Origin of the sequence: Akkermansia muciniphila, assembly GCF_030848305.1 — a bacterium.
GTDB lineage: Bacteria > Verrucomicrobiota > Verrucomicrobiia > Verrucomicrobiales > Akkermansiaceae > Akkermansia > Akkermansia muciniphila_A.
On record NZ_CP114598.1, the window covers coordinates 691,463 to 749,133 of the forward strand.

The 57,671-nt window shown below is 56.8% G+C and carries 49 protein-coding genes and 1 tRNA gene (2 of these 50 running past the window's edge); 25 read left to right on the forward strand and 25 right to left on the reverse strand.

Translation table 11 applies throughout. The features are described from left to right. A protein-coding gene (locus tag O4G22_RS03080) for a ComF family protein (protein ID WP_306702420.1) crosses the window boundary here: on the reverse strand, nt 1–232 show its beginning. The gene continues 518 nt to the left of window position 1, outside the view; only the first 232 of its 750 coding nucleotides appear in the window; it begins with the start codon at nt 230–232; the stop codon falls past the left edge of the window. 31 nt (nt 233–263) lie between these two features. Continuing rightward, nucleotides 264–566, reverse strand: a complete 303-nt coding sequence (locus O4G22_RS03085) for a hypothetical protein (RefSeq protein WP_182916460.1) — start codon at nt 564–566, stop codon at nt 264–266. Between the two features lie 85 nt (nt 567–651). Here O4G22_RS03085 and mazG point away from each other — a divergent pair, with 85 nt between their 5' ends. Further along, nucleotides 652–1,461, forward strand: a complete 810-nt coding sequence (mazG, locus tag O4G22_RS03090) for a nucleoside triphosphate pyrophosphohydrolase (protein ID WP_306702133.1) — start codon at nt 652–654, stop codon at nt 1,459–1,461. A gap of 12 nt (nt 1,462–1,473) precedes the next feature. On the opposite strand, the gene O4G22_RS03095 is transcribed toward mazG, so the two are convergent. Continuing rightward, nucleotides 1,474–1,803, reverse strand: a complete 330-nt coding sequence (locus tag O4G22_RS03095; protein ID WP_306702134.1) for a hypothetical protein — start codon at nt 1,801–1,803, stop codon at nt 1,474–1,476. Nucleotides 1,804–1,928: 125 nt separating this feature from the next. On the opposite strand from O4G22_RS03095, the gene O4G22_RS03100 reads away from it, so the two are divergent. From O4G22_RS03100 to O4G22_RS03135, 8 genes are all read left to right on the forward strand, one after another. Beyond that, nucleotides 1,929–2,987 carry a ribonuclease D gene (locus O4G22_RS03100; RefSeq protein ID WP_297667387.1) on the forward strand — a complete coding sequence of 353 codons (1,059 nt, stop codon included), beginning with the start codon at nt 1,929–1,931 and terminating at the stop codon, nt 2,985–2,987. 541 nt (nt 2,988–3,528) lie between these two features. Next, entirely contained in the window at nt 3,529–4,248 is a 720-nt protein-coding gene (locus O4G22_RS03105) for a zinc ribbon domain-containing protein (protein ID WP_306702135.1), read from the forward strand. 31 nt (nt 4,249–4,279) lie between these two features. Next, a complete protein-coding gene (lpxK, locus tag O4G22_RS03110; protein ID WP_306702136.1) occupies nt 4,280–5,485 on the forward strand; it encodes a tetraacyldisaccharide 4'-kinase in 1,206 nt (401 codons plus the stop codon). A gap of 93 nt (nt 5,486–5,578) precedes the next feature. After that, nucleotides 5,579–6,118, forward strand: coding sequence for a hypothetical protein (locus O4G22_RS03115; RefSeq protein WP_306702137.1), 540 nt, complete (start codon nt 5,579–5,581; stop codon nt 6,116–6,118). A 304-nt stretch (nt 6,119–6,422) separates the two neighbouring features. Next, complete coding sequence (locus O4G22_RS03120; RefSeq protein ID WP_306702138.1) at nt 6,423–10,853, forward strand: M16 family metallopeptidase; 4,431 nt, start codon at nt 6,423–6,425, stop codon at nt 10,851–10,853. A gap of 126 nt (nt 10,854–10,979) precedes the next feature. Then, nucleotides 10,980–11,513: a hypothetical protein gene (locus O4G22_RS03125; protein ID WP_094136854.1), complete on the forward strand. Its 534-nt coding sequence runs from the start codon at nt 10,980–10,982 to the stop codon at nt 11,511–11,513. A gap of 33 nt (nt 11,514–11,546) precedes the next feature. Continuing rightward, complete coding sequence (locus tag O4G22_RS03130) at nt 11,547–13,049, forward strand: flotillin family protein (RefSeq protein ID WP_295977346.1); 1,503 nt, start codon at nt 11,547–11,549, stop codon at nt 13,047–13,049. Between the two features lie 530 nt (nt 13,050–13,579). Next, a complete protein-coding gene (locus O4G22_RS03135; RefSeq protein WP_012419631.1) occupies nt 13,580–13,726 on the forward strand; it encodes a hypothetical protein in 147 nt (48 codons plus the stop codon). A 270-nt stretch (nt 13,727–13,996) separates the two neighbouring features. Here the strand turns inward: O4G22_RS03135 and O4G22_RS03140 are convergent, their stop codons facing one another. Then, nucleotides 13,997–14,140, reverse strand: a complete 144-nt coding sequence (locus O4G22_RS03140) for a hypothetical protein (RefSeq protein WP_012419632.1) — start codon at nt 14,138–14,140, stop codon at nt 13,997–13,999. A gap of 204 nt (nt 14,141–14,344) precedes the next feature. Here O4G22_RS03140 and O4G22_RS03145 point away from each other — a divergent pair, with 204 nt between their 5' ends. Then, complete coding sequence (locus O4G22_RS03145; protein ID WP_094136853.1) at nt 14,345–15,226, forward strand: diaminopimelate dehydrogenase; 882 nt, start codon at nt 14,345–14,347, stop codon at nt 15,224–15,226. Nucleotides 15,227–15,319: 93 nt separating this feature from the next. On the opposite strand, the gene O4G22_RS03150 is transcribed toward O4G22_RS03145, so the two are convergent. Next, nucleotides 15,320–16,054 (reverse strand): L,D-transpeptidase family protein, encoded by a 735-nt coding sequence (locus O4G22_RS03150; RefSeq protein ID WP_306702139.1) that lies wholly within the window; start codon nt 16,052–16,054, stop codon nt 15,320–15,322. Nucleotides 16,055–16,322: 268 nt separating this feature from the next. Here O4G22_RS03150 and O4G22_RS03155 point away from each other — a divergent pair, with 268 nt between their 5' ends. Further along, nucleotides 16,323–16,892 (forward strand): YdeI/OmpD-associated family protein, encoded by a 570-nt coding sequence (locus O4G22_RS03155; RefSeq protein ID WP_345784515.1) that lies wholly within the window; start codon nt 16,323–16,325, stop codon nt 16,890–16,892. Between the two features lie 95 nt (nt 16,893–16,987). On the opposite strand, the gene O4G22_RS03160 is transcribed toward O4G22_RS03155, so the two are convergent. Continuing rightward, a complete protein-coding gene (locus tag O4G22_RS03160) occupies nt 16,988–23,884 on the reverse strand; it encodes an autotransporter-associated beta strand repeat-containing protein (RefSeq protein ID WP_306713927.1) in 6,897 nt (2,298 codons plus the stop codon). Nucleotides 23,885–24,259: 375 nt separating this feature from the next. On the opposite strand from O4G22_RS03160, the gene O4G22_RS03165 reads away from it, so the two are divergent. The 3 genes from O4G22_RS03165 (at nt 24,260) to O4G22_RS03175 (ending at nt 26,674) form a co-directional block, all read left to right on the forward strand. Then, nucleotides 24,260–24,337, forward strand: a tRNA-Asp gene (locus tag O4G22_RS03165). A 141-nt stretch (nt 24,338–24,478) separates the two neighbouring features. Beyond that, nucleotides 24,479–26,038, forward strand: a complete 1,560-nt coding sequence (locus tag O4G22_RS03170) for a pyridoxal-phosphate dependent enzyme (RefSeq protein WP_306702143.1) — start codon at nt 24,479–24,481, stop codon at nt 26,036–26,038. Between the two features lie 66 nt (nt 26,039–26,104). Then, nucleotides 26,105–26,674: a Maf family protein gene (locus O4G22_RS03175; protein ID WP_094136851.1), complete on the forward strand. Its 570-nt coding sequence runs from the start codon at nt 26,105–26,107 to the stop codon at nt 26,672–26,674. 34 nt (nt 26,675–26,708) lie between these two features. Here the strand turns inward: O4G22_RS03175 and hflX are convergent, their stop codons facing one another. The 4 genes from hflX to O4G22_RS03195 form a co-directional block, all read right to left on the reverse strand. Continuing rightward, the gene (gene hflX, locus O4G22_RS03180) at nt 26,709–28,022 is read right to left on the reverse strand and encodes a GTPase HflX (protein WP_094136850.1); all 1,314 of its coding nucleotides are present in this window, start codon (nt 28,020–28,022) and stop codon (nt 26,709–26,711) included. A gap of 9 nt (nt 28,023–28,031) precedes the next feature. Then, nucleotides 28,032–28,163, reverse strand: a complete 132-nt coding sequence (locus tag O4G22_RS03185; protein ID WP_256943576.1) for a hypothetical protein — start codon at nt 28,161–28,163, stop codon at nt 28,032–28,034. Between the two features lie 208 nt (nt 28,164–28,371). Beyond that, nucleotides 28,372–30,951, reverse strand: coding sequence for a serine/threonine-protein kinase (locus O4G22_RS03190; protein ID WP_306702144.1), 2,580 nt, complete (start codon nt 30,949–30,951; stop codon nt 28,372–28,374). Nucleotides 30,952–31,092: 141 nt separating this feature from the next. Further along, on the reverse strand, nt 31,093–32,475 hold the full coding sequence (locus tag O4G22_RS03195) for an ROK family protein (protein ID WP_094136848.1): 1,383 nt from the start codon (nt 32,473–32,475) through the stop codon (nt 31,093–31,095). Nucleotides 32,476–32,675: 200 nt separating this feature from the next. On the opposite strand from O4G22_RS03195, the gene O4G22_RS03200 reads away from it, so the two are divergent. Both O4G22_RS03200 and thiL read left to right on the forward strand, forming a co-directional pair. Further along, nucleotides 32,676–33,539 carry a CPBP family intramembrane glutamic endopeptidase gene (locus O4G22_RS03200; RefSeq protein WP_290488210.1) on the forward strand — a complete coding sequence of 288 codons (864 nt, stop codon included), beginning with the start codon at nt 32,676–32,678 and terminating at the stop codon, nt 33,537–33,539. After that, a complete protein-coding gene (gene thiL, locus O4G22_RS03205) occupies nt 33,529–34,425 on the forward strand; it encodes a thiamine-phosphate kinase (protein WP_306702145.1) in 897 nt (298 codons plus the stop codon). The genes O4G22_RS03200 and thiL overlap by 11 nt, the downstream gene beginning before the upstream one ends. A 45-nt stretch (nt 34,426–34,470) precedes the next feature. On the opposite strand, the gene O4G22_RS03210 is transcribed toward thiL, so the two are convergent. After that, nucleotides 34,471–36,312 (reverse strand): lysophospholipid acyltransferase family protein, encoded by a 1,842-nt coding sequence (locus O4G22_RS03210; protein WP_094136845.1) that lies wholly within the window; start codon nt 36,310–36,312, stop codon nt 34,471–34,473. Nucleotides 36,313–36,450: 138 nt separating this feature from the next. Here O4G22_RS03210 and cmk point away from each other — a divergent pair, with 138 nt between their 5' ends. From cmk to recF, 3 genes are read left to right on the forward strand one after another with little or no spacing between them, the layout of a single operon-like run. Beyond that, on the forward strand, nt 36,451–37,092 hold the full coding sequence (gene cmk, locus O4G22_RS03215) for a (d)CMP kinase (RefSeq protein ID WP_290488208.1): 642 nt from the start codon (nt 36,451–36,453) through the stop codon (nt 37,090–37,092). Further along, the gene (locus O4G22_RS03220) at nt 37,089–37,700 is read left to right on the forward strand and encodes a lysophospholipid acyltransferase family protein (protein ID WP_306702146.1); all 612 of its coding nucleotides are present in this window, start codon (nt 37,089–37,091) and stop codon (nt 37,698–37,700) included. Before cmk ends, O4G22_RS03220 begins: the two co-directional genes overlap by 4 nt. Before the next feature lie 16 nt (nt 37,701–37,716). After that, nucleotides 37,717–38,772: a DNA replication/repair protein RecF gene (gene recF, locus O4G22_RS03225; RefSeq protein WP_306702147.1), complete on the forward strand. Its 1,056-nt coding sequence runs from the start codon at nt 37,717–37,719 to the stop codon at nt 38,770–38,772. A gap of 54 nt (nt 38,773–38,826) precedes the next feature. On the opposite strand, the gene O4G22_RS03230 is transcribed toward recF, so the two are convergent. Then, nucleotides 38,827–39,330 (reverse strand): flavin reductase, encoded by a 504-nt coding sequence (locus tag O4G22_RS03230; RefSeq protein WP_179219112.1) that lies wholly within the window; start codon nt 39,328–39,330, stop codon nt 38,827–38,829. A gap of 162 nt (nt 39,331–39,492) precedes the next feature. On the opposite strand from O4G22_RS03230, the gene rnc reads away from it, so the two are divergent. Next, nucleotides 39,493–40,188 (forward strand): ribonuclease III, encoded by a 696-nt coding sequence (rnc, locus tag O4G22_RS03235; protein WP_290488205.1) that lies wholly within the window; start codon nt 39,493–39,495, stop codon nt 40,186–40,188. Between the two features lie 143 nt (nt 40,189–40,331). Further along, nucleotides 40,332–41,663 (forward strand): porin, encoded by a 1,332-nt coding sequence (locus O4G22_RS03240; protein WP_306702148.1) that lies wholly within the window; start codon nt 40,332–40,334, stop codon nt 41,661–41,663. 92 nt (nt 41,664–41,755) lie between these two features. Here the strand turns inward: O4G22_RS03240 and O4G22_RS03245 are convergent, their stop codons facing one another. Beyond that, complete coding sequence (locus O4G22_RS03245) at nt 41,756–42,058, reverse strand: hypothetical protein (RefSeq protein WP_306702149.1); 303 nt, start codon at nt 42,056–42,058, stop codon at nt 41,756–41,758. Between the two features lie 353 nt (nt 42,059–42,411). Here O4G22_RS03245 and O4G22_RS03250 point away from each other — a divergent pair, with 353 nt between their 5' ends. Continuing rightward, nucleotides 42,412–43,080, forward strand: coding sequence for an endonuclease/exonuclease/phosphatase family protein (locus O4G22_RS03250; protein ID WP_306702150.1), 669 nt, complete (start codon nt 42,412–42,414; stop codon nt 43,078–43,080). A gap of 18 nt (nt 43,081–43,098) precedes the next feature. On the opposite strand, the gene rsmI is transcribed toward O4G22_RS03250, so the two are convergent. The 4 genes from rsmI to hisI all read right to left on the reverse strand — a co-directional run bounded on the left by rsmI (nt 43,099) and on the right by hisI (nt 45,869). Further along, nucleotides 43,099–43,800: a 16S rRNA (cytidine(1402)-2'-O)-methyltransferase gene (gene rsmI, locus O4G22_RS03255; RefSeq protein ID WP_306702421.1), complete on the reverse strand. Its 702-nt coding sequence runs from the start codon at nt 43,798–43,800 to the stop codon at nt 43,099–43,101. 29 nt (nt 43,801–43,829) lie between these two features. Next, entirely contained in the window at nt 43,830–44,345 is a 516-nt protein-coding gene (gene lptE, locus O4G22_RS03260) for an LPS assembly lipoprotein LptE (RefSeq protein ID WP_306702151.1), read from the reverse strand. An 18-nt stretch (nt 44,346–44,363) separates the two neighbouring features. After that, a complete protein-coding gene (locus O4G22_RS03265; RefSeq protein ID WP_306702152.1) occupies nt 44,364–45,314 on the reverse strand; it encodes an outer membrane protein assembly factor BamD in 951 nt (316 codons plus the stop codon). Between the two features lie 63 nt (nt 45,315–45,377). After that, on the reverse strand, nt 45,378–45,869 hold the full coding sequence (gene hisI / locus O4G22_RS03270) for a phosphoribosyl-AMP cyclohydrolase (protein ID WP_094136834.1): 492 nt from the start codon (nt 45,867–45,869) through the stop codon (nt 45,378–45,380). An 86-nt stretch (nt 45,870–45,955) separates the two neighbouring features. Between hisI and O4G22_RS03275 the strand changes: the two genes are divergently transcribed. Next, nucleotides 45,956–46,924, forward strand: coding sequence for a hypothetical protein (locus O4G22_RS03275; protein ID WP_290488286.1), 969 nt, complete (start codon nt 45,956–45,958; stop codon nt 46,922–46,924). Nucleotides 46,925–46,983: 59 nt separating this feature from the next. Here O4G22_RS03275 and O4G22_RS03280 read toward each other — a convergent pair whose 3' ends face one another. Beyond that, on the reverse strand, nt 46,984–47,502 hold the full coding sequence (locus O4G22_RS03280) for a DNA-deoxyinosine glycosylase (protein ID WP_306702153.1): 519 nt from the start codon (nt 47,500–47,502) through the stop codon (nt 46,984–46,986). Between the two features lie 12 nt (nt 47,503–47,514). Beyond that, nucleotides 47,515–48,321 carry a hypothetical protein gene (locus O4G22_RS03285; protein ID WP_295978289.1) on the reverse strand — a complete coding sequence of 269 codons (807 nt, stop codon included), beginning with the start codon at nt 48,319–48,321 and terminating at the stop codon, nt 47,515–47,517. 254 nt (nt 48,322–48,575) lie between these two features. On the opposite strand from O4G22_RS03285, the gene carB reads away from it, so the two are divergent. Next, nucleotides 48,576–51,770 carry a carbamoyl-phosphate synthase large subunit gene (gene carB / locus O4G22_RS03290; RefSeq protein WP_306702154.1) on the forward strand — a complete coding sequence of 1,065 codons (3,195 nt, stop codon included), beginning with the start codon at nt 48,576–48,578 and terminating at the stop codon, nt 51,768–51,770. 129 nt (nt 51,771–51,899) lie between these two features. Here the strand turns inward: carB and O4G22_RS03295 are convergent, their stop codons facing one another. After that, nucleotides 51,900–52,679: a PP2C family protein-serine/threonine phosphatase gene (locus tag O4G22_RS03295; protein WP_094136829.1), complete on the reverse strand. Its 780-nt coding sequence runs from the start codon at nt 52,677–52,679 to the stop codon at nt 51,900–51,902. 114 nt (nt 52,680–52,793) lie between these two features. Further along, entirely contained in the window at nt 52,794–53,285 is a 492-nt protein-coding gene (locus O4G22_RS03300; RefSeq protein WP_297667428.1) for a methyltransferase domain-containing protein, read from the reverse strand. A gap of 257 nt (nt 53,286–53,542) precedes the next feature. Here O4G22_RS03300 and O4G22_RS03305 point away from each other — a divergent pair, with 257 nt between their 5' ends. Further along, nucleotides 53,543–55,477, forward strand: a complete 1,935-nt coding sequence (locus tag O4G22_RS03305; protein WP_306702155.1) for an NAD(+) synthase — start codon at nt 53,543–53,545, stop codon at nt 55,475–55,477. A 67-nt stretch (nt 55,478–55,544) separates the two neighbouring features. Here the strand turns inward: O4G22_RS03305 and O4G22_RS03310 are convergent, their stop codons facing one another. From O4G22_RS03310 to O4G22_RS03325, 4 genes are all read right to left on the reverse strand, one after another. Continuing rightward, nucleotides 55,545–55,880: a DMT family transporter gene (locus tag O4G22_RS03310; RefSeq protein WP_094136982.1), complete on the reverse strand. Its 336-nt coding sequence runs from the start codon at nt 55,878–55,880 to the stop codon at nt 55,545–55,547. Between the two features lie 233 nt (nt 55,881–56,113). After that, nucleotides 56,114–56,749, reverse strand: coding sequence for a hypothetical protein (locus O4G22_RS03315; RefSeq protein ID WP_306702156.1), 636 nt, complete (start codon nt 56,747–56,749; stop codon nt 56,114–56,116). 9 nt (nt 56,750–56,758) lie between these two features. After that, nucleotides 56,759–57,250, reverse strand: coding sequence for a hypothetical protein (locus O4G22_RS03320; protein ID WP_306702157.1), 492 nt, complete (start codon nt 57,248–57,250; stop codon nt 56,759–56,761). A gap of 382 nt (nt 57,251–57,632) precedes the next feature. Then, on the reverse strand, nt 57,633–57,671 hold the final stretch of the coding sequence (locus O4G22_RS03325) for a restriction endonuclease subunit S (protein ID WP_306702158.1). The gene runs 1,032 nt beyond the window's last position; only the last 39 of its 1,071 coding nucleotides appear in the window; the start codon falls outside the window, past its right edge; it ends in the stop codon at nt 57,633–57,635.

The following is a 57,671-nucleotide window of genomic DNA, read 5'->3' on the forward strand; positions in this document are numbered from 1 at the left end:
GGGCTTCCTCAAAAGAGGGAGGAGCCGCCGCGCAGCGGCGGCATAATCCGGACGGAATGAAGGAACCCTCCGCCGGTTCCCCGCAGACGGCACAGAAAGGAGGTTCGACAGACACGAAACTTCCGCGGCAGTCCGGGCAGACATGGCAGCCGTCCAGGCCGCCGCGCCCGCACAACTCGCAGACAAAAGGATACACCCAGGAAAGCCATTCCCCGGCAACCGCCCCCAGCATTCCCCGCACGGCAGAAAGTTGAAAGGGGCTCCTATCGTCCGCCCTTCCCATCGTGGAAACCGGCGTCCTCCTCTTCCGGCATCTCTTCCAGAAGCTTGTCTATGGTTTCAATGAAACGCCACGGGCATCGCTTGCGCTGGTATTTACGCCACAGCACATCGCGCAGGGTCACCCAGTGCGCCCGCGTTAATTCCACGCGTTCCCATTCCACATCGTCACGTTCCGCACGGCCCACCTTGGGGGCGCACTCCAGCTTCCATTTGCCGGCATGGTGGCATGCCCTGTACACCAGGGTGCCCTCTTCCGTGCGTTCTTTCCACGTGTGAACTTCCATGGAGGCGAGTGTAAGGAAGAAGCGTTCCGGGTAAAGAGGAATTTTTTCTAGTCATCCGCCCTTGCGCGATTAGTATGGCTCCGTCATGAACGACACTGAAATGATCGAATGCCGCGAGCCTGCCCTTCAAATGCAGCGCCTCATCTCCATCATGAAACGTCTGCGCGCCCCCCACGGCTGCCCCTGGGATGCGGAGCAAACCCACCATTCCCTGATTTCCAATATGATTGAGGAAGCCTATGAAGTCGTGGACACCATCCAGCGGAATGACTGGACGCAGCTGAGGGAAGAATTGGGCGATGTTCTGCTTCAAGTGGTTTTTCATGCGGAGATTGCCCAGGAAGCAGGGCGCTTCAATTTCAATGACGTGGCTGCGGAAGTAAGCGAAAAACTCGTCCGCCGCCATCCCCATGTATTTGCCCAGTCCAAGGCGGATACGACGGATGCCGTATTGGCACAGTGGGACAAGATCAAACGCCGGGAAAAAGGGGCGGAAACAACCCCGTACCTGCATGGAACAGGCAAGGGGCTGCCTCCCATGCTCCAGGCATGGAAGCTCCAGAAAAAAGCCGCCAAAGTAGGATTTGACTGGACGGACGCCCAAGGCGCCCTTGACAAGGTGAAGGAAGAAACCGTGGAATGCGGGGAAATTCTTTCCGCGCCGGAGAAAGACCCACGCGTCGCGGAGGAATTGGGAGATCTTCTGTTTTCCGTAGTCAACCTGTGCAGGAAGAAGGGCATCGACCCGGAAACGGCCATGGCCGGAGCAAACAGAAAGTTTGAGCGGCGTTTCAACGAAATGGAACGGCTGCTTGCCAAAGACGGCCTTTCCCTGGAAGAAGCCTCTGCGGACGCCATGGAGGAACGCTGGCAGCAGGCGAAATCCGCCCGGTAACGAAAACCGGGGTCAGGCCATCATGTCCATGTTCGGGTCTTTCCAGGCCGGATCATATCCCCTGGCATAGCTGAACACATGCTTGTGCATGTATTCGAAGTACTGCTCCTTCTGCATGGGGGTGAGCCGTTTCCAGATGGCTACGTTCAAGGCGCGGCACACCTTCTGCATCATTTTCAGGGTAAGCTGGCGCCCCTGCCGGGCTTTTTGAACCTGTTTGTGGGTAAGCTGCTCCGGAGAAATCTCCACCAGGTCATGATTGGTCAGATGCCAGCGCTTCATCAGTTCATCCAAAGGCTGTTCTCCGTGGTTGCGTCCGGTTGCTGTGGCTTCCTCGTCCATACGCCTTTCTTCGTGCCCTATTTCCGGGAAATAGGCAATACATGATTGCCCCATCAGCACTTTTTTTGTATTTCCAGTTGCCCGGCGTCCGGATACATGGTTCAATCCCGCCCCGTTGCAATAAGATGATTAGCGAGAAAGAGGAATTACTGGAATGGCGCAAACGCGCCGCCGCACAGCCCGCGGGACGGGTAGTCCTGGATCTGGAGGCAGACAGCCTGCACCGCTATCAGGAAAAAATCTGCCTGATCCAATACGCGGATGAAACGGGTTCCTGCCTGATCGACCCTCTCTCCATCGAAGATATGGGGCCTTTCTACAACTGGCTGAAGGAAACGGAAGTCTGGATGCACGGCGCGGACTACGACATGAGCCTCTTTCAACACGCCTGGGAAACGTTGCCCGCCATGATCTGGGATACGCAGACGGCGGCGCGCCTGCTGGGATTCCGCCAGTTCGGACTGGCCGCCCTGGTGGAACACTTCTACGGCATCACCCTGAGCAAATCCTCCCAAAAGGCGGACTGGGCGCGGCGCCCCCTTTCCCCGACCATGGTCACCTACGCCCTGAACGACGTAAATTACATGCTGGACATGGCGGACAAACTGACGGCCGCCCTACGGGAAAAAGGCCGCATGGGCTGGTTTGAAGAAATTTGCAGACACTCCATGGAACGCGCCCGGGAACGCCATCTGGCCGGACATCAGGACCCCTGGCGCATCCAAGGCTGCGGAAAACTGAACAGGAAAGGGCTGGCCGCCCTGCGGGAAATGTGGACCTGGCGCGATGCGGAAGCCAAAACGTGGGACAAGCCCGCATTCATGGTTTGCTCCAATGCTGACCTCATCCAGTGGAGCGTAGCTCTTCAGGAGCAGCGCACCGTGGCTCCTCCGCCCCGTTTTCATGCCCACAGGCGCAGCCGGTTCATGAATGCGCTCCAGAAATTCTACCTGCTGGATGAAGAGGACTACCCATGCCGGCCCCGCATCCAGCGCCGGCAGCATTCCGAACAGTTTGAAGACAATCTGGCCCGCCTGTGCAAACTCAGGGATGAAAAAGCTGAAGAGCTGGGCATGGAAGGCTCCTTCCTGATTACCCGGGCCTCTCTGGAAGCCATTGCGGAAGACAGGGAAAAAGGCGTTTCCACCCTGTTGAACTGGCAGAGAGAAGCCCTGGGTTTTTAAGCGGTTCTTTTTGCAACGGCAAAATACCCGCCCCCCAGCCGCCCAGCATCATTTGTCCTTCATCACGGACGGCCAATACAAGCCTTCTCTCTGGCCATTCCCGGCTTTCTGAAGGCTTTCTCCGCTCAGGGAGAACAGGCAAGGAACGAAAACTCTTCCCCCGCAAACGCCGTTTTCCCTTACCTGCCTATTTACATTGAGCAGAAGACAGTCGTTTTCTATAATGCAGGGCAAGCCCCTTTCTCCATGCCCTCCAACAGCCATTCATACATGGTCCTGGCAATCGTCTGCGTCTGCGCTTTTGCCATGTGCGCCTTCCTTTCCTGGCAGAACCGGGAGAAAAAAAACCGGCTGGCGCGGCAGTACGCGGAATTTTCCATGCCGCAGCCCTCACTGGGAAGCACCCCGGCGCAACAAAAGGCCCTACTCGAAATACTCAGCGGAGAGCAGAAAAATATTTCTCAGACTTCCCCGAACCGTCAACAGACGGCAGCACCGCCGCCCCGGAGCCGAGAAAAAATCTTTTCCCTCCCGGCAGGGCATGCTAGGGTGGCAGGCGATGAATCATGCCGATTTAGACCAGTTGCTGATCCTTCAGGAAAAGGATGTGCGGATTTCCAAACTCCGGAAGGATCTGGCTTCCCTGCCGGAACAGAGAACACGCCTGCTGAAGCAGATGGAGGCCATCAAGCAGAAGGCCCTGGCCGCCAAACAGGAAGTGGCAGGCATTGAAAAAAGCATACGGGATGTGGAGGCAGCCGTTGAAACCAAACGCTCCTACATCGGCAAAATGAAAACCCTCCAGTCCAACACCCGGAAAAACGAGGAATACCAGAGGTGCATCCAGGAGGTGGAGAAAACGGAAGCCGCTATTGACGCTCTGGAAACCTCGGAGCTGGAATTGATGGAGCGCCTGGAAGCAGCAAAAACGGACATGGAGCGGAAAATCCGCCGTGTACATGACGCCCAGCGGGAGCTGGAGGAAACGCTCGCGCGCTTTGACCGGACGGCAGAGACGGACAAGGAGCTTTTGAACCAATTGAATGCGGAACGCGCGGATCTGGCCGCTGCCGTACCGGAAGATTCGCTGGGGGAATACGAACGGATGACCAGAAGCAAGGGGGTTCCGGTCATTGTTCCCATGGATGAAAAAGGCCATTGCGGCGGCTGCCACATGGTTATCACGGACAACGCCCGTATGAAAGTGCTGGGCGGCCACGAAACCGTTTACTGCGACAGCTGCCACCGCATCCTCTACTGAAAGAGGTTCCAGGAACGCCGCCGGGCTTGCCATGAAATCCAGATCGGAAGAATTTGAAGAGTGGGGGACGGAAGTCATCTTCGGCCGTGCCAAGGGATTCCGCGCCGCCATGATGCGCATGGTCCTGCGCGGCGCCTCCTGGCTGTTCAGGCTGGCGGTTCTGGCGCGGCTGTATCTGTTTCATTCCAGCATCGCCAGGCAGGCCAGGCTGGGAATGCTGGTGGTCAGCGTGGGCAATATCACCGTGGGAGGAACCGGAAAAACCCCGGTGGTGGAACTGCTGGCCCGCACCCTCACCCGGCGCGGGCGCAAAGTAGCCATCCTGACACGCGGCTACAAGAGCGCAGAGCTGGACAAGCCGCAGGAATGGAGGGACAAGGACGGCAAGCTGCCGGAGAATCTTCCCAAGATCGCCAGCGATGGAAAAACGCGCTACCTGGGCCCCCTGTATTCCGGTGATGAACCTTTCATGCTCGCCAAAAATCTGGACGGCGTGGCGGTGCTGGTGGATAAAAACCGCATCAAGTCCGGCATCTTCGCCATTGAGCACCTGGGTTGCGACACCCTGTTGCTGGACGACGGCATGCAATATTTGAAACTGGCGCATGAACTGGATATCGTGCTGGTGGATTGCGGCGCGCCCTTTGGCACCGGAGCCATGCTCCCGCGCGGCACCCTGCGGGAACCCAGAAGCAGTTTGGCGCGCGCCAGTTATATCATCCTGACCAAATGCGGAGGGAAACCGCAGGATGAGCTGATATCCGCCATCAGGAAGTACAATCCCGTGGCGGATATCATCGTGAGCGACCACGGCCCCCGATACCTGGAAAATGTGTTCACGGGGGAACGCCTTCCTCTGGAGGCCCTGCGGGGGAAATGGGTGGCGTGCCTCAGCGGCATCGCGCGCCCGGAAAGTTTTGAAAACTCCCTGCGCTCCCTGGGCGCCCACGTGGAAATCTGCCGCAGGTTTCCAGACCACCACTGGTTTGAACAAACGGAATTGCAGGAATTTTATGACCGCTGCGCGGACCGGGCCATGGACATGATCGTAACTACGGAAAAGGATGCCGTGCGGCTGGAAAAACCGGAGGAAGACCCGGAGGTTCCCATCTATTTCCTGCGCATTGAAGTGGAAATCTACCAGGGCCGGGAAGCATGGGAACGTTGTGTGGACCGCATTTGCGGAATTTCAAAACCGCGCCCACGGGATGAATGGCAACCTTCCTCATCTTTCTGAGCAAGAGCGCAGCGGCTTGAGGCAATACATCAAGAAAATCGTGAACATGCGTTGCACTTTTTCTTGAAAAGAAGTATCTAAAATGTTCCTGAAATGAGCATCAAAAAATTAAAACCATTCATCACCGTGTCCGGCGTCATGCTTCTGCTCGCGGCAGTTACAATGGGTTATTTTTCCGCTCAAAGGCTGTCTTCCATTATTCCGGCGTCCGGTTATGAAGATAAAGGCGTTTATTCCTTCGTACCTGTCCGGGTGCTTCCCGTTCAGGTGGAAAATACCGGCGCAACCGGAAGAGCCCGCCGCATGAACCCCACCAAAACCGTTTACATGGTCCACTACCGTGATACCGGCAGAAAAGGCTATCAGTGGAAATTCCAGGCGGCTACCCGTGAAACGGGACAAAAAATCGTGAATCAGAAAATCGCCGTAGAGCGGCGCGTGCTGAGCATCCCTGCCGACAACCATTCCTATATCACCATAGAATCGGATGAAACTGCAGAAAGCTATACAGCAGAACTTCGGCAAAAGAATATAATAATCCTGACCTTCTCAGGAATCTACATTCTGCTCTATGCGGCAACATGGGGCGTCATTCTTATGAAAAGGTCCAGGAAAGAGTCCCCCGCGGCCTGAAATGAAAAAGGCAGTTTCCCCGAAAATGCGGTCTTTACGCCCTTCTGACGAAAACGCGGCAGAACCTTGACGGCGAACGGCATGAAGCCAATCCGCACATTTATTGGAATCTCCCGGCGGGTATGCCACTCCATAAGCGAAGAATCCCGCTTTTTCATTGTCGCCGTTCACATCCTGCCATGGCCGCCTGCGTGCGGAAAGAATGACATTTCCCGAAAGTCTGCGGAAATCCGCCGCTTTTATGCAGAGAAGGCCGCTTGACTTGCCCGGAAAATCGTGTGAAACAAAAAGGCAGTATTTTCCCATGAAGGCATTTACCATTACCTCCATTCTGGCTGTTGCGTGCCTGTTTCCGTCCTATTCGCCGGCCGGAGCCGCAACAGAAAACAAGATTCAGGCTGCCTCAACGCAAACGGCGGCAGGCATTCCCAAGCAGGATCCCCAGCTTATCAAGGGGAAACTCGCCAACGGCCTGACCTACTTCATCCGCCCGAATGCGGAACCCAAGGGCCGGTTCAGTATCCGCCTGCGCGTCAACACGGGTTCCCTGAATGAAACGGATGACATCCAGGGCGTTTCCCACTTCCTGGAACACATGGTCTTCAACGGGAGCACCCATTTCAAGCGCGGGGAAATGATTCCCGCCATGCAGAAAGAAGGCCTGGGCCTGGGAGGGGACGCAAATGCGTACACCGCCTTTGACGAAACCGTGTATATGATGGACGTGCCCAGCATGAAGGAATCCACCGTGAACCTGGCTTTCACCATCATGAGGGATTTTGCGGACGGGGCCCTGCTGGAAGAAAGCGCCATTGACGCGGAACGCGGCATCATTACCAGCGAATACAAGGTGCGCGACTCCGCCGGCTACCGGGTCATGAAGGAAGTCTTCTCCATCATGCTGGACGGTACCCGCATTCCGGAACGCTATCCCATCGGCACGCTGGAAGTAATCCGCACCGCGCCGCGGGAAAAATTTATCAACTATTATCGGACCCACTACGTTCCCAGCCAAATGCAGCTCGTCATCGCCGGGGACATTACCCCGGAACAGGGAAAAGCCTGGGTGGAAAAATATTTTGGCTCCATGAAGAAGGACAACTACTCCTTCCAGACGGACCGGGGCACGCTTAAAACGGCTGCGGAAACCACTGCCCACTGGATCACCAATAAAGAGGCCACCAGCACGGAAGCCAGCATCAACATCTCCCGGCCCTACGTGAACAAGCCGGATACCGTCGCCAACCGCAACAAAGATATCCCCCTGAACGTGGCTTACGCCATGCTGAACCGCCGTCTGGAAAAGATGGCGAAGAATGCGGACTGCCCCTTTATCTCCGCGGCAGGAGGCCGCACGGACATAGTGGAAGCGGCGGAAGTGGATTCCATTCAGACCCAGGCGGACTACAAGAATTGGAAAGCGGCTCTGGCCGCCATTGAACAGGAATTGCGCCGGGCCATCGAATTCGGCTTCAACAAGGAAGAACTGGCGGAAGCCCGCAGCAACATTACCGCCGCCGCGGAAAACGCCATCAAGTCCTGGTCCACCGCCAAGTCGGAAGACCTGGCTTCCGCCATCGCCCAGAGCGCCGCGCAGGACAAGGTCTTCACCACGCCGCAGGAAGACTGGGCCATTTCCAGGGAAGTCGTGGAAAACCTGACTCCCGAACAATGCCAGGCCGCCCTGAAGGAAGCCTGGACCGGAGCCTTTCCCCGCGTCATCGTCACTTCCAATAAGGAAAACGCCCAGGGAAGCGCCGAAATCATGAAGACGTACCGGGAATCCCAAACCGCCAAAGTACAGCCCTACCAGACGGACAGCCGGAAGGATTTCTCCTATAAATTCGGGGAACCCGGCAAGGTGACGGCCCGCGCGGAAGCTGCGGACCTGGGTGTCACCCAGCTCACCCTTTCCAACGGCGTTCGCGTCAACCTAAAACCCACGGAATTTGACAAGGATTCCATCAACATCACCTTTGCCGTGGACGGCGGAGGACTGAGCAGACCGGAAAAAGCCTCCGGGCTGGAACTCTTTGCGGGCGCCGTGATGAACGGCGGAGGCTTGAAGGACCATTCCAATGATGAACTGGCCGCTATCATGGCGGGCAAGAAGGTCGGTGTGGGCTTTTCCATGACGGACCGCTTCTTCCTGCTTTCCGGAAACACCAACAGGGAAAACCTGGAAACGCAACTCCAGCTCCAGACGGCCTACCTGATGCACCCCGGCTACCGCCAGGACGGCGTTACCCTGCTCCGTCGGACCATTCCCATGATTTATAACAAAATGGATCATGAAGTTCAGGGAGCCATGAAAAAGCAGGTGCCGGCCATCCTTTACAAAAACAATCCCCGGTTCACCTTCCCCACTCAGGAACAGCTGAACTCCTACCAGATCAAGGACGTGCGGGACTGGGTGGACGCCCCGCTGAAAAACAATTACATGGAAGTGACCGTTACGGGAGACTTCAGGACGGAAGATATCATCCCCCTGTTGGAACGCACCGTAGGCGCGGTTCCCAAACGTGCGGAAGCTCCGGCCGCGCTGGATGAAAAACTTCGCCATCCGGCCATGGCGGACTTTAATTTCTCCAAGGATCTGACTTATGACTCCTCCATTGATAAAACGTTGGTCTGCCTCTTCTGGAAAACGCCCGGAGGAGAAGATAAAAAGCTGGCCCGCAGGCTGAATATGCTCAAGGCCGTCTTTTATGACCGCGTATTCAAGGGTCTGCGCGAAGACATGGGAGAAACCTACTCTCCTTCCACCGGCCTCAATATCAGTGAAACCTATCCGGACGGCGGCTATATCATCACGATGAGTTCCGGCGTCATGCGCAATAAGGAGGCTGTGCGCAACGCTATCGCCAAAATTGCGGACGACCTCGGCAAGGGAAATATCACCCAGGAGGAACTGGACCGTGCACGCAATCCCATTCTCAATTCCATGGACCGCGCCCAGCGCGACAACGGCTACTGGGCATCCCTGCTGAGAGACTCCCAGGCCAAGCCGGAACGGCTGAACCAGCAGAGGGAAGGCATTCCGGACGTAAAAGCCATCACCGTGGAAGAGGTCAACAAACTTGCCAGAGACATCTTCGGCAAGGGAGAGCACCTCAACCTGAACATTCTGCCGGATCATCCGGCTGTGGAAACTCCGCCTGCTGAAAAGCAGGCGGACAAAGCCGCTTCTCCCCAGGCCGCCGTCTCCCCGGCGGCTTTTTGCGTTCGCGCCACCGTCGTAAAGACTGTCAACAAAGACTCCGGCAAGAACGGATATGCCATCGTTATTTCCGAAAAAACAGCCGCTATGCCGGACTGGAAGGCCGTAGCGGACAAACTGGCCGAAAAACACGGAGGCACCATCGTCACCGTAAAGGATTCCGTATTCTCCAAGCTGGACACGCTTAAAAAAATGGCTCCCCGCTTCATGGCCGTCGTCGCGCGCCCGGAGGAAATAGACCGGGTGCTGGTGAATGACCTGCACCGCCTGAGCCGCCGGCTGGACGACGACCCTTACGGAGACTGTATCTGGGGCATTGTCACAGGATACACCCCCCAGGCAGCCATGAGAATAGCCTCTGCAACGAAGCCTCTCGTCATCAGCCGCGCCATGGGAACAACCAATGTGGATTCCTCCCGGTTCAAAGACAGCATGAGCATCACGGACTGGCAGCCCTTCCAATACCTGGAACAGCATGGTTCCAAGGGCAAGGTGACGCCGGCTTTCTACACGAAAGGCCTGAAAGAACAGGACAAGGGGGATGAAACCACGCTGGGCGTAACGCCCAAGCTTATGGAATACTGGAAACGTTACTCCCCGCAGCTTTTCGTAACGGCCTCCCACGCGACCCAGTTTAATCTGGAAATGCCTTTCGGCAAGGGACTCATCGTTTCCGGCAACAACCGGTTCTATGCGCTGGACAAAAAACAGTTCAGGGAATTCACCACTTTTTTGCGCGGCGTGCTCTTCAACGGGAAGGAAGACGACCTGCTCTCCTTCCTAAAGAGAATTAAAGCGCCGGTGATTGAAACCAGACCGGTTCCGGCTGTCTGGGTCGCAGCGGGAAACTGCCTGATCGGAGACGCCAAGAAAACGAAAAACTCCATGGCCATCACCGCCCTGAGCCGCTACGGCTTCAACCAGCTGGTAGGCTACACCGTCCCTTCCTGGTATGGCAAGGGAGGCTGGGGAACGCTGGGCCTTCTGTTCAGCAATCATGACGCCTCCAGCCTGGCGGAAGCCTGGTATTTGAACAACCAGTTTATTCTGGACGAGACCATGACCCGCTTTCCCAAGCTCATGAACGTCCATTTTAACTCCCCGGATATCAATGGAATCAGGAACGATCCCGACTTTGCCAGGGGCATGAGTTCCGCCGGATACGGCATGGGCAAGGATCAGTTGGGCCTTATCCACGACCGGGACACCGTGGCCTTTTACGGAGACCCTGCCTGGACGGCGCGTCTTGACGAATCCCGCGCTCCGTCTCCGTGGCATATCGACTGGAATGACCCCGCAGACGCCTCCAAAGGCTTCACCGTCACAGCCAACAAAGACGCCAAAGGCCGCCTGGGAGTCTGGTTCCCCAACCGAATCAGCGCCGGCAAAGCCACCGTCACCATCGGCGGAACCGCTACACCCATTGAAAAGGCAGGCCTGCTGACCAACGACTTCCTTCTGCTCCGGGAACTGGAACTCAAAAAGGGAGAAAAAGCCGTCGTGGAAATGAAATAAGCGTGGGAGAAAAACAAGTCGCAGGAAATTTTCCCCTTCCGTCGGCGGCCGGATATCCGGCCGCCGCTCTTTTTCCATAGACAAGCAACCTTCAAACATGGATACTGTCGGTAATCAATCCACCCTATGACTGATTACTCCATTTTCTTTATCATCGCCGTAGTAGCAACGGGCGTGGGAGCGCTCCTGTTTCTCCTGTCCCTGTTCGGGCTGGGGGAACATGATCTGGACTTTGATGCGGATTCCGGCGGAGCGGACGTAGGGTTGCTGTCCATTAAATCCGGCATCGGCTTTTTTCTGGGCTTCGGCTGGGGCGGCGTGCTCGCCCAGGGTCTGGACTGGGGGATGGCCGCCTCCCTGGCGGCGGCTTTCTTCACTGGCGTGCTGATGTTCCTGATTATCGGCATCTCCATGCGTTTCATTATGAGCCTTAAATCAGACGGCACCCTGAATTATGAAACCCTCAAGGGAATGACCGGCTCCGTTTACATCAGCATTCCCGGAAACCTCCAACGCGGCGGACAAGTTACAATCGCCCATCCCAGCCAGCTGCTGTACCTCCCTGCCGTCCAGGAAGGGGAACATCCCCTGCCCTCCGGAACCCCGGTGGAAGTGGTAGCCGTCACTGCGGGAGTCGTCACCGTCAAACCTCTTCATTAACAAACACCCCAATCATCATACCCCTAGCCGACTATGGACAAAATCATCCCCATCGCCATTCTGGTTCTCTTCATCATTCTGACCGCTTCCTGGCTGTTCAGCCGCTACCGCATGTGCCCTCCGGACAAAATCCTCATCGTCTTCGGGAAAGTAGGCACAGGCCAACCAGCCAAATGTTACCACGGCGGCTCCACCTTCGTACTTCCGGTTCTCCAGTCCTATAGCTATCTGGATCTAAACCCTATCAATATTGACGTGCCCCTCCAGGGCGCCCTTTCCTCCCAAAACATACGCGTGGATGTGCCCTCCTCCTTCATCGTGGGCATCTCCACCCTGCCTGAAATCATGCAGAACGCCGCTGCGCGCCTGCTGGGCCGCTCCCGGGAGGAAATCCGCAATCTGGCTGCGGAAATCATCATGGGGCAGATGCGCGTGGTGATTGCCTCCATGACCATTGAGGAAATCAACTCCGACCGCGAAAAACTCATCAAGGGCATCACGGAAGGCGTGGACGTGGAACTGCACAAAGTGGGCCTCCATCTCATCAACGCCAATATCACGGACATCCAGGACGCTTCCGGCTACATCAACGCCCTGGGCAAAGAAGCCGCTGCGCGCGCCATCAATGACGCCACCATCAAGGTGGCGGAAGAAACGCGCCGCGGGGAAATTGGCAAAGCGGAAGCGGAAAAGGACCAGACCATCCAGGTGGCGAACGCCCGCGCCATCGCCATTGAGGGCCAGAACGAAGCCCAGATTAAAATTGCGGAATCCGCCGCCAAGCTGCAAGTGAAGCAGGCGGAGGCCAAAAAGCTGGCGGAAGTGGCCCAGAAGGTGCAGGAGGCTAAAACCCTGGAAGAAGCCTACCAAGCGGAAAAAGAAGCGGAATTGAAGCGCGCGGAACGCGAACGCGCCACGCAGGAAGCCAACATCCTGGTAACAGCCCGCATTGAAAAGAGCCAGCGCGAAGTGCAGGCCCAGGCCACGGCGGAAGTACTCAAACTGGAACAGGAAGGCAAGGCGCAGGCTCTGCTCATCCAGCGCAGAGCGGAAGCGGAAGCCATCCGCCAACTGGCGGAAGGCGAAGCCCAGGCTACCCTCCTGAAGAAAAAAGCGGAAGGGGAAGGCATGGAAATGGTGGGACGCGGTGAAGCGGCCGCGATTGAAGCCGTGCTGGAAGGCAAGGCCCGCGGTTTTCAGCAGATCGTCCAGGCGGCAGGTTCTTCCGAGGCCGCTTCCAACCTGTTGGTGACGGAACAGCTTACCAAGATTGTGGAGCTCCAGTCCGGCGCCATTAAGGGTTTGAAATTTGACAAAGTAGTCGTCATGGGCAACGGAGGGAACTCCTCTGTAGGAGGATTCGTCCAGAATCTGGTAAAGGATACGCTGCCCCTTCATGAACTCGGCAAAAGCGTAGGGCTGGAATTGCCCGCTTTTCTGGGCAAACCCATGGAAGGGAAAACCGCAGCTTCCTCCCCTGCTCCCTCAGCCGATGCCCCAGCGGCAGATACCGCAACTACCGTCAACCCGAGTTGACCCCTCCATCCCTGCGTTCCTGACGGCAACCGTCTCTCCCCCGAACAGACAGGGCAGGTATGGACAGCATTGTCCATATTGACGCAGGACGCACGCTACAATGGCAAAATCCGTTCCCCGTCAACAGGGAAACGGGTCTTGAAACATAAAGGGAAAAGCAGAATGCCTGCCTTCAAGGCTAATAGGCAAAGGTCAGCAAGTACTGTGTCCCGCCACCTGCCCGGATGAACAGAAAAGCGTCGGCGCTTTCTGCTTTATTCCCGGTAATATCGAAAGCGGCAAGGCAGGCATGCCCTCTCCTGGAAAACGGTAAACGCCATGTTGATTTATTGTCCTGTAACTGATGTTTTCATGGTATTTTTCAATCTGTAACAAAATGCAGGATTCTTATGGGAAATAGCGTTATTATTCGATAATACAATTATTCTATAGCATAATAGAAAAAAACTATAACAAATTACTGCTCGCCAGGTTCATTGACAAGAAACCGGAAGCAGGTTAGGATACGGCCTTCAACCTCTCTTCGACTAATGAATATCAAATCCGCCCTTTTGACGCTCGCCGCAGCCCTCGCTCTCTCCTCCTGCAATACGATCAGCGGAATAGGAAAAGACGTGGAAGCCATGGGAAGCAAAATTGACAGCGCCTCCCAGGCTACCAGCAAGTCCATGCAATAAGTCCCGGAACGTAGCCGGACGCCGTTTTGAATCCTCTTTTAAGGGAAAAGAGGCGGTATTTTGTCGCCTCCCATTCTGTTTGAATGGCAGTCGGCCCCCGTGGGGCTCCCAACGAATTGCCAAGGTTCGGCTCCATCCTTCATGAAACAATCCAAACCTTTGCGGCAATCCGGAAACCAGGACAAGCGGGCGGCAGCAAATTTTTTACCTGAAAGCCGCTTCATCCATTTGGATGAAGCGGCTTTCGTTCAAGGTCTCCACACAACCTTCTTACATGGCCCGGCTGGTGGAACGGGCTGCGGAATTAATGTCGCTGCCGACGGCTTCCACATCCTTGCCAACCCCGCCGATCGTATTGCAGGAAACGCACCCAAGAAGGGTGGCGATACTCAGAATAATTAATTTGCTTTTCATCGTTTTATTGGAAGTGTTCCGAATAATCAGACTCCATTCCTTCATTCCCCGTTCAAAGAACCGGCAATCATGCCACAAAGCCTCCTGTCATTCTCCGTTCTTGCCATGCGTGCCTGAAACACTTAAAAAACATGCGCCAACGGAAAAAATGCCGGGCGGATATTCCGCTCCCATTACCCGGAACCATTACTATTTACTACCAAAATGATTAAAGTAGCCATCGTAGGATACGGCAACATCGGGAAATACGCTGTGGACGCCTTGCGCGCCGCTCCCGATATGGAACTGGCAGGCATCGTGCGCCGCCCCGGCAGCGAACCTGTACACGGCATCAGGACCGCAAGTAATGTGGAGGAACTGGGCCATGTGGACGCGGCCCTGCTCTGCACCCCCACCCGCAGCGTGGAAGAAACGGCCCTGCCCCTGCTCGCCCGCGGCATCAACACGGTAGACAGCTTCGATATTCACGGGGATATCGTGGCCTTGCGCCGTTCCCTGGGAGCCCAGGCAATCAAGCACGACGCCGTCTCCATTATCTCCGCCGGCTGGGATCCCGGCACGGACTCCGTCATCCGCACCCTGATGCTGGCCATGGCTCCCAAGGGCATTACGTACACCAACTTCGGTCCCGGCATGAGCATGGGCCACAGCGTCGTGGCGCGTTCCAAGGAAGGAGTGGCGGATGCGCTCTCCCTCACCATTCCTACGGGTTCCGGCGTACACCGCCGCATGGTTTATGTGGTGCTGAAGGAAGGCGCCAAATTCTCCGACGTGGAATTCGCCATTAAATCCGATTCCTACTTCAGCCATGACGACACCCGTGTGCTGCAGGTGCCCGACATCGACGTGCTGAAAGACATGGGCCACGGTGTGCTGATGGAACGCAAGGGCGTTTCCGGCTCCACGCAGAACCAGATGTTCACGTTTGAAATGCGCATCAATAATCCGGCTTTGACCGCCCAGGTCATGGTGGCTTCCGCCCGCGCCAGCATGAAACTGGCTGCAGGCTGCTACACGCTGCCGGAAATAGCCCCGATGGATTTTCTGCCGGGCGACCGCGAAGAACTGATTGCCCAGCTGGTCTAATCCGGAGCATTCCGGACACACGCATCCGGGGCGGTTCTACCGCCCCTGTTCCGCAAGTCTCCCTTTATCCTCCGGCCCACAGCCGGAGGATTTTTATTGCTCCACCACAACAAGCCTTCCATTGACGGCATTCACCCGGGCCGGAGTACGGGTCCGTTCCGTCCAGTCCCATGCGCGGGCCATGTCCGCCCAAAAGGCGGCGTAAGGAGAATCCTTTTCCTCTGACAAACGCGCCGGAGTAGGCACGAAGGGATAAATCTGCACGGGAACGTTTTTTTGCCCATGAACCAGGGCCTGTTCCACCATAGTATAAATCTCCTCAATTCCGGAATCGGTCATCGCCAGACAGCCGATGGAAACATCCCGGCCATGCACCATGATGAAGCTCCCCGTCCGGTTCAGGGAGCGGTCATAGGCATTCGGATACCCGATGTTGAAAGACAGATGGTAATTGCTCCGGGGATTGAGTCCGGACGGTTCCACTTCATAAAAACCTTCCGGCGTTTGCCTGTCCCCCTCCCTCTCCTTGGGGCCCAGCTTCCCGGACCATGCGGCGATCGGATAACGCTTGGCAAGCACGTAACATTCCGCCTTGTCCGGTTTCACCCACAGTTCCAGGACGGAGTCTTCCTTGACGGCCCGTAAAAACACAGGATTCCCCACTCTGACGCCGCACGGCTCCAGAAAGGAATTCAGAACGGGCGTTACCCGTTTCCGCGCGATATCCGCACGGTTGGAGGATTTTTCTGCACATGCCATATTGAAAGCCGCTACGGAGGAAACCAGCAGAACCAGCCCCAGCAAGGACAGGGCTACACTCTTCTTCATAAATCATCTATAATGGCGGCTTTTGTTTTGACAAGCAGAAAACCAGCCGATTCTCTCCGAAGAAGGAAAAGGAAGACGGAAAGGAGGGCAGTTCCAGAGAAAAGTTCCCTGCCCGAAGCTGTTCCCCCGGATAGAAAACATGTCTGTGCTGGAAATGCAGGCTCCGGAGAAGTATCATCAGCCCTTAGAACATCAGCGGAAGACCCGCTATCAACGGACTCATCCCCTTTGCACCGCCGCAGGAAAAAGCGGCATTCACGAAAACGCCATGGAAATAAACAACCTTCTTCCCATCACTACACGGAAGGAATTAAGAATATGGCTGGAAAACAACCACCTCTCTTCCTCCTTCTGCTGGGTTCTCACAACGAGGAAACCTTCCCCACATGCCCTCCTTTACCTGGATGCCGTGGAGGAAGCCCTGTGCTTCGGCTGGATTGACAGCACCTGCAAGAAGACGCCCTCCGGTTTCCTGGCCCAGCGTCTCACTCCGCGATCCAGAAAGAGTAAATGGTCCGAACTGAACAAGGAACGCGTCCGCCGCCTGGCCAGGCTGGGGCTAATGACGCCCCACGGCGAACAATGTCTGCCGGAAATGAATCCGGAAGCATTCCGTATTGACCCGTATATTTTACAGCTCCTTCAACAGGATCCGCTTATTTACGCCAATTTCCTGGCATTTCCCCGTCTATACCGTCACGTGCGCCTGGATACCATTCAAATTAAAAAAAACCAGCCGGAACTGTTTCGCAAACGTCTGGAAAAATTTCTGAAGAATACCCGTGAAAACAGGATGTACGGAGAATGGCACGACGGAGGCCGGCTGCTGGAAGAATAGACGCCCCCATTTCCCTGCCGGACGTACCCGGACGTTACCAGGCCGTTCCGGAGCTATTCCGGAACGGCCTGGTCATCATATCATGTTACTTTCTGTTAGAAGTCGTAACGGTAGCCGACGCTTCCGTTCACCGAGCTGGACCCGTCTCGGATGTCCGCGTTGCCGTTGACGAAGACGGTTCCTTTCGTCCCCACCGGCACGCTCAGCCCCGCTCCGAGCTGCAGCGCCGTCGTTCCCGCTTTCGCCCCTCTCACGCTTTGCGTGAAGCCGGGGTTGCCCAGCAGGGTGACGTTTGTTTCTCCCCTCCGGTCTCCCAGGTCCTGCGCCGCGTTGACCCGGATTTCCCCCAGCGCTTCACGTCCGAAGATGTTGCTGCCTACAAGACCCATCCAACGGCCGCCCAGCGCCACTGTTCCCGTCGTCCAGTCCTGCCGGCCGACGTTCAGGCCCGCGTTGCCCGCGCCCGTTTCTTCATAGCCGTCCATCCGCGTCGTCACCACCGAGGCGTTGAACAGCGGCTGCAGCACGCTGCTGCGGTTTTCGTCAAGGTAGATGTCGTAGGTGAGTTCGTACATGGCTCCAAGGCCCCACCCGCCGGTGCTGCCCTGCGTGCTGTAGCTTCCTTCCCCGTAGTTGACCGTACGGTTGAGTGTCGCGTCGTTCCATCCTCCCGTCAGGATGAGCGTGTGCGCCCAGCGTTTGTTCTGGTAGCGCCCGAAGAGGCTGGCGTAGTAGCTGTCCAGGTGGCCGTCGGCGCTGTCCGCCGCGCTGGCCGTCAGGTCTCCGTAGCTGGCCGTGAAGGCCGCTCCCACGGTGACGCGGTCGCTGAGGTCCGCGTCCATGCCCACAGTACCTCCCCAGGTGGTGAGCCGGTAGCCGCTTTCATCTCCCCGGGTGTCGAGCTGGGCGTAGGAGCCCGTGCCTTCCATCCACATGTGGAAGCGGGGGAGGTCGTCGTTGACGTAGGCGGGGTTGACGCCCATGAGGGTGGTCCGGTTGCGGATCCAGCCCATCTGGTCGCGCAGGGCGTCCCGCTGCGCCGTACCCAGCGCGTTGACTGTGCTTCCTGCCACCGCTGCCAGGGAATGCCTGGCTGCGGAAGGATTATTGAGCATGTCCTTATTGAGGGCTCCCAGGAAATCCGTGACAGTCTGGTCTACGGAACCATTCCTGGCAGCATCCCAAAGCAGATTGGCTCCCGCCATGGAGTTGGCCGTGTCCGCTACGCCGGCATAGATATTGTCCGTCTGTTCTTCCGCCTTCAGAACCACCTTATCTCCTTCCTGCACCAGATGGGCATTCTTGTAATAGGTGAGGAAAAGGCCTCCGACCGTCAGCGTATTTTCTCCCAGGTCAATCGTTCCGTTGCCGGTGAGCTCCATCAGCGTGAGTTCCATCGGATTGCCCGATTTCCAGGTGATATTGACGTCCGGGATGGAGGTGACATGGAAAGAGGCGCCATCTTCAATGACAACGTCTCCGGAAGCCTCTATGAAGCTGGCGGTCATATCGGCATCAGTATTTAAGGTGAAAGTAGTAGTGGACCCGCTGCTGAAAGAAGCGTTCTCCACGCTCAGAGTGGTATTGACCGCCGTCAGGGAATTGTCGCTGGCCTGAATGGTCAGGTTGCCGTTGTTGACCAGATTGCCGTAACTGAGACGGCTTCCATCCACATCCGCGTTGCCCTGGAGAACCAGATTCCCTCCGCTGACCGTAAGACCGGTATCCGCGCCGGAGCTGCGCAGAACCTGCGTTCCCGCTCCGGAAACATCCAGCGTTCCTTCTCCCAGCGTCCCATCATATGTGTGAGTTTGGCCGGAAGCCGCCCGAATTTGCAGAGTCTGTCCATTCAGTTCCAGAGAACCGGAGCCGTTCAGCCCGCCGGCAGAACCGTCTGCCTCCAGGCTCAGGGAACCGCCCAGGTCCAGTACCACGCCGGAAAGCGTACTGTCCGCAGCCAGCCCCAAAGAAGCGCCTTCCGCAATAGCCAGCGTACCGGGGCCGGAAATTTCCGTATGGGAAAGGCCGTCGGTAGCGCCTGTCAGCGTCAATGTTCCGGAAGGAGCGATATCCAGCTTTCCGCCGTTGTCGCCGCCTGCCAGCTCCTGGGCCGTCGCGCGGCCTCCTACTCCAATCACTGCAGGGGAGCCCGCATCCGCGGAATTCAGATGCAGAGCTTCCACGTCAGCCGTGCCGTTGAGCTGAAGCGTTCCTTCTTCCGCAATGATATCCCCGGCCAGCGACACATTCCCGGACAGGGTGAGTTTGTTCGCTCCCGTTTTGACGAGGTCCGTGTTGGCCGCAGCCCCGTTCAGGCCGCTGATGTCCCCGGCAAAAGAAGTATCCACTCCCGCGCCGTCATGGAAGAGGCTGTTTTGCAGTTCAATGCTTCCCTTGTCCTCCGCCGTATTGGTGACAATCAGGCTGCCCGTGCCCGTCTGGCCCGGCTCAGTTCCCGGTGCGGTCAGGTTTTTGATTACCATGGAGCCGTCCGACTGGACATAAAGGTCCTGGTCCACAATGACGGCCTGGTAGAAGTTGAGGGACTGGTCCGTGACCGGATTGTCCGCGCTGCCCGCGCCATCCACGGAAGACACGTAAACCAGGTCCGTATCACCGGAGAGAACAATGCCGCCTCCGTTGACGCCCACGATGCCGAAGCCCAAAGCGGCGAAAAGCGGGTTAGCCGTTATGTGGCTCTTAAGCGTTTCAAGGTCCTGCGCAAAACTGCCGTTGGTCAGAAGTATCTCCAGATTTCCGGCCGCCGTTTTCATGGCATTCATGACGCTGGTGAGGTCCAGCGTCAGCGTGGAACCGTCTTCAAAGGAGATGCCGCCCAGATTGTCCCCCGTGCCCTCAAACTGAACCAGAAAATCCTCTCCCGAGAAGGGATCTCCGGAAATATTGCCCGCTCCCACCGCAAGGTTGCTGTCTGAGCCGTTCACCGTCCAGGTGGAACCCTGCTTGAGTCCGGTGAGCTGCGTTCCGGCAGCAGTGGTGACAACTGACCCCAGTCCGGCGGCATCCAGACCTCCCAGGGCAATATTGCCGGAATCGGCAATCGCATGGACATGAACCTTGTTTGCGTCCGTTCCTGCGTAACTTCCGGCGTTCGCCAGCGCTCCGGATTGAATAAGGATATTAGTAGTGGTGGCCGCACCGGAAAGGTCCAGCGTGCCCTTGGCCAGCGTCAGCGTCCCCGTCAGGCCGTTGGCGCGGTCCCCCACGGCAAAAGCGCCGGAGGTGCTGACCGTAAGACTGCCCGCTCCGGCAATGGTTCCGGCCCAGGCGGCGTTGTCCCCGGTTCCGTCGCCCAGCTGGACAGAAGAATTCTGGGAAATATTCAACTCTCCCGTGGTCGTATTCGCCCCGGTAAGAATCAGCTTGTCGCTTCCCTGAATGCTCAGGGAGGCCGTATCAATCACATTCCCGGCATAAAGCAGGTTCCCTGCCGTACCCGTGTAGTTGACGCGGTAGGTTCCGGTTCCTCCCAGGGAAACGGCCTTGATGAATTCGCCCGTATCCAGCGTGGACGCCGCACCGCCGTTGCCAAAGGACAGGATGGCATTCCCACGGCCGGAATGCACCGTTCCCATAAAACCGGTGAGATCTCCCGTAAAAATGGCCGTCAGAGTCGGGTCTCCGGCCGCCGTTATTCCGAGGTTGGCCCCCGCTTCGCTCGTCAGGCTTCCCGCCAGAACCAGCGTCTGGTTGGAATTGCCGTTCAGCCAGCCCCCAGCAGCCATCACATGGATATCGGCATTAATGGGATCGGCAGCGGAATTGACAAAAAAGCCGCGCCCATCCAGTTCCAGCGTGGCACCCCCGATTGCCGCGGCATTGGCGAAGCCGACTTCATTCCACGCAGCGTTGACGCCGTTGCCAGCCAGCCTCATGGTACCGGTAAAGCCGCTGTTGTCTCCGGTGACGGAATAGCGGCCGCCTCCGGGGAAGGCGCCTCCTTCCTTCTTACCGAGGACCAGTGTTCCGGCTCCGGTAATGCGGCCTGACAGAGTATCCGTATTTACGGAGTTATGGGCACGGTTGTCCTGTATCTGGAGAGTCGCGTTTTCAGCGATGGAAACATTGCCGCTCCAGGTTCGCGTAACGCTATTATCCCCAATGCTATAAAACAGGGTTCCTTCGTTTACGGTGATGGCGCCGGCAAAGGTTCCCCCTTGCACCGTATTGATGGTCAGCAGACCATTCCCGAGCTTGACGATATCCTTGTTTCCCAGCTCCTGGGTGTACGTAGCCCAGGATATATTATTCCCGTTCGTATTCACCCGGATGGCCGCCGTACTGGCGGCAGCGTCGATGAGGCCGGAAATATCCTGCGCAGCTCCCGTGCCATACGTGAAAGTGCCTCCACCAAAAATAATATTGTTGGTCGCTACCAGCCCCGTCGTGCCTTCCGTATTCAGCACCAGTTCCCCCCCGTTCAACGTTACCGTGCCGGTGCCCAGGCCCTGAACAACGTTGAGATTAAGGGTGCCGGCCATAATGGTCGTGCCGCCGGAGAACGTATTTGCGCCGGTATTTTCAATGGTCAACACCCCTTCTCCACGTTTAATGAGGGACATCGGTCCCGTCCCGTCCACAAGGGTCCCTGTTCCCGTGAACGTGTAGGCCGTTTCTCCATTGTTGACCGTAAGACGCGCGGAAGAAACATTCCCGTCTATAGTGACGGCGGAGGCGGATATGCCAGCCAGATCTTCAAAATTGGCGGATTTGGAAGCGTCATAGACGATTGCCGTTCCGTCCTTGTCCAGCCAGACGGCTGAACCTCCTGTCGCCGTCCAGGTGCCCGCACTTCCCCCGTTCCAGTTGAGGGCTTCGCCCAACGCCTTGACACGCAGGTAAAGAGTGTTTCCGGACAGTTCCAGGGCATAGGTATAATCTTCGGAAAGACTGCTGGAATCAAAAGAAAAATTGCTGGCCGTCAACGTACCGAAACTGTCTGCCGCAATCAGTCTGTAGTCATTTTCCATCGTCTGGTCCACTCCGCTGATCGTCAGGGTCAGCGTTCCTTCCGTACTAAAGGAGAGCGTGCCGCCCGACTGGATGACAGCGGCGCTGGAGGAATTCAGGCCCGTCAAATCCAGTGTCAGAACGGAAGCCGGGGAAAGAGTCATGTTGCCCGCAGAGGTAAGGCGGGCTCCGGCGCCCATCGTAATGGAGTTGCCGAAGGCCACTCCGCCGGCAAGCCCGAAACTGAGCTCCCCTGCGGAAACCGTCAGCGCATTGGCAAATCCGGCAGAGGAACCGAGCGTAAGTTTGCCCGCTCCGCTCTTGGTAAAAGCGCTGCGGCCATCCAGCACCGTCGCGTTGGCAATAAGGGCGTCCGTCCCTTCCCCCGCGGAAATCTCGTCAAATCCGGAAATCACGGCATTCTCAAACATGTCTTCGCGAGTCACGCCGTTCAGGTTCAACACGCTCCTGGTGACCGTATCTCCCCGGCCCTGACCGGATATGGTTGTCGTTCCGGAGAAAACGGCATCATTGCCCGTCAGGGTCACGCTGGCCAAGGCCGTAGTCAGGGAAGTGCCGTTGACCTTTTGGCCACCCGCATAAATGGAGGCATTATTGAACGTCCCGCCGCTAATGGAAAGATTGGCTTCTCCAATAGTCAATGCGGAATTGGCATTGTTGCGTTCCACGTAAGTGCCCAGGGATATTTGAGCTCCATCGAACGTGCCGCCCGTAATCGTTATATTGGTGGAACCGATATTTCCGGTAAGGGCGGCGGTAGCGGTTCCATTAATGTAGGAGCCGCCCCAGATTTGTCCCGTATACGTCCCGGACTTGAAGGTCAAATTGGTGGAACCTGTAATATTTAATGTGCTCTCTCCCGTTTCCACCCAGCTTCCCCCCGCAATCATGGCCGCTACCGTGTTGCCGCCCAAATCCAGCGTCATATTGGTATCCGCCAGGTTCCAGGCAGATGTGCTTAAACGGGCGCCTGCAAAAATTTTCCTGGTCCCATCTCCGGAAAAAGCAGCGCCTGTGATCGTTGTCGCCACACCCTGCGAAAACAAACTCTGAGCAAAAGTCCCCCCCGTGATTTCTATGGAAGCGGACGAATGCTCTGCAATATTTGCGGCAGAACCTGAAGACGTCGCATCGGACAGGCCATACACATTCGCGTTGTACTGGCCTCCCGTAATGCGCAACCTGGCCGTATAGGCGTTCGTCCCGTCTCCCAACTGAACCTGGCCTCTCCCCAGAAGGGCAACGGAACCATTAAAAGTTCCTCCGTCCAGATTCAGAGAGACATTGCCGATAATGGTCGATTTCTGCCCTGCCCCGCGTGTCGTTCCAGCCGTTACCAGCTGGGCGAAAGTCCCGCCGTCTATGGTGAACGTCACGTCCCCCGTATGGCGGAAGGATTCCTGCCCCAGCCCTATGCACCAGCTGCTACTGGGATTGGAAACCGAAATTCCGGCCCATTCCCCACCATGAATGTTGACGGTATATGTCCCCGTCGTCTGGTAGGCATCATTTTTATTTCCATCCCCCACCAGGGAAAAACCATTAACCGTGCCGGCATTCCGGTCCACATTGAGAGTAATGTCGGCGGACACAATCCGGTTCTGGTTGCTCCACCCCATCAACTGGGCATTGGTATTCAGCAGGGATGTTCCTTCCCCGATATTGATTACAAAGGAATTGTTCCCTCCGATGGTGACGCCTCCGGCAGTGCCCGCAACATTCCATAATTGCAGTCCTGTATAGGTTCCCCCCTCCAGATTGAGAACCCTGTTATAGCCGTCTTGATAGGTTCCGCTTGCCGTAATATCCGTTAAATAAATACCTCCGGGGGAATCCGCCTGGGTCAAGGGCTCCCCTTCCGGCGGCGTAATCGTATATTGGTCGTCAGCAAAAGAAATTGTCGTTTCTCCATTGCCCGTCAACGTATAGTCAGACCATGCCGGAGAAATGAAACAGGACAGAAGAGCGGATAAAAGAACCAGAGGCAAGTGCGGGCGCATAATGCTGTAACGTATTGATAATGAATAAAACTATTTTCAAGACTATATTCGTAGTAATAACTAACGGATTTGAAATCCGGAGTCAATGACAATTTTTGGAGCCAAGCCCCTTAGAAACATTGAACGACCTGAGAGGAAAAGAGGGAAAAACGGGGCCGTCCGTTTCAAAAACCTGCATCATTAATATTTTAATCATTATTTGGGCTTATTTACATCATCTGCGGATTTCAAATCCGGCCACTTATTTAACCTTTTTCCCCCAGCCAACGAAATATGCATGCAGGAAAAAATGATTTCTTTTCTTGCATTCCTGAAGAAGTGCCTGTATAAGCCTCCACGTCCCCGCCGCCAGGCAGGGACGGCATCCAAGGTTATGGAGCGGTAGCTCAGTTCGGTTAGAGCGCCAGCCTGTCACGCTGGAGGTCGCGGGTTCGAGCCCCGTCCGCTTCGCCACCTTGTTCAGAAGAAACAGCCGCCTCCGGGCGGCTTTTTTGCGTTCCAAAAACCTGAATCCCGGAAAACAGCCCGTCTTTCGGGAATGTTTTACTGGAAAAAGGGGCCGGACCCGTTAAAATGAGGGCCAGCATTACCATCATGAGCATACTTTCGGACCGTCTTTCCGAGGAAATACTGCAAGCCCGCCAGCGCGTCTATACCGTTGGCGAACCGACTCCTCTCCAGCGATTGAATCTGCCGGGCATCGAAGCCCCGGTATATGCCAAGAGGGAGGATCTGGGCCCCATCCGGGCTTATAAGTGGCGCGGAGCGTTCAATTGCATGGCCGCATTGAGCCAGGAGGCCCGAGACAAAGGCATTGTGGCGGCCTCCGCCGGCAATCACGCCCAGGGCGTCGCGCTGGCGGCCAGAGTCCTGAACTGCCATGCCACCATTTTCATGCCGCGCTCCACGCCGGAAGTGAAGCAGACGGAAGTGCGCCGCCACGGCGGCAGACATGTGAAGATTATGCTCCACGGGGACTGCTATGACGAGACGGCCGCTGCCGCCCATGAATACGCGGAAACCCACGGCAGCACGTTTGTTCACCCCTATGACGACCTGGTGACCATGGCCGGACAGGGAACGCTGGCGGACGAAGTGGTGATGAGCGGAGAAGGCCCTTTTGACCGCGCGTATGTCGCTATCGGCGGCGGCGGCCTGGCCGCATCCGTAGCGTGCTGGCTGAAAAAGTTCTGGCCCCGCATCAAGGTCATCGGCGTGGAAGGCGTTGACCAGGCTTCCATGAAAACCTCCATTGAACAGGGACGCCGGGTGAACTTGGATTACGTGGACGTTTTCTGCGACGGCACGGCCGTCCACATTCCCGGAGAATTAACCTATCCCCTTTGCCGGGAACTGGTTGACGAGTTCGTGACCGTTACCAATAATGAGGTCTGCCAGGCCATCCGGGCTATGTGGGAATCCTCCCGCGTCGTGCCCGAACCCTCCGGAGCCATGAGCCTGGCAGGATTCCTGAAACAGTGGAACCGGGGCGAAGTACAGCCGGAGGAAAAGAGCTTCGTGGTCATTTCCGGAGCCAATATGGATTTCACCCACCTCACCCAGATTGCCCGGCAGGCGGGCATCGGCAACCACGAAACGCGCTATCTGCGCATTTCCATGGATTCCAAGCGCGGCCAGGTGCTTAAGTACCTGCGCCACATGCCTCAGGATACGACGCTGGTGGATGTGCAGTACGGCAAAACGGAAGGAGACACCCAATACCCCGTGTTCGGCATTGCCGCTTCTGATGAAGACCTGGACACCATCCGCACAACACTGAAGAAGAAGGGAATCGAATTCGAAGATATCAGCGAGGACGACGACGTGCGCTTCCGCATGATCCACTACCAGCCGGAGCTGTGTCAGCACCCCCTGTTCGTCCACATTGAATTTCCGGAACGCGCAGGAGCTTTCCTTGACTTCATGGAACGTATCGCGGATCTGGCTTCCCTCTGTTATTTCAACTACACCTATACCGGAGAACGCGTAGGCCGCGCCCTAGTGGGCATGGAATTTGATACAGTGGAAGACCGGGAAACCATTCGGGAACGCATGAGCGCCTTTTCCAAAAACATCATCAGGTCCATTCGGGAAATTTCCCCCGAGGCCTTCCAGCGGATCATGGGGGGCAGACAGTTGACAGGCAATCATTGACAGTCCACCCATCCAGGGAGCTTGAGAAAGATCGGCTCCCTGTGCTCATCACGGCCTTTTTCTCCCATGCTTCCCCCCGTTATCCTGGCCTCCCAATCACCCCGGCGGCGTGAATTGCTGGAAAAGGCCGGCATTCCTTTTTCCGTTATTGTCCGGGACACGGAAGAACTGAAAGAGGCTTCCATGCCCCCGCAGGAGCTCTGTCTGCACAATGCCGCCGCCAAGGCGGAAGCCGTGTTCCGGGAACATCCGGATTCCACCGTCATCGGCGCGGATACGCTCGTTTTTCTGGAAGGCTTGCCTCTTGGCAAACCGGGAAATGAAGAAGAAGCCCGGACTACGCTCCGGAAGCTCTCCGGACACACGCACCATGTATGCACGGCAGTCGCCATCCGTTCCCCGCTGGGCATGAAAGACCTGGCCGTGCTGACGGAAGTGACGTTCCGGAAGCTGACGGAAAGAGACATCCGCCGTTACATGGAACTGGTAAACGTGATGGACAAGGCCGGCTCTTACGCGTTCCAAGAATACGGGGAGATGATTATCTCTTCCGTGCGCGGGGATACGGACAACGTCATCGGACTGCCTGTCAGGGATGTGGTGACATGCCTGAACGGCCTGGGATACCGGTTTTGACCCGGCCACGCACCCGGGATTCAGGAACAGGGGGTTACCTGTCTGCCAGGAATGATCCCAGTTTATTATAAAAGGCCACAGGAAGCACGGCTTCCAGCAAGGTCCCTTCCTCCACATATTCCGTAGAGAAAACCTTGCCTTCACTATGCATGGCGGCCACCAGGTCGCTGCGGGTATAAGGAATCAGGAATCGGGCGCGCCGGACACGGCTTTCCAGCATTTCCACGCAGGCATTCAACAGGTCTCCCGCACCGTTCCCTTCTTTCACGGACATGGCAACCACCCTGCCGCTGAAATGGGGAGCCAGCAGCGTTTCCAGAGCTCCGCGCCGTTCTTCCGGGACCAGGTCCACCTTGTTTAAAACCACGACCATGGGCTTGTCACCCGCACCCAGTTCATCAAGAACCTCCAGAGTCGTTTCATAATGGCGCACGGCTTCCGGGTCGGAAGCGTCCACCACCTGAATCAGGAAATCCGCCAGAACGGCTTCCTCCAGCGTGGACTTGAAAGCCTCCACCAGGCGGTGCGGAAGGTTGCGGATGAAGCCTACGGTATCCGTCAGCAGCAGCGGCTGCCCGTGGGGAAGCTCTATTTTCCGCGTTGTGGTGTCCAGCGTAGCAAAAAGCATGTCCCGGGCCATGACTTCAGACCCGGACACCAGGGACAGGAGGGAGGATTTCCCGGCATTGGTATAACCTACAATAGCAGCCGTGGCGACGGCCTGGCGCTCCCGTTCCTTGCGCTGCGTAGCACGCTGCCGGGTCACCAGAACCAGTTCCCTTTGGATAGCCTCAATTCTGGCGCGCGCCAGGCGACGGTCCACTTCAATCTGCTTTTCACCTTCCCCCCTGGCTGCTCCGCCGCCGCCCTTACCACCGCCGGAGCCTCCGCCCTGGCGGTCCAGATGGTTCCACATACGGGCCATGCGCGGCAGAGAATACTGCATGCGGGCCAGTTCCACCTGCAGGGTAGCTTCCCGCGTCCGGGCGCGCCGGGCAAAGATATCCAGAATGACCTCTTCACGGTCAATGACGCATTCGTCAACAAGCCGCTCCCATTCCCTCTGCTGGGAAGGGGAAAGCATATTGTCAAAAACCACACAGTCCGCCCGGCAATCCAGCGCCAGCTGCTTCACCTCCTGCGCCTTTCCGGTACCGCACAGGAATTTGGCGTGCATGTCCCTGGATTTGATGAGGTGCTTTCCTGCAATGCCGATGCCGAGGTTGGAGACAAGATCTTCCAGCTCATCCAGCATGGCCTGTTTTTCCCCGGCCTCAGAGGGATCGAAGTAGATAGAAACGAGCATGGCCCGTTCCACCATTTCCGGTTTTTCGCGGATTTCAAACATATAGGGAATTTAACGGAATTGCTTGCTGGAGGTAGGCTGGTAATCCTTCAGCGCGAAGTCCGCGGGCTTATGACAGTCACAACCGCATGAAGAGAGGAAGCCGGCCATGCATGCCAGCGTCAAAAAGCTGATCAGTCTCATGCGGCTATGAGACCCGTACGACGTACCCTAGGCAAGCAAATTTTACTTCATCGCCATTACTTTTCTCCAAATCCGGGACACAGGCATTTGACCGAGCCTTTTCCCCTCTCTTCCGGCCGGGGCCAGCCGGAAAAGCACGCGGCAGGGACAAAAACCTCCCGGCGGCAGCCATCCGCCGCCTTTCAAGGGACCTTATCCCCTGCCGGAATCAACTTGATTTTGCATCGCCTTCCGGCAACCCTTCCCCCTCCTCCAGACTGTTCATCCATAAATTCCATTTTTCAATGAAAGCGCGGTCCATCTGAAGCAATGCTTTTTCCTGCTGTGCGGCGGAAATGGTTCCCGTCAGTCTGCCAAAAATAAGCAAAGGCTTGGCATACGTATCCGCCAGGGGAGAGAATTCCGCAGGCTGCTTCTGGCGGCATTCCCGCGCCAGAGCATGCAGGGAGTTGAACGGAAGCGCGTCCCAACTGACCTGGTACGCGCCGCTTCCTTCCCTGCTGTCCTGAGGTTCCACGGTCAGCAGATGCCCCTTCATCCCTTTCAGGCGCACCCTGGAGCCATCTTTGAGCGCCAGGGGTTTCCCCGGCCTCTTTTCCAGCAGTGCGGGCAAAAGTTTCTCCATGCGGGAGAACAGCGGCAGCATCTGGTCCGTCATTTCCCGCCGCATGGCCAGACGGGCCTTCACCTCAGGAGAGGAAATGATTTTTTCCGCCTCGCCATAAACAGCGGAAACTTTCTCATAATCACCGCTTTTCTTCATCACATCCTCCGCTTCCCGGCAAATATCCTCATAGCTTCTGGATTGGGCGGCCAGCAGGATTTTCCTTCTCTTTTCCTCCTCCAGTTCTTTTTGCCTTTCCTCCTCCTTTTGCCTTTCAGCCGCCTTCACGGCTTCCGCAGCCTCCCAGTCCCGGGCAGCCTGGTACCGCATCCTCAAATGATCCAGTATTCCTTCCAGCGCGGCATAAGCCGGAGACATGGAAGGGACGTCTCCAATCATCATCTGTTCCCGCAAAAAGTCCGCCGCGGACCGCTTGGCCTCCACTTCCGCCACTGTTTTTTCCGGCATGTCCTGAAGACGTTTCAAGCGCGCGTACTGATCCGTATACATTTCAAGATTGCTGAGCCACGCAGAAGCCAGCTCACGCACGTTCCTGTCCCGGTCGTCCGCCGCATCAGCAGCCACCCGGTCCAGAAATTCGCCGTATTCCGGCCATCTCCCGGCAAAGTACCAGGATTTCAACGCCATGCCCACATAGTAATGCACGGCCAGATCGGAATTGGAGCGCAGTCCCGGCATCCGGGAAGACCAGTCCGCGGAACTCAGGTACATGATCAGGTTGCCGATGTCCCCAGAGCGTTCCAGTTCTTCAGGGTCCTCGCAGGCTTCCATCTTTCCGCCCAGTTCCTCCAGACGCTCCACCCCTTCCGGGAACTGGCCGCGCACCCACATGCACAGCACCTGGTTTAACCCGGCCCACAAAGATGTGGAAAGGGGGCAGTCCGGCTGGGCCGCCAAATCGCCGAACATGGCGGCGGCTTTCACCAGATCCCCACGGTTCAGGGATTCCTGGGCCTCGTTAAACAGTTTGCCAAAGCGTATGCTGCGCTCCAGCCGCGATTCCTCCCCCCTGCCTTCCGGGACCGTTCCAGCCGCAGGAGAAATGGATGGAGACGGAGTGGCGGGAGAAGAGGCTACGCCCTCCCTCCACTCCGCCCATCCCCAAACGCCCCATGCCAAAGCCGCTACGGAAGCAATGGAAGAGGCTACGACCATGCGGCATTTCCTGCGCCGTGCGCGCCGCGCCTCCACCGAACGCCATTCCGCCCAGGTGAGACCGGATTCCTGCATGGCCCGGGCATATTCCTCCAGGGCCTGCTCCACGGCATCCATCAATTCGGGATAGGAAGAAAACCTGTCTTCCCTGTCAAAAGCCATCAGCCTGTCCACAATGAAACAGGTCATGGGAGAAACGTCGTTCACCACCTGCTCCAGGCGAGGGAGATTTTTTTTGTTCTCCAGAAGAATATCGGAAGACTGGGAGGCGTCCACACGGGGAGGCAAGCCTACGAGCAAATGGTACATGGTAGCTCCCAGAGCGTACATGTCCGTACGGAAGTCCTCTTCTCCGCGCAACAGCGTTTCCGGCGCGGCGTAATAAGGGGTGACCCATATTTCCCGCTCCATATCGGATTCACTGTGAAGCAGGGACAGGCCGAAGTCCACAATCTTAGCATCCCCGTCAGGGGACAAAAGAACGTTGGCGGGCTTGATATCCCTGTGCATGAGACCCGCATTCCACGCGGCGTCCAGCCCGCGCACGATATCCTGCGTCAGGCGCAGCACCCTGTCTTCCGGCACACGTTCCTCCGCGGCGATCAAGGCGTCCAGTCCATTGCCTTCCACCAGTTCCATGGCAATGTAAAAAAGGCCCTGGTCACGTCCCACGGCATAAATTTTCACCAGGTTTTCATGGGAAACCCGCGCCATGATCCGGGCTTCCCGTTCAAAACGTTCACAGCGCAGGGCATCTCCGGCATAGGTATCGTTCAGCACTTTCAGGGCCACTTCCCGCCCCAGAACGGCATCCTCCGCACGGAACACCACGCTCATGCCGCCTTTTCCCAGCTTTCCGGTAATATGGTAGGGCCCCATACGCGTTTTTACGCGCGTCAGCGCCTGGCAGCCCGGGCAAATGGCGTTGGCGTACAGCGGCAGCAGGGAAATATCCATGGGCTGTCCGCACGCCGGGCAATTGACGATGTTTTCTTGCTGGGGAACCATGAACGCAGGGCGGCGGAACGGGAATCAAAAAAAGGAAGGGGAAAAAGCGGCGCAGATCATCCGAATCATCCGGCACCCTTCCGAATATGAGCAGGGAGGGACCCCGGACAGGGCCCCTCCCGCAAATTTGATTTACTTCCGTCAGGCGAGAGCCGGAAGAGAAGCGGCGGCTACGGCCTGGCCGTGGCGCTTGGTCTTTTCATCCGGCACGCGGAGCTGGATCTTCAACTCGGGGAATTCGGTGCTCAGCACTTCTTCCGCCTTGTCAATAATGATCTGGCCGCCGTCTCCGGAAGCCACACGCCCCAGGAAGAGCAGATTGCGGATGTCATAGAATCTGGCGTAGTGGGCAATGGCATAGCCGAAGTGCACGCCGATGGTTTCATAAATCTTGCGTGCGCGTTCGTCGCCTTCCGCCATCGCGGCCTGAACCTTTTTAAGCTGTTCCGGGAAGGGCATTCCTTCAAACTGGAAGCCGGCGCGGGGTGCCAGGCGGGCCACGGCCTGCTGGGAGAAATAAAGGGCGCCTACGCCCATATCCTTGGACCATTCGTCCACGCCGCCTTCTTCCGAGTAGTCCACGGGGGCGAAAGCCAGTTCATTCAGCCAGGGCTTGATGTGGCCTTCCGGGTCCACATAGCCGGCAGCCTCGGAGGTGCCCATGGCTACGCCGAGCACGGCGTTGTCGTTCATGCCCATGGCGCCGGCGAGAGCGGTAACTTCACCGTCATTCACCACTTCAAAGGGAATGTTGTTCCATTTTTCTTTCTGGAGGGTGCGGAATACCTTGCCGAGGGTCTTTTCAATGTCTTCCTGGCTGACGCCGCGGAACAGGGAGGAAGTGCGCACTTCACTGTTGATGATTACGCCTGCGGAGGATCCGCCGATGGCGTCCACCCGGGGGAGATGAGCGGCGGCGCGTTCCAGGGAGTCCTGAATTCCGTCAATATGATACTGGGGATCCTTCTGGAAGTAAGGGTCCCAGACCACTTCCTCGGAATAAACCACTTCCCCATTCACCACGGCGGCGCATTTGCGGTCGGAACCGCCCAGGTCAAAACCGATGCGGCATCCGTCCAGGTTGCGGCCCAGCGTCATGGAGCCGGAGTATTCCTCGGGAAGCTCTTCCAGGGAAACCTTTTTCACTTCAATCGGGGAGCCGTAAATCTTCTTGCCGATGAAATCCCAGTCGAATTCGCGGATACCGCCCTTGCAGTAGCGGGAGGCCAGCATGTCCGCAATAGCGTCATCCCCGGCAACGAGGATGATATTGCCGCCCTTCTGCCACAGCAGGAATTTCACAATGCGCTCCACATAAGTCTCATTCAGGGCAATGTTTTCTCCGGTATGGGGAAGAAGCTTGCCGGACCAGCGGAAGCAGGTCCCGTCATTGCGGGTCAGAGCGATATCCACTTGATGAGAAGCGGGATCGGCGGCGGCTTTGGCTTCAAAAGCTTGATTCCAAAGAACGGCCGGCACGAAGCCGGGATCCAGCACAGGCGTGATTTTGGGTTGAATATTCATGGCGATAATCCGTTGGAAACGTAGCATACCAGCTTTTCCTTGAAAAGTATTCATTCCCTTTCCTCATGATTTTTTTTGAGGGACGCGGGGCGATAGCTCACTTTCTGCTGGAAAATCACCGTGTTTCCACTAAAGAAACAGGAGCTTTTCTTCCGGCCCGGCCCTCTGGAAGGGGAACCCATTCCACACATGCCTATTCCATGAATGAATTAACGGACCAGCTTATTACCCTGTTTTCCTCCATCCTGATTACCGTCATGTCCCTCGCCGTGGCGGTAAATATCTTCCGCCGGAGCCACTCCCCCAATACCCGGCATCCTCTGCAATGGAGCATTCCCGTAGGTCATCTGGACATGCTGGACATCGCCATGTGCGGCATCATCGTGCTTTACTTCAGCCTGGGGGCTCTGCTGGCGGCCGCCACGCCTCCGGGGGCTTCCGCTCCGCCCAGCACGACCAACATGGAGCTGGACGGCTACAAGGTCTTCAACGGAACCTGCCTGAATCTCATTCTGGCCTTCGTCCTGCTGGTTCGCATGTTCCACACGGGCAGGATGGAGGCGCTTGGATTGAAAAAACATTCCCTGAAGGCCCTTCTCTACGCTCCGGCTGCAGGCTATCTGCTGGTGCTGGTCATCCATTTCCTGCTGGACAAGGCGGGCCTGTTCCAGTGGATTGAACAGGTCACCAACGCACCGGCCGAACAATCCATTGTTTCCGTGCTGAGGCACTCCAGCGACATCCCCCTGATCACGGTCATCTGCTTCAGCGCCGCCATCGCCGCTCCTCTGGTGGAGGAACTTATTTTCCGCGGCTATCTGTACCCGATCATGAAGAAGTACACGGGCGTCTGGTTCGCCCTGATCACCACCTCCCTCCTCTTCGGCATCATCCACGTCAGCCTGGTGCCGTTCATCCCTCTGGCAATCTTCGGAGCCGTACTGGTGCTGCTGTACGAATACACGGGCAGCATCTGGACGCCCATCATCGCCCATTGCATTTTCAACACCGCCACTCTCATCAACATCCTGTACCCCGGCATCCTTCTTCCGTATGGAACCTGAGCCCAGCATCCGGCAGACGGGGGAAGACGCGCTGGTAGCCCGTCTCCTGCCCCTGATGCCTTCCAATTCCGCCCTGGTAACGGGGCCTGGAGATGACTGCGCCATAGTCCGGGGAGCAGGGAACCGCCAGCTGCTCCTGAAAACGGACTGCGTGGTGGAAGGCATGCATTTCCTGCCCGGAACGGATCCGGAACTGATCGGGAGGAAAGCGCTGGCACGGGCCGTCTCAGACATAGGAGCCATGGGCGGAACGCCCCTGCACGCTCTGATAACCCTGTTCGTGCACGCAGACCGCCCCACCTCCCAGGTGGAAGGAATTTACCGGGGCATGGGGCGGCTGGCACGGCAGTTCGGCATCAGCATCGCCGGGGGGGAAAGCTCCGGCCTGCCCAGGGACGGGCTTATCATCAACGTGGCCCTGACCGGGGAAGTGGAGGAAGGCAAAGCCGTACTGCGCAGTACGGCGCGGGCGGGGGATCTGATTGCCGTTACGGGAATGCTTGGCGGCAGCTTCCCCACCGGGCACCATCTTTCCTTCATGCCGCGTGTCAGGGAAGGAGGCATCCTGGCCTCTTCCGGCGTAGCCACCTCCATGATGGACCTTTCTGACGGGCTGGGAACCGACCTTCCCCGGCTGGCGGCCGCCTCCGGGCTGGGGTTCCGTATTCATGAAGAACTCCTTCCCGTGCGCCCGGGGTTCACGACGGCACAGGCTGTGGGGGATGGGGAGGATTACGAATTACTGGTAACCTTCCGTCCCGGCGACCGCGAACGGGCGGCACGGCTGGCCGCGGAGCATTTTCCGGAAACGCCTCTCACCGTCATCGGGGAAATAACTGCGGAAACGGCCTCCGTCCTTCCCGCGGGTTACAGGCACTTCAACTAGCCCGCAGAAAAACCGGAGAAGGAACCAGGCAAAACGCCCGCGAAATTATTCCGCCGTTTTTTCTTCCTCCTTCTCCTGCTGCATGTAAGGCAGAAGCTGTTCATAAGCAGCCCTGCCCAGGTAGCGCTTGATGGAACGCTCCGGCGTTTTGAAAATGTCCACCAGAATCAGGCAGTCCAGCACGTCGCCAAAATGCTTATCCACGCTGAAGGAAAGAATTTTGCCGTTCAATTTCAAATATTGGCGGAGCAATACGGGAATGCCCCTGCCGTCTTCCTCTATATCAGCCACCAACTGGGACAGGCCCTGGGCATCTGCCAGACCCAGAGGGAGGATGCATGATTCCGACCTCTTCAGGTCCGCTTTGCGGGGCGGATTGTAGGCTTTTACCTCATGCACCAGCACGGGCTCCATTTCATGCGCCTTCAGATAGGAGACGATAAGGGCCCGGGAAAGGTTGGTGTAATCACGGGAAATGCTGACCGTGCCGAACAGGTAGCGGTAATGGTGGTTGCGGGCCATGAACTGGCCGATTCCCTCCCAAATAAAACCAAGCGCCAGAGGCCTTTTCTGATATTCCGGGACAATGAAGGCTCGCCCCATCTCCAGAGAACGGCCCAAGACCCGCAAGGCGGCGGGGGAAAAGGAAAAGTATTCCCCGTTGTACAGCCCTTTCACACCGTAGCGGGCGAGGATTTTGTCCGTTTCCCCCATACGGTAGGCGCCTACGATTTTCCGGTGCGTTCTGTCCCACAGGAACAGGTGCTTGTAATGGTTGTCGTACGTATCCAGGTCGCACGCCTTGCCGGAACCTTCCCCTACCTGGCGGAAGGTATATTCCCGCAAACGCCCTATTTCAATAAGGATATTGGGGATTTGCAGGGCATCCGCCACGTACACGTCCCAATCTCCATTTTCCTGGCGGGCATGCAGGCACTCCGGGGGCAGCGCGTCAATTTCCGCCTGCATATCCTGCACGGAAACAGGGGAGATCAGCGCGGCCATCTTTGCCTTCCGGTCTTTTTTGTGCACATGGGGGCGGCGGCTCTTTTCATAACTCTTGCCCAGCAGGTAAGTGCGCAGGCGGAGATGGGAGACCATAGCTTCATCGGAATCATACTGCCCAAGCTGGCTGAACGGAATGGGCTTGCCCACCACGATGCGGTGCGTCCGGCGGCCGTCGCGCCCCACTTCCCGGGGAAGGAACGCTACGCGCGCCTTGCGGTTAATCAGGGAAATTCCCTGGAACAAAAGGCTGTTGCGGCCCGGAAAATATACGGGCACCACCGTCGCTTTCGTCATCCGGATAATGGCGCCGATATTCGCGTTCCAGGGGTCGTCCGTCACCCTCTTGTGGGTCAGGGAAAAACTGGAAGCCGTGCCGGCGGGGAAAATGCCCAGCACGCCGCCCTTCCGCAGCCAGGAAATCATCTTGCGCATGCCGGAAAGGTTCTTGCGTTTGGCGTTCTCATCCTCATACACATCCACTTTGATGAGCCAGGGATCCAGTTCCCGGCACAGGGAAAGCTGCTCATTGGCCAAAATACGGACGTCTTCCCTCACGCGGGTCAGCAGCTCCCCGAACATGATGCCGTCCGACAAGCCGTGCGGATGATTGGCGACGACGACGACAGGCCCTTTCTTAGGGATATTTTCCAGATCCCCCGGACGCAGCTGCAACTTCAGATTCAAGTACCTGGAAGCAAGCTGAAAGAAATTTTCCTGAGAACCGGATTCCTTGTCGCGCACGATCTTGTCGTACGCCTTGTTCAGGCGTTCCAGGCCCAGCAGCTTTTCGGCGGACGCGGCCACCAGGGCAGGCAGACGCGTATTCTCGTCCAAAATGTCTCTGATATCCACCATTTTCGGGTGTTTGAGCTGGGCCATGCCCCGCTGTATAACGGATTTACAGGAAAAAGTGAAACTCTTTTTGCAACGCCCTCCGGAACGCAGTCTTGATTTCCAAGGGACGCAAAGCTATAATCCAAGCGGCTTTAGCCCCCATTTCCAACTCAGAAGACACTCATGCATCCAGCCATCGCCATTGACGGTCCCGCCGCCTCCGGAAAATCTACCGTCGCCAAGCTTATCGCGGACCGCCTCGGTTATACGTTCATCAACACCGGGGCCATGTACCGGGCCGTCACCTGGTACATGCTGGAACAGGGCATCAACCCCGCGGATACGGCGGCCGTGCTGGAATCCCTGCCGTCCGTGCCCCTCTCTTTCGGCAAGGACGGCAGCCGGTCCGTAGTTCTGTGCGGGCAGCGCGTGCTGGGAGAAGAACTCACAAAACAGCAGGTCAACGACCACGTTTCCACCATCGCGGCCATTCCGGAAGTGCGCGCCCTGCTGGTGGAACGGCAGCGGGAATACAACCGCCGGGAACCTGTCGTGATGGAAGGCAGGGACATAGGCACCGTGGTTTTTCCGGATACGCCGTTCAAGTACTTCGTCACCGCCTCCGAGGAAGTGAGGGCCGCGCGCCGCGCCGCAGAAGGCCTGACGGACTCCATCGCGGAACGGGACCGCAAGGACTCCTCCCGCGCTACCGCCCCGCTGGCGCAGGCGCCGGACGCTCTGCTGGTGGATACGTCAGACATGACGATTGACCAGGTCGTCCGTTTCATCACCGACAACATCCAACAAAAACTCTCCTCCAGATGAACTCTTTCTACTGGGTTTTCTACACGCTCTTCAAAAGCATTTCCAAAGCTTTCTTCTCCTGGAAAGTCGTCAACCGGGAAAAACTCATCGAAGACGGCCCCGTGCTCATCGTCAGCAATCACCAGAGCTTTCTGGACCCGCCCATGCTGGGCATTTCTTATGAGGACGGCATCTATTTTTTCGCACGCAAGACGCTGTTCCAGGGTATTTTCAAATGGTCCCTCCCCCTCTGCCAGGCTATCCCCATTGACCAGGAAAACCCGGATGCCGCCAGCCTCAAGCACGTGATACGCCTGCTGAAATCCGGCAAGCGCGTACTTGTGTTTCCGGAAGGCTCCCGCACGCCGGATGGTGAAATCCATGACGGCATGGGGGGAATCGGCCTCATCCTGAGCAAAACGAAAGTTCCCGTGCAGCCCCTGCGCATCAGCGGCGCGTATGAAGCATTTCCCATCGGCGCCCGGTTTCCCAAACTCCGTCCCGTCACGGTCACGGTGGGAGACCCCATCCCTTTCACGCCGGCGGAACTCAACGCCAGAGGAAAAGATGCGTACCAGCACCTGACGGACAGAATCATGGACGCCATCCGCTCCCTTCCTGCGGAATAACCCCTTTCCCAGCCCCATGATCTCCAGGCTGAAATTAATGGACTTCCGTTGCTACGGAAGCTTCTCCTGGCAGATCCCGCAGCAGGGGGCTATCATCCTGGGAGACAACGCCCGGGGAAAAACCAGCCTGCTGGAAGCCGTTTGCTTCCTGCTGCGCCTGCAATCCCCGCGCACGGCCCGGACCGGGCCGCTGGCCTCCCACGGAAAACAATCCTTCGGCATCCGCGGAGAGCTTCCGGGACAAATCCGGCGCATCCTGTGGGCGCCGAACGCCCCGGACCTCCGCGTCAACGGAGAGCCCCGCAAAGACCAGCGCAGCTACCTGGCGGACAGCTATCCCGTGGTATGGATGGGGAATGACGACCTTTCCCTGGTGCAGGCCGGCGCGGATGCCCGCCGGAAATACATGGACTTTCTGGGCAGCCAGTGGCACCCAGGCTACAGACTGGCCCTGTTCAGCTACCGCCGGGCGCTGAAAACGCGCAATTACCTGCTCAAGCACAGGCACCGGGACAAACTCCAGCTGGACGCCTACACGCGCCAGCTGGCCCTGCACGGCACGGAACTGAGAAACCTGCGCGCCCATCTGCTGGCGCTCTTGGCGCCCCATATCGCCCTGGCCTACCGCAATATCGGCGGAAGGCAGGAACAGGTCTCCATCGCTTACCGCGCCTCGGAGGAAGGAGACCTGTATGAACGGCTGTGCGCCTCCATGGACCGGGACATCCGGTACGGGCAAACCCAGAACGGCCCCCACCGGGATGACCTGGACATCACGCTGAACGGAAGAAACGCCGCTCAATTCGCCTCCGAAGGGCAGCAGCGCACCACCGCCATCTCCATGAAGCTGGCGCAGTCTTCCCTTCTGACGGAAGAAACGGGACATACGCCCATCCATCTGATTGACGATGTCTTCGGGGAGCTGGACCCCACGCGCCGGATAGCCTTTCTGCAGTCGCTTCCAGCGGACGCGCAGAGCCTCATCACCACCACCCATCTGGACTGGCTGCACGATGCTCCTTGCCCCCTGCCAGCCTTCCGGCTGGAGAATGGAACACTTGTCCCCCTCTGAAAAAGCGCGGACAGGAACAATGAACAGGCGTCCGCATGCGGCATTTCCAGGGCGCTATTCCTTCACCCATACATTCAGGATTTCCACAATATACATCTTATGGAAATCCCCGGCGGCATACCACTCCGGCACAATGGTTTTATCCAGAAAAGCTTCCGGATTGAGAGGCTCCGCGTACAGCTTGCGGCACTCCAGCACCAGGCGCGCTTCCGTAAAACTTACATTTCCGTTCTCCGTCACATATGGCGTCAGGCCGGAGGCGGCCACCTTGTCCGTATCCCGTCCGCTCGTTGTTCCGCACACGGTCAAAGCCTTATGGTACTCATGGCTGAAAAAGGAAAGCGTCAGTTCGTCCCCGGCCTCAATAAAACGGAAAGTATGGCGCTGGGGGCGGATAACTACAAACGCCACGGGCTTCTTCCACATGAACCCCAACCCGCCCCAGCTGGCCGTCATCATGTTGAAATGCTCCGGGGAACCCGCCGTCACCAGCATCCAGTCGTCCCCAATCAATTGTACGGCATTATCCTGAATCTCTTTTGGTTCAATCTTCTTCATCATCGTCTCCAACGTTCGTTCACAACCTATCCTACACCCCTCCGTCCATATGTCAAAGCTGTGGAGCGGCCGGGATGACGCGGGAAGGCAATCTCCCGCCCCGCCGGGAGCGCCCTCCGTTTGGAGTTGCATTTCCTCAACGGCGGCCCTAGCATTTCCGGGATGAACCACACCGCGCTGGAAGACAAGCTGGGTTACCGTTTCAACAATCCGGATCTGCTCGTTCAGGCCCTTACCCACCCCAGCACGGACAGCAGGCCGGAAACGCGCCGGGCGTATGAACGGCTGGAATTCCTGGGAGACGCCATTCTGCAGCTGGCCGTCACACAGTACCTTTACCACCACATGCCCCAATCCCCGGAAGGGGAACTGACCCAGCTGCGCGCCCGAACCGTCAGCCGCGCCAATCTGGGTAAATACGGCTTTATCCTGGGGCTGGACAAATACATTGCCCTGGGGAAGGGGGAGGAACGGGCCGGCGGACGAGGCAAAAATTCCATCATCGCCAACACATTTGAATCCGTCTTCGGAGCCATGTCCCTGGATTCCGACTATGAAACGGCCAAGGCCGTGGCCCTGCGCGTCCTCCATGAAGCTCTGGATTCCGCGGCCAGCCATCCCAAGGAAATCAACCCCAAAGGGGAACTCCAAGCCATTCTTCAGGACATCCTGCCCGAAACTCCTTCCTATAAGACGGAAGAAAAAGGGCCGAGAGACGCTGAAAACCGTTTTGAATCCCGCGTTTTCTGGCATGGTCACGCCATTGGCGCCGGTTCCGGGGCCAGCAAGAGAAAGGCGGAGGTAGCCGCCGCCGCAGACGCCCTGGCCGCCAGGGCATGGCTCCGCATGACCTTGTAACCGCCAAAGGAGGACGGGTGTCTATTTTGTCACCCTTAAGCCTTGGACACTCCTGCGGCTGGTTTGATAGACAGAAGCCGTCTCCGCGAGAAAGAACCTTCCCCGGAAGAACTTTCCACAGACAAACCAGCCATGGAAAACCAATGAAGACCTATACTCTCCCCGTCATCGGCATCATGACTTTCGGAGCCTCCGCCTTTGCCGCGGCCGCGTCCTCTACAGGAAACGCTCTGCCGACCCGCGGCAGCTTTTCCACCTGCAAATGGCTCGGCGACCGTTTCAAGTGGTTCAACGCGGAACGGGATCATAAAAATCCCTACATCCAGGAATTCAACGTTTCCCTCCGCATGCAGTACGGCCTGGACTGGATTGACCCGAACGGCGAAGACCGCGTGATGGGCGAAAAGGAAGGCAACGGCCGCCGCTTCAACGATGAATGGCGCCGCTTCCGCGCCGGGTTCAACATGAAGTTCCTGAATAACTTCAAACTCAACAACGTCTGGAACATCGGCGGCATGGACGGCCTGGAAAGCTACAATGCGAAAGCCAACACATGGAACGCCTCCGACCAGACCTGCTCCCTTTACGAATTGAATCTAGAATACAACGGAGGCCCCGTCACCTATGCCATCGGCAAAATAAAGCCGCGCATCACCGGGGAATACCGAACGTCCTCCTCCGCCATTCTGACCATGGAACGTTCCATGCTGGTCAACCAGCTCCGCCCGGAAACCAATTACGGACTCCAGGTGAACAATTCCGACAAAAAGGACAAACTCGGCTGGGCCGCAGGCGTCTGGCTGAACGGCAACGGAAGCGCCGGGACCGGCACGTCCAACAACCGCATTGAACCCGCTTTCAACTCCCGGGACAACTGCTTCATCACCGGCACGCTGAGCTATGACACGTCCAACGGCGTTTTCCTGAAGAAAAGCCGTCTGTGGCTGGATTACGCCCACAATTTCACCAAGTGGGGGAACGACGCCCAAAACAAGGCGTATGAAAAACTGACCGGCTACGGCTTCAAATCCAAATACCAGGGCACCGGAGCCAGGGACGTGGTAGCCCTGACATGGGAAGGCTCCCAGGGGAATTTCTCCCTGATGACCGAAGTCATGGCCGGCTTCAACGTCATCGGCATGAAGGCGGGGGCTGAAAACGTCTTCGGCATGACCGTCATGCCGTCCTACAAGTTCACCCCCCACTGGGAAGGAGTGGTCCGCTACCAGATGGCGGCGGGCAGCAACGCCGTAAAATGGGAAAAACGCTATACGCAGAACTCCACTTATTCCGGCACCTCCGACTGCATGCAGGCCCTGTACCTGGGCGTCAACTACTACATTTTCGAATGCAGCCCGAACATGGCCAAGATCATGGCGGGCATCGAATACGCCCATTCCAACGGCACGGATGCCAGCCGGCAAAAAGGCTTTACCGGATGGAGCTACAACATCGCCTTCCGCACCAACTTCTAAGAAAGTGAGGCACGAGACCGCATATTAGGTTTCACGGGCAGGATAAACGACATGGAGTAAAATCCGCTTCATCCCGCCTTTTTTCCTGAAAATCACAACCGGATATCCGGTAACGCTTTCGATTTCAAAGAAATCAGCTTGGGCAGGGCCGTGTATTCACGGCCTTTTTTCATCAGGCCGCCGGCGCTCACCAGATTCTGGAGTTTTTCGTAAATCCTCAGCCTCAGGATTTCCTCCCCGCCCAGGGACATGTGCTTTTCCTTCATCACGACAACGGCACGCTGAAAAATGTCATTGAATTCCAGCATGCCCGCTTCATGAAGAATGAGAATAAGCTCATCAGTCACCAAATCCGGTGTCTTGCGCGAGGAATGTGATTTCCTATCCTCCAGCATGATGATAGGACATTATCATGACACACTTCCAGCCGTCAAGTTGATAAAATCTGCGTCATTTCCCGCCGGCATATGGCTCCAAGAGCATCCAAGGCGGCTGGCCCGATCAGAGATGAAGCCCTGCTCCGGAAACCGGAAACGAGCTGCCGCCTCTCCTCACGGGAGGATTGCTTATCCGGAGGAGGAAATTTTTCTGCAAGAAAAGGGAGAGGGGAGCTCGTATTATCTGCAGTCCGGGCAATACGGAGCCTGTTGCAGATATGAAAGGAAATAAATGCTCCATTTTCAGGTTAGGTGCAGCCGTAGCTGTTTTTTTCAGCCCTTTTCCTCTGCAGGCCGGAGAATTCACATTGATGAGCTATAACGTAAAGAACGGCACCGGCATGGACGGCAGGAGGGATTATGACCGCACGGCCCGGGTAATCGCGGAGGAAAAACCGGATGTCGTGGCCCTTCAGGAGCTGGACCAGGGGACAATCAGGAGCAGCGGCAGGGATACCCTGCAAGAATTGGCCGCAAGGACAACGTTGACGGGTACCTATGCCAAGGCCATTGATTATTCAGGCGGTTCCTATGGAGTAGGCATTTTATCCAGGGAAAAGCCTCTGAGCGTCAAACGGATTCCTTTGCCCGGCAGGGAGGAGGCCCGTGTGCTGCTGATGGCCGAGTTCAGGGATTACTGGTTTTGCGTCACGCATTTGTCCCTGACCAAGGAAGACAGCAGCGCTTCCATTGATATGATTGCCGCCCTGGCCGCAAAATGCAGCAAGCCCTTTTTTATTGCAGGGGATTTCAATTTAACGCCGGATTCGGAGCCGATAACCCGGATGAAGAAATATTTCATCCTGCTGAGCGATCCGGCCCAAAAAACGTTTCCCGCCGGGCATCCGAAGGAATGCATTGATTACATCTGGATGTACAGGGGAAAAAAGACGGAGGCGTTCCATGTGAAGGAACGCAGGGTGATTGAAGCCCCCGCCGCCTCCGACCACCGCCCGGTTAAAGTGACGGTCAGCTATTGACATGATGTTTCCGGCCCGTCAACGGGTAGCCCGCGGGGCATTGACGCCGCCCACCAGCAGCACGATTTCCCCCTTGGGAGGGCGTTCCGCAAATTCCGCCGCCAGCCGGGAGGCCGGACCGCGATGGTAAGTTTCAAAGGTTTTTGTCAGTTCCCTAGCTACGCAGACGGGAATATCCGGATCCAGCGCCGCCAGAGCCTGCATGGTTTTGACGATGCGATGGGGGGATTCATAAAAAATACTGGTATGGGAAGCTTCCGCCGCCGTTTGGAGCACAGCGTTTTTTTTCCCGGATTTGACGGGCAGAAAGCCGCCGAAGAAGAAGGCGTCCGTAGGCAGTCCGGACCCCACCAATGCCGTCACCACGGCAGATGGCCCGGGAAGGACGGTGAAGCTTATTCCCTTTTCCTTGAGCGTCTGAATGAGACGGTAGCCCGGATCGCTCACGCCAGGCATGCCCGCATCACTGATCACGGCAAAGCTTTCCCCGCCGGCCGCGCGCGCCGCAATTTCCCCGGCGCGCGGCTGCTCATTGTGGTCATGCATGCTTATCAGCGGTTTGCGGATTTCATAATGGGAAAGCAGAAGGCCGGAATGGCGGGTGTCTTCACACGCAATGACATCCACCTTGCGCAGCACGTCCAGCGCCCGCAGGGTGATGTCCGCCCGGTTGCCGATAGGCACCGGAACAAAATAAACGCTGTATTCCACTTCCTCCATAAGCACAAATTTTCCTGAACCGGGCGGGGTTAGCCATTGGTAAGGGTTTCCGCAATGGAAGTAGCCACCAGACGGGCCGCATAGGAAAGGGCATTCGTGCGGGCCGACTGAATGTTGCCCTGGTCAAAGAATTGACCTACTTCCTCCGCAGAGCCGGCATACAGGATTTCCTGCGTCCTGGCGTCCACCACACGGTATTTGACAGACAGGCGCAATCCAAGTTCCGTACTTTTGTAGGTGTCTTCCCGGCTGGAGCGCAACTGGTCGAAGGTGATGGAGTACACTTCCCCCTCCACCCGGATATCCGCATCCGCGCCGGAGCTTAACCGGTAGGTGCCGTCCCGCTGCAGCTCATCCGCCAAGGCGCCTGTCACCAGCGTGGCGGCGCGGGGCTCCAAAGAGTTGTTGGCAAAGAGGCATACCTTGACGGTCTGGGCCAGTTCCAGCTTGGGCGGCTTGGTGCCGCCAAACTGGTAGCCGCAAGAACCGGCCAGGAGGCAAAAAACGGGCAGGAAGAGTTTGAAAACGTTCCGGATACGGTTCATGAGGACGGAGAGTTCCTGTTATCTGCTGGTCACGCGCAGTTCTTTCAGGCGGGCCTTCGCCCTGGCGGCGGCGGCGGGATTGATGCTGCCCCTGGAGACTACTTCCTGGTAGCAGAAGATGGCCGCATCCGTATCTTTCATCTTGGTCAGGTAGTATTCCGCCACTTCCAGCTGCTGGGCCACCAGCTCACGCTTCATGGCCGCCAGATCGGCGCGGGCCGCTCCTGCCCGGGCACTGTTGGGATAACGCTGAAGGTAGTCTTCATAAGCTTCCTGGGCGCGGGCCACATTGACGTGGTTGCGGTCACCATCCGCAGCGGCCTGGCGATACAGGGTGGCTATCTGGAGCTGGGCCGTGGGGGCCAGCGGAGAGTTGGGGTAATTGTCCACCAGGTTCTGGTATGCTTCAATGGCCTCCTTCATCCGGCCGCGGGCGGCCAGATAATTGCCCAGAACGTTCATGGCCTGCGGGGCGGTAGGGGCGTACGGAGCGTTGTCCCGCACATGCTTCAGCCATTCCGTGACGTTCGTGGGATCCATCCTGACGTCAAACATCCACAGCACGCGGTTGGTCAGCGCGCCGCTCGCAGCGCCGAAGGCCATTTCCTTCTGCCGGGCCATGGCCTGCCTGTACAGGGGGCTGTCCGGATGACGGTCTATGAGCTTCTGGTACTGGTCAAACGCATCCGCGGGTTCCTTGCGGGCCTCATGAAGCTCCGCCATTCTGAACCGGGCCTGGGGAGCTTCCCTGGAAAGGGGGTGCTTTTCCACCACGCGCCTGTATTTCTTAATGGCCCCGGAGAGATCATTCTTCGTTTCCTTTGCCCTGGCTTCCTGCATCAGGACAATCGCCTGCTGATCCACCATGCGGACGGTTCCGGGGGGGGGAGGCGCCTCCGAAGAGCATTGGCACAAAGCCAGCGTCCCGGGAACAGCAGCCATCATGAGAAGCAGTTTTTTCACATTCATGATTTTACAGCAGAAAAAGAGGGCACGTCAATCCGGCGAACGCAGATTGACGCGCAAAAGGAGTTAATGGCCCTTGCCGTACACGGCCTCGGCATCAAAAACGACGCCTCCGTCCGCTTCACGCAGCGTGACGGGTGCCCCCTGGGGCTGGGCTTTCAGTTCATCTCCGAACGGAACGGAACGGTAAAAGCAGGAGTGGTGCCCTGTGTGGCAGGCGCCGGCGCCGCACTGGTCCACCAGCACAATCAGGGCATCCTGGTCGCAGTCAACCAGGATTTGCTTCACTTTTTGCACGTGGCCGCTAGTCGCGCCCTTATGCCAGATTTCCTGGCGGCTGCGGGAATAGTAAACGGCTTCCCCCAATTCCATGGTCATGCGCAGGGATTCCGCATTCATATAGGCCAGCATCAGCGGTTCATGGGTAACATGGTCCATGGCGAGGGCCGGAATCAGGCCGTTCTGGTCAAATTTGGGGGCGAATTCCACGCCTTTTTCCACATTCACCTTGCCGCGGTCGGCAAAGACAATCCGGGATGAGATGTCGTTTTGTTCCATAACCGGCCCCCTTAGTACATGAAATATCCGACATATACCAATCTTTTCTGTTGCCCTGACGCAACGAAATGTTTTCATAGGAGCATATGGCATTTACGGCATCCCAAGCGTTCGACCTGCTGCGCACCGCCTTCTCCCGCAACCGGCTTCCCCATGCCCTGCTCATTGTGGGAGACGAACACCAGGGAGCCTCCCGCCTGATCCTGCAATTGCTGGAGCTGATGAACGGCATCCGGGCAGACCACCTGGACAGTGTGAGGGACGAGTATTGCCGGCTGGTACGCCCCAAGTCCAAGTCGCGCCGCATCCTGCGGGATGATATCCGGGCCGTGGAACCCTTTTTGCAACAGCGCGCGGCGGAGGGGAAATGGAAGATAGCCGTGTTCATGGATGCGGAGCGGATGAATGACGAGGCCGCCAACGCTTTCCTGAAAACCCTAGAGGAACCGCCCGGACAGTGCCTGCTCATTTTGTCCACCTCCCAGCCGGACCAGCTCCTTCAGACGATTATTTCCCGCTGCGTGCGCGTCAATCTGCTGCAATCCGGGGAATTCAGGCTCACCCCCATTCAGGAGGCCCTGCTCCCGCACTGGCTGGAGACCTGCCGCAATCTGAATAATGACCTGGCAGCACTGGCCTTCCGCAGCAGGTTCATGGACGTCATGGCGGAAGCCAAGGCCGCCATCACCAAAAACCTGAACCAGGCTCTGAAAGATGAAGCCAGGGAAGCGGCCCAGGGTACGGACGCCTCCGACTGGGAGGCCCGCAATAAGGACGCGAACGCCGCCCAGATAGAGACGGAATACCTGGAACAGCGCAATCAGGCCCTGGAATTGCTAATCAGCTGGTTCGGACAGGCAGCCCTGATTGCCTCCGGAGCCCCGGAAGTCACTCCGATTCATCCGGAGGTGCGCACGCTGGCCGCCCAGATGCCCGTGAACGAATTGCTGAAGCGCATGGAGGCCCTCAACAAGCTCCGTGATGATTTGAATTTCAATATTCACGAAGCCCTGGCCCTGGATGTCCACCTGCTGGCGGCCGTCGGGTCCTGCTGACCGAACAACCCCGCCTGCCACCGTTGGGCCGCGCCCCGCACCGGAAAAGGCGCAGAAGGTCAGTATTCTTGCTTTTCCTTCCGGATCAGGGGCGCCATGATTTCCTCATAGGCTCGGAATTTCTGCTCATACGTCAGCCGCGCCGCCGCCGGACTGGTGGAAGGCATTTGAATGACGGAAAGCGTTTCCCGAAGGAACAGTTCGGGAAAATACCGTTTAAGGTATTTATGGGAAGCGGTGCCGTTGCAGCAGACCACGCCGATGCCCGGGAAGCGATCCAGCAGGGCCGCAATATCGTTGGGCCGTTCCTGGGAGATGTGCTGGTCCAGGCTGCCGGGCCTGACGCCGGAGGCCACTACGTCCCACAGCCCCACCCCGCCCCGGTTGAGCAGGGACAGGCGTTCCTCATATGGCAGGGAGGGATCAAAGCCCAGAAGGGCACCCATGATTTTCCAGAACGCGTTGCGGGGATGAGCGTAATACTGGGCCTGACGCAGGGATTCGTCCCCCGGCAGGGAACCGAGCACCAGCACGGAACAATCCGGGGTGACGGAAGGAGGGAAGGAGCATTTTTTCACGGCTGGAAACGGTCAGGGGTTCTGCATGCCGGAATGCCGGCGCACTTCCTTCATACTCACTTCCTGCCGGAGCAGGGAGGACAGCCACGGGTGGCTTCCCACGGAGGGGGCCAGGTTGAACCGCTCCGGTCTGGTGATGCGCGTGAAAATGACGCGCCTGATTCGGGATTTGGGCACCGTCCTGACTCCGTAACCGTCCGGAATGTTGGAGGACCAGAACGTTACCTGCTCCCCTCCGTCCTTCACCAGGACGGTCAGATGGCCGGATTCCCGGCGCCCGATGCGGTCCGTCCAGAAAATTTTCATAAAGTCTCCGGGGCGGGCCTTTCTCCAGTCCTCAAAGTTGATGCCGGCTCCCAGTCTGTGCACCAGGACGGCCAGGCCGGGGCCATTGGCGTTCGCCCATCCCCACGGCCCTTCGCCGTCATGCTGGCCGAGGCGGGGGATGAGGGCCAGCCACGCGCGTTCGGAGATAACGGGCCGCGGCTGTGCAGAGTCCCATATCTCCAAAGATTTCAAAAGGAGCAGGTAGCAGGCGGAGGAACAGAAGGAGGGCGCGGCGTTACGGAGAAGAAAAACGGGACGGCGCGCGCGGGGGTCCCAGCGGCAGGTTTTTTCCGCTAGGGCCTGCATGGCTTCCCTGCTTGTCTGGTAGCCGCCGCCGTTCCGGAATTGAGAAAGCCCGGTCCGCAGGGCCCGGTACCAGGAAGCCGCCCCCGAAGACGCGGCGCTCCCCCGCCCCGTGGAAGAAAGGTCCGCAGCCGCGGCCGCGGAACACAGCAATCCGAGACAGCAAATCAATGTCAGGGCATTCCTCATCCTTGCCCCGCAGGGTATACGGACAGCGGAAAATATCAAGGGCGGATTGCGTACGGAGCTGTACGAAAAGGAAAGAAGGCCATAGCCTTTTCCCCGGAATTCCTGTTGTTTTGTCTGGACTTATCTTCCGGCGTCCCGTACTGTGCGTCAGGTCACGCGCCGGGTATGCGGAGCGGAGAGGCAACGCACCTTGGGCGGACCTTGTTTCCGGCATTTATTTTTAACCACCACGGACCACATAGAGGCATCATACCATGGCAAAACGCGAAGATATCCGCAAAATCCTCATTATCGGCTCAGGCCCCATCATCATCGGCCAGGCCTGCGAGTTCGACTACTCCGGCACCCAGGCCTGCAAGGCCCTCCGCGCCGAAGGTTACGACGTCGTTCTGGTGAATTCCAACCCCGCCACCATCATGACGGACCCCGGCATGGCGGACCACACCTACATTGAGCCTCTGACCGTGGACCGCATCACGGCCGTGATTGAGAAGGAACGCCCGGATGCCCTGCTGCCCAACCTGGGCGGCCAGACGGCCCTGAACCTGGCTTCCAAGCTGCATGAGGAAGGCATCCTGAAACAGTACGGCGTGGAAGTCATCGGCGTGGACCTGGAAGCCATCGCCCGCGGCGAAGACCGCATCATTTTCAAGGAAACCATGGACAGGATCGGCGTGCCGGTCGCCAAGTCCGAACCCGTCTATTCCGTGGAGGAAGCTGAAAAGGTGGCTTCCGAGCTGGGCTACCCCGTCGTGCTGCGCCCCGCCTACACCATGGGCGGCACGGGCGGCGGCATCGTTTATAACGTGGAAGAACTGCGCCAGGTGGTCCCCCGCGGCCTGGCCGCCTCCCTCATCAACCAGGTGCTGGTGGAAGAATGCGTGCTGGGATGGGAGGAACTGGAACTGGAAGTCGTCCGCGACGCCAAGGGACAGAAGATTACCGTTTGCTTTATTGAGAACGTGGATCCCATGGGCGTGCACACCGGAGACAGCTTCTGCGTGGCGCCCATGCTGACCGTTCCGCAGGAAGTGCAGGACAAGCTTCAGGATTATTCCTACCGCATTCTGGACGCCATCGGCGTCACGGGAGGAACAAACGTGCAGTTCGCCCACAACCGGGAAGACAACCGCATCATCGTTATTGAAATCAACCCCCGCACGTCCCGTTCCTCCGCTCTGGCTTCCAAGGCCACCGGCTTCCCTATCGCCTCCGTCTCCACCAAGCTGGCTTCCGGCGTCACGATGGACGAACTTCCCTACTGGCGCAAAGGCTCTCTGGAAAAATACGAACCTTACGGCGACTATGTAGTCGTGAAGTTCGCACGCTGGGCCTTTGAAAAATTCCCCAAGGCGGCCGACAAGCTGGGCACCCAGATGAAAGCCGTGGGCGAAGTAATGAGCATCGGGCAGAACTTCAAGGAAGCTTTTCAGAAGGCTGTACGCTCTCTGGAAATCGGGCGCGCCGGCCTGGGCCGCGTGAAAAAGCTGGAAGCCCTCTCCACCCCGGAATTGCGAGAAAAAATCACCTACGGCAACAGCGAACGCTTCTTCCAGATTTATGAGCTCCTGCGCCGCGGCGTGACCGTAGGGGAAATAGTTAAGCTGACCCGCATCACTCCGTACTTCATTGAACAGATGAAGGAACTGGCGGACTTTGACTTTTCCCTGGACGGGCAGAACTGGGATTCCCTTTCCGCGGAAACCCTGCGCCAGGCCAAGGAAATGGGCTTTTCCGACAAATATCTGGCCCAGATTTTCGGAGTGCCTGAAAAGGCCGTCCGTGGCCGCCGGCAAAAAGACGGCATCACGGCCACCTTCCGCATCGTGCCCGTCAGCGGCGTGGAACACGCGGAATACTACTACTCCACTTACAGCGGCGCGGCGGACGAAGTTCCCGTGAACGACAAAAAGAAAATCATGATTCTGGGCGGCGGTCCCAATCGCATCGGCCAGGGCATCGAATTCGACTACACCTGCGTGCATGCCGCCTTCACCCTGCGCGACCACGGATATGAATCCATCATGGTGAACTGCAACCCGGAAACGGTTTCTACGGACTTTGACACGGCCAACAAGCTGTACTTTGAACCCGTGACCGTGGAAGACGTGCTGGCTATTTACGAGAAGGAAAAGCCGGAAGGCGTCATCGTCCAGTTTGGCGGCCAGACCCCGCTTAACATCGCCCAGGCCCTCAAGGACGCCGGCGTGAAAATCATGGGAACCCAGCCGGAAGGCATCCGTCTGGCGGAAGACCGCGAATATTTCCGTGAACGCATGATCGCCCTGAATATCCGCCAGCCGGAAAGCGGCACGGCCCGCTCTCTGGAGGAAGCCGTGGAACTGGGGCGCCGCATCGGCTACCCGGTCATGGTGCGCCCCTCCTTCGTGCTGGGCGGCCGCGGCATGGAAGTCATTTACGACGAAGAAAACCTGAAGCGCTACGGCGTGGAGGCCATCCAGGTCAGCCCGGAATATCCCATGCTGATTGACCGTTTTCTGGACAATGCCATTGAAGCGGAAGTGGATGCGCTGGCCGACGGCACGGACACTTTTGTAGCCACGGTCATGGAACACATTGAACTGGCCGGCATCCATTCCGGAGACTCCGCCTGCGCCATCCCTCCCGTGACAATCGCGCCCAAGCACATCCGCACCATTGAGGAACATGCCGCCAAAATCGCCCAGGACTTCCAGGTAAAGGGTATTCTGAACGTGCAGTTCGCCATCTGCAACGATGAGGTTTACATCATTGAGGCCAACCCCCGCGCCTCCCGCACGGTGCCTATCGTCTCCAAGGTAACGGGAATCTCCCTGGCGCGCTACGCCACGGAAATCATGCTGGGCAGGAAACTCAAGGAGCTGGGCCTGAAGCCGCGCGCCTGCCGTTTCATCGGCGTGAAGGAAGCCGTTTTCCCCTTCAACATGTTCCCGGAAGTGGACCCCGTACTGGGGCCGGAAATGCGCGCCACGGGCGAAGTCATGGGCATTGCGGACAACTTCGGCATGGCCTACTACAAGGCCCAGGAAGCTGCGGGCTGCATTCTGCCTACCGCCGGCAAGGTGCTCGTCACGGTTTCCGACCGGGACAAGAAGTTCATCGAACCCATTGCCCGGGATCTGATTTCCCTGGGCTTTACGATCGTCTCCACCGGCGGCACCGCAGAATACCTGCGCGGCCAGGGCGTGGAAACGGAAGTGGTCAACAAGCTGCATGAAGGACGCCCGAATCTGGGCGACATGATCACCAACAAGCAGATCGACCTGATTATCAACACTCCGGTGGACCGCACCAGTATGATTGACGATTCTTTCATCCGCATGCAGTCCATTCAGAAGAAGATTCCGTACATGACCACCATCGCCGCAGCCAGGGCTACGGTGGAGGGCATCCGTTCCGCCCAGCACGTGAAGGTATCACCCCGTTCCCTCCAGGAATACCATTCCTGAACGGGAAATATCCATTCTATTTGAACAATGCCCCGCATGGTCCATGCGGGGCATTGTTCATCATCAGGCTAACGTAAAAACGAGAAATTGGAGACACTCCTCTCTTCTTCCCCGCGCCGCAGGCATAAATCACATTCCCGCTATTTCCGCACAAATCAGCGTGGCGTTATCCTGGTCAGCGGAGTTTTCGCGGCTAATACCGCCCAGGATGGAACATACCAGTTCCGCTGCGGGAAGCATGGATAAATAAAGTATTCGCGCCGGCTCCAGGGATTGCAGATAAGACTCTACACCGTCACTGGCGACCAGAAGACGGTCTCCAGGAACCAGCGGGAAGCAATCCTCCCGCAAATCCACCAAAGGGATTTCCTCCCCCATCAGGGCAGAGGTCAAAAAATTCCGGGAAGGATGGTTCAAAGCTTCCTCCCGGCTGATAATCCCTTCATCCGCCATTTGGTCCAGTTCAGAGGAATACTGATGCAGCTCATTAAGCAGCAATATCTTTTCTTTCCGGATGAGTAGAAGAAGGGAATCCCCCACGCTGGCCCAACGTAGCCCATCCTTCCCTATCCAGGCCGCTACCAGCGTCGTTCCCATTTCTTCATCCTTTCCTCCTTTTTTCCGGACAGCGCATACCTGTTCGTTCGCGGCGTCCACCGCGGACTTCATTCTTTCTCCGGGAGTGGGGAATTCCCGTTTAAACGCCTTGGAAAATCCTTCCACGGCCGCACGGCTGGCCAGTTCTCCGCCAGTATACCCTCCCATGCCGTCTGCCAATACCAGCAACAGGGAATCATCCCCGGTCAGAATGGAAAAGGAATCCTGCTGGTTTTCGCGGGCGCCCAGAATTTGGTCTCCACACAATCCGGAAACCTGAAAAGACCCTTGATAAAAAGACTGCTGCATCATGATAATGAAATACTATACTACAGCACAGCCGCCGGAATAAAGAAAGAATGTCAAAAAAACCTGACTGGATTTCTGGAATGCTTTTTCCAGAGGCCATGAATGAACGCCGCATCCTCAGCCGCTCCCCAGATACACCACAGTTTCATTCGGAACCGTAACGCGTCCCTCCGTTTCAAACCGGTCAAACAACCTTTCCAGGGCGTCCAGCCAGGAGGACCGCTCTTCCCCTCCCTCCGTCAGGGCATAGGAGGCGGACATCATGCGGCGGAGATACTGCTCCCGCGTGTAGGACAAATCATTTGGGAAGCGGAATACCCGGAAACGGTGGTTGAAAAACGCTCCAATGCTGTCCGTCAACGTCGCCAGGCCGCCACTGAATCCATCAAAGCGCGGACAGTAAAGACGGTGGATATCCCCTTCCTCCCGGACAACGGGACTGTCTTCCACCCTGGAGTTCCAAATCAGGGCGACCCTGCCGCCTCTGGATAAAATACGGCGGCATTCCCTCTTGAACGCGGCGGCGTCAAACCAGTGGAATGACTGCGCCGCCGTCACCAGATCCACCGAAGCTCCGGGGAGCCCGGTGCGCTCCGCCGTTCCCTTCACGGAATGAAAATGGGGAAAAGCAGCCAGCCGTCTCTCCGATTCCTCCTTGCCCGGTGACCGTCATGCAGAAAGGCAGGCGGGAAAGATTGCGTTCCTTGCTCATTCCCCGGCAACATGGGCGGAGCAGCCCCTACAGATGGCTTTACAAGTCCTTCATGAACTTTTAGTATCCGGATCAGGCCCGCCTTTCCCGGATTGCGTCCTGACTACGGGAAAAACGAGCATCTGCGGGTTTCATTTTTCAGACAGCGCCGCCCATGTTCGGATATTACAGACTTGCCTCCGCCGTCCCCCAGCTCCGCGTGGCTGATGTGGACTACAATGTCAACCAACTTACGGAGGGATTCCGGAAAGCCGCGGAACAGCAGGCGGCGGCCGTCGTTTTCCCGGAACTGTGCATTACGGGCTATTCCTGTGGAGACCTTTTTTTCCAGCCGAACCTGAGGAAAGCGGCCCTGGACGGTCTGCTCCGCTTTGCGGAAGCCACGGAAGGCTCCGGCACGATTGCCGTGGTGGGCCTGCCTTTCCTTCATGAAGACGCCCTGTACAATACGGCGGCGATAGTTCAGTCCGGCCGCATTCTGGCGCTGGTGCCCAAAACCGTGCTCCCCAACTACCGGGAATTCTACGAAAAGCGTCAATTCACCTCCGGCAAGGAATTGGGTACAGGGGTGAAGGACGTCACAGTCAATGGGATGCGTATCCCGTTCGGGACGGGAATCGTTTTTCATGAAGAATCCTCTCCCTTCAGTTTTGGCGTGGAAATATGCGAAGACCTGTGGAGCGTCATTCCTCCCAGTTCCCAACTGGCTCTTCTGGGGGCCAGAGCCATTCTCAACCCTTCCGCAGGAACGGAACTCACAGGCAAGGCAGCATACAGGAGGGAACTGGTCAGACAGCAGAGCGGCAGATGCCTCTGCGCCTATGTCCTTTCCTCCGCAGGTGTGCATGAATCCACCACGGACACCGTATTCGGCGGCCATTCCCTCATTGCGGACAACGGCAGGCCAGCAGCGGAGGGGGAACGGTTCTGCAGGGAAAGTACCCTCATCTTTGCGGACGTGGATTTTGAACGGCTGGAGGCGGCGCGCCTCTCTGAAAGCTCCTTCAATGACAGCAAATCCCTTTTCCCCGCCGGGAACGCCCTGCATCTGGTCCTGCCGGAACAGGTTCCCGGAGCGCCCGGCCTGGAATACGCTTTCAACCCGGCACGGCCCTTCCTGCCTTCTCCGTCCCGCCGCCGGGAACGGTGTGAGGAAATCATCTCCATCCAAACGGCAGGTCTGGCCAAAAGAATGGAATATACCTGCGCGCAACGGCTCGTCATCGGCATCTCCGGCGGGCTGGACTCCACACTGGCCCTGCTCATCAGCGCCCGCGCCTGCCGGGCGCTGAAGCGGCCGGCCTCGGACATTCTGGCCGTGACGATGCCCGGCTTCGGCACCACGGACAGAACCCATGATAATGCCGTAACCATGTGCCGCCTTCTGGGCGTGGAACTCCGGGAAATCCCCATCTCGGAATGCTGCCTCCGGCACTTCGCCGACATCGGGCACGACCCCGCCGAACGTACCACCACTTATGAAAACGTCCAGGCCCGCGAACGCACGCAAATTCTGATGGATCTGGCCAATAAAATCGGGGGGCTGGTCGTGGGAACAGGGGACCTGTCGGAAATTGCTCTGGGATGGAGCACCTACAATGGGGACCACATGTCCATGTACGCGGTCAACTGCTCCATTCCGAAAACGCTGATACGCTGCCTCATTGAACACATCGCGGAAGGATCATCCCCGGAACTGGCAGCAACCCTTGCGGACATCAACAGCACCCCCGTCAGTCCGGAACTCCTGCCGCCGTCGGACGACGGCACCATTGAACAGAAAACGGAAGACGTGCTTGGGCCTTACGACCTGCACGACTTTTTCCTCTTCCACTTCATCAAATACGGGGCGGAACCGGATAAAATCCTGTACCTGGCGGAACATGCCTTCCGCGGCGAATTTCAGCCGGACTTCATCCGCCGCTGCCTCGGCATCTTCATCCGCCGTTTCTTCCGTCAGCAATTCAAGCGCAGCTGCATGCCGGACGGCCCCAAGGTGGGCACCATTTCCCTTTCCCCGCGCGGGGACTGGCGCATGCCTTCCGACGCCTGCGGGACCGTGTGGGAAAAAGCCATCTCCCACTACTGAGACCTCCTATCCGGAAAGCTGCGGAACCGGCTTTTCCCGGAACCCGGCAAGGATGCCAAAGGCTGCATCAATGCCCGGGGGCCAGCTTCAACCCGATAATGCCTATCAGAAGGAAGGAGGCCGCCAGCATGCGCCAGATATTGGTGGAATCCCCGAACCACAGAATGCCAATCAGGAACGTTCCCAGCGCGCCAATGCCGGTCCACACCGCATAAGCAGTACCGATGGGGATGCTCCGCTGGGCAAGCCACAAAAGAAAACCGCTCAGAACCATGCTGAAAACGGAGCAGGCGATGCAGGCGGCGAATTTGCCGGGCCCTGTGCCGGGCGTTTGAGAAAGTTTGAAACCCAGAGGCCACCCGATCTCGCAGAGACCGGCCAACACCAGATAAATCCAGGACATATATTGAAACGGGAAATCACCTTCCGCTCGCCGGCCTTCCCGAACGGAAAAAGCTCCAAGGGCAACGGATGCCTTGCAGAATATCTGCCCGGCGTTTCCGATCAAGGCAATAATTTTTTGCGGAATTATCCCTTTTAGTCTTGTTACCCCTCTCCTACTTCGTAGGAAGAGGAATAAAAAAGCTCCTTCTTTTTGGAAGGAGCCTTTTTGCAAATAAATTTCTATAGAGGTTTTTACGTTTGCTGTAGATTCGCTATTTCATTCTCTAATTTCCCTATTTCTGTTTCTAATATGGATTGAGAATTAGGATTATTCAAATTTATTTTATCTTCTATTTTTTCAGATATTTCGAATTCTATAATTTTACCAATATTCTCTTGTTTTATTAACCTAAATTCAAAATAACTAATACAGATAAAAACTGTAGGAAAGAAAAGAATCCATGATAAATAATATGCTTCACAATCTGTACAATCGCGATGTATAAGCATCACTGACGCAAGAATAGAAATAATAGAAAGTATGACAGCAATTTTCCTCACCTTCATGACTACGGCTGAAACTATTCCTTCAATTTCAGAATTTACATCTTCTCTAATATTAGCGGGAAATCTATTTCCTAATTTTTGAGTAAATTCTGATTTAATTTTATTGAAAATTTTATCATGAAGGGCTTTTTTCCCATCTTCTGTAAGCGCTGTAAATATAGAAGTCAATGTGCACAAAGTGATTACCGTTTGTAAAATTGCTAAACGATAACCATTACCTTGGCAATGCTCCTTTTCTATACACAAGGCAATACAAAAAATTAAAAATAATGACAACAGGCTACACAAAAATACAGTCCAATAGAATCTTTTCGTCAACATTCTTAAAAATTAGCAAGCTATATTTTTGATAGAGTCTAAAAGACTATTAAGCTTATGCGTAGTAGCTTCGTCGTTCCAAGATGCCTCTGCTTTTCTCTCATCTGGATTATATTCAAAACGGAATTTATTAGAGTCTACTATGCATATATTATGATTCAGACCAACACCTTTATTTTTTTCAAAAGAAACAAGATTGGCATATATAGGGGCTTCCAATAACGAAACCAAAAGAGAACTATCTTTGTCAGGGTTCTCTTTTTGAATCATAATATCAAAACATACATTTCTATCTAAAGCTTTTTTAATAGCATAAACGAGTTCAAAATCATTATAAATTTCATGATTTAAACTACGAGCAAAGATACGAACACTATTTTCTGCTGAATTAATAAATTCAGTCAATACGACCTTGGCATCACCTGTTGAATCATTGAAAAAATGACGCTTATCAGCTACATTTTTCATAGCTTCAACATAGACTTTATATATATTATCAGACATGATGATTACATGGGTATCAAAAAATGTGACCACACAAGCGTAACTTCTCCTCCAAGACAGTCAAGCTTTTCCTGTTATTTTTATGACGTTTAGAATGTTTGCTCTCTAAAAAATTACACTCTTTAGCAATTTCATTTGATAGCATTTTGTTCCTGTTATTCCTGTTGGATTTGACTCTTATTGAATGCTATCCGTTCATCTGATGCCAGTGGTATTTCCTTATGTCTCAAATAGCTTCTAACAAATAAAAAAAGGCTCTGTCCTACCAAATAGGTGCAGGAATGTATCTCATTCCAAGCGTTAGGTGCAGCCCACTCACAATCTTCATAAGCAAATCTCCCCACCATCGTCATTGACAGTGGGGATTTTTATTGTAACAATTTTACAAATTTTCTAATTTATCGCCAGCAGGAAGAGACTT

Coding starts and splice junctions, on each gene's coding strand:
- O4G22_RS03210 (WP_094136845.1), bottom strand. CDS start 36,312: ATGGCCCAGCTCAAACACCCGAAAATGGTGGATATCAGAGACATTTTG.
- O4G22_RS03295 (WP_094136829.1), bottom strand. CDS start 52,679: ATGATGCAGCAGTCTTTTTATCAAGGGTCTTTTCAGGTTTCCGGATTG.
- O4G22_RS03285 (WP_295978289.1), bottom strand. CDS start 48,321: ATGAGGAATGCCCTGACATTGATTTGCTGTCTCGGATTGCTGTGTTCC.
- O4G22_RS03100 (WP_297667387.1), top strand. CDS start 1,929: ATGATTAGCGAGAAAGAGGAATTACTGGAATGGCGCAAACGCGCCGCC.
- O4G22_RS03160 (WP_306713927.1), bottom strand. CDS start 23,884: ATGCGCCCGCACTTGCCTCTGGTTCTTTTATCCGCTCTTCTGTCCTGT.
- O4G22_RS03305 (WP_306702155.1), top strand. CDS start 53,543: ATGTTCGGATATTACAGACTTGCCTCCGCCGTCCCCCAGCTCCGCGTG.
- O4G22_RS03230 (WP_179219112.1), bottom strand. CDS start 39,330: ATGAAGAAGATTGAACCAAAAGAGATTCAGGATAATGCCGTACAATTG.
- O4G22_RS03185 (WP_256943576.1), bottom strand. CDS start 28,163: ATGAGACTGATCAGCTTTTTGACGCTGGCATGCATGGCCGGCTTCCTC.
- O4G22_RS03085 (WP_182916460.1), bottom strand. CDS start 566: ATGGAAGTTCACACGTGGAAAGAACGCACGGAAGAGGGCACCCTGGTG.
- recF (WP_306702147.1), top strand. CDS start 37,717: ATGATCTCCAGGCTGAAATTAATGGACTTCCGTTGCTACGGAAGCTTC.
- O4G22_RS03310 (WP_094136982.1), bottom strand. CDS start 55,880: ATGTCCTGGATTTATCTGGTGTTGGCCGGTCTCTGCGAGATCGGGTGG.
- O4G22_RS03115 (WP_306702137.1), top strand. CDS start 5,579: ATGAGCATCAAAAAATTAAAACCATTCATCACCGTGTCCGGCGTCATG.
- O4G22_RS03315 (WP_306702156.1), bottom strand. CDS start 56,749: ATGTTGACGAAAAGATTCTATTGGACTGTATTTTTGTGTAGCCTGTTG.
- O4G22_RS03200 (WP_290488210.1), top strand. CDS start 32,676: ATGAATGAATTAACGGACCAGCTTATTACCCTGTTTTCCTCCATCCTG.
- mazG (WP_306702133.1), top strand. CDS start 652: ATGAACGACACTGAAATGATCGAATGCCGCGAGCCTGCCCTTCAAATG.
- O4G22_RS03250 (WP_306702150.1), top strand. CDS start 42,412: ATGAGCTATAACGTAAAGAACGGCACCGGCATGGACGGCAGGAGGGAT.
- O4G22_RS03170 (WP_306702143.1), top strand. CDS start 24,479: ATGAGCATACTTTCGGACCGTCTTTCCGAGGAAATACTGCAAGCCCGC.
- O4G22_RS03140 (WP_012419632.1), bottom strand. CDS start 14,140: ATGAAAAGCAAATTAATTATTCTGAGTATCGCCACCCTTCTTGGGTGC.
- O4G22_RS03245 (WP_306702149.1), bottom strand. CDS start 42,058: ATGCTGGAGGATAGGAAATCACATTCCTCGCGCAAGACACCGGATTTG.
- hflX (WP_094136850.1), bottom strand. CDS start 28,022: ATGTTTGAAATCCGCGAAAAACCGGAAATGGTGGAACGGGCCATGCTC.
- thiL (WP_306702145.1), top strand. CDS start 33,529: ATGGAACCTGAGCCCAGCATCCGGCAGACGGGGGAAGACGCGCTGGTA.
- lpxK (WP_306702136.1), top strand. CDS start 4,280: ATGAAATCCAGATCGGAAGAATTTGAAGAGTGGGGGACGGAAGTCATC.
- O4G22_RS03195 (WP_094136848.1), bottom strand. CDS start 32,475: ATGAATATTCAACCCAAAATCACGCCTGTGCTGGATCCCGGCTTCGTG.
- lptE (WP_306702151.1), bottom strand. CDS start 44,345: ATGAACCGTATCCGGAACGTTTTCAAACTCTTCCTGCCCGTTTTTTGC.
- O4G22_RS03220 (WP_306702146.1), top strand. CDS start 37,089: ATGAACTCTTTCTACTGGGTTTTCTACACGCTCTTCAAAAGCATTTCC.
- O4G22_RS03275 (WP_290488286.1), top strand. CDS start 45,956: ATGGCATTTACGGCATCCCAAGCGTTCGACCTGCTGCGCACCGCCTTC.
- O4G22_RS03125 (WP_094136854.1), top strand. CDS start 10,980: ATGACTGATTACTCCATTTTCTTTATCATCGCCGTAGTAGCAACGGGC.
- O4G22_RS03095 (WP_306702134.1), bottom strand. CDS start 1,803: ATGGACGAGGAAGCCACAGCAACCGGACGCAACCACGGAGAACAGCCT.
- O4G22_RS03145 (WP_094136853.1), top strand. CDS start 14,345: ATGATTAAAGTAGCCATCGTAGGATACGGCAACATCGGGAAATACGCT.
- O4G22_RS03120 (WP_306702138.1), top strand. CDS start 6,423: ATGAAGGCATTTACCATTACCTCCATTCTGGCTGTTGCGTGCCTGTTT.
- cmk (WP_290488208.1), top strand. CDS start 36,451: ATGCATCCAGCCATCGCCATTGACGGTCCCGCCGCCTCCGGAAAATCT.
- O4G22_RS03265 (WP_306702152.1), bottom strand. CDS start 45,314: ATGAATGTGAAAAAACTGCTTCTCATGATGGCTGCTGTTCCCGGGACG.
- hisI (WP_094136834.1), bottom strand. CDS start 45,869: ATGGAACAAAACGACATCTCATCCCGGATTGTCTTTGCCGACCGCGGC.
- O4G22_RS03135 (WP_012419631.1), top strand. CDS start 13,580: ATGAATATCAAATCCGCCCTTTTGACGCTCGCCGCAGCCCTCGCTCTC.
- O4G22_RS03240 (WP_306702148.1), top strand. CDS start 40,332: ATGAAGACCTATACTCTCCCCGTCATCGGCATCATGACTTTCGGAGCC.
- O4G22_RS03150 (WP_306702139.1), bottom strand. CDS start 16,054: ATGAAGAAGAGTGTAGCCCTGTCCTTGCTGGGGCTGGTTCTGCTGGTT.
- rnc (WP_290488205.1), top strand. CDS start 39,493: ATGAACCACACCGCGCTGGAAGACAAGCTGGGTTACCGTTTCAACAAT.
- rsmI (WP_306702421.1), bottom strand. CDS start 43,800: ATGGAGGAAGTGGAATACAGCGTTTATTTTGTTCCGGTGCCTATCGGC.
- O4G22_RS03175 (WP_094136851.1), top strand. CDS start 26,105: ATGCTTCCCCCCGTTATCCTGGCCTCCCAATCACCCCGGCGGCGTGAA.
- O4G22_RS03130 (WP_295977346.1), top strand. CDS start 11,547: ATGGACAAAATCATCCCCATCGCCATTCTGGTTCTCTTCATCATTCTG.
- O4G22_RS03190 (WP_306702144.1), bottom strand. CDS start 30,951: ATGGTTCCCCAGCAAGAAAACATCGTCAATTGCCCGGCGTGCGGACAG.
- O4G22_RS03105 (WP_306702135.1), top strand. CDS start 3,529: ATGCTAGGGTGGCAGGCGATGAATCATGCCGATTTAGACCAGTTGCTG.
- O4G22_RS03155 (WP_345784515.1), top strand. CDS start 16,323: ATGGAAATAAACAACCTTCTTCCCATCACTACACGGAAGGAATTAAGA.
- carB (WP_306702154.1), top strand. CDS start 48,576: ATGGCAAAACGCGAAGATATCCGCAAAATCCTCATTATCGGCTCAGGC.
- O4G22_RS03320 (WP_306702157.1), bottom strand. CDS start 57,250: ATGTCTGATAATATATATAAAGTCTATGTTGAAGCTATGAAAAATGTA.